The sequence below is a fragment of the Streptomyces sp. NBC_00442 genome (genome assembly GCF_036014195.1).
Lineage (GTDB): Bacteria > Actinomycetota > Actinomycetes > Streptomycetales > Streptomycetaceae > Streptomyces.
In genome coordinates, this window is sequence record NZ_CP107918.1 from 5,648,458 (window position 1) to 5,706,128 (window position 57,671).

Annotated in this window: 45 protein-coding genes (2 of these 45 only partly in view); 19 read left to right on the plus strand and 26 right to left on the minus strand. The window is 72.3% G+C overall.

All coding sequences use genetic code 11. The features are described 5' to 3' along the window. The 3 genes in view from OG432_RS25340 to OG432_RS25350 are tightly spaced (at most 32 nt apart) and all read left to right on the plus strand, a layout consistent with a single transcriptional unit that may run on beyond the window. Positions 1 to 631: the 3' end of an APC family permease gene (locus OG432_RS25340; protein ID WP_328313262.1), read on the plus strand. It extends 803 nt beyond the left edge of the window; only the last 631 of its 1,434 coding nucleotides appear in the window; the start codon falls outside the window, past its left edge; its stop codon occupies positions 629 to 631. Positions 632 to 663: 32 nt separating this feature from the next. Next, positions 664 to 1,356: a DUF998 domain-containing protein gene (locus OG432_RS25345; protein ID WP_328313263.1), complete on the plus strand. Its 693-nt coding sequence runs from the start codon at positions 664 to 666 to the stop codon at positions 1,354 to 1,356. Next, positions 1,341 to 2,174 (plus strand): alpha/beta fold hydrolase, encoded by an 834-nt coding sequence (locus tag OG432_RS25350; protein ID WP_328313264.1) that lies wholly within the window; start codon positions 1,341 to 1,343, stop codon positions 2,172 to 2,174. Before OG432_RS25345 ends, OG432_RS25350 begins: the two co-directional genes overlap by 16 nt. Positions 2,175 to 2,354: 180 nt before the next feature. Here the strand turns inward: OG432_RS25350 and OG432_RS25355 are convergent, their stop codons facing one another. From OG432_RS25355 to OG432_RS25365, 3 genes are all read right to left on the minus strand, one after another. Further along, positions 2,355 to 4,274, minus strand: coding sequence for a S53 family peptidase (locus tag OG432_RS25355; protein WP_328313265.1), 1,920 nt, complete (start codon positions 4,272 to 4,274; stop codon positions 2,355 to 2,357). 176 nt (positions 4,275 to 4,450) lie between these two features. Beyond that, a complete protein-coding gene (locus OG432_RS25360; RefSeq protein ID WP_328315233.1) occupies positions 4,451 to 5,047 on the minus strand; it encodes a DUF305 domain-containing protein in 597 nt (198 codons plus the stop codon). Positions 5,048 to 5,088: 41 nt separating this feature from the next. Continuing rightward, entirely contained in the window at positions 5,089 to 5,781 is a 693-nt protein-coding gene (locus OG432_RS25365; protein WP_328313266.1) for a DUF3105 domain-containing protein, read from the minus strand. Positions 5,782 to 6,164: 383 nt separating this feature from the next. Here OG432_RS25365 and OG432_RS25370 point away from each other — a divergent pair, with 383 nt between their 5' ends. Next, on the plus strand, positions 6,165 to 7,526 hold the full coding sequence (locus OG432_RS25370; protein ID WP_328313267.1) for a glutamine synthetase family protein: 1,362 nt from the start codon (positions 6,165 to 6,167) through the stop codon (positions 7,524 to 7,526). A gap of 141 nt (positions 7,527 to 7,667) precedes the next feature. Continuing rightward, the gene (locus OG432_RS25375) at positions 7,668 to 8,027 is read left to right on the plus strand and encodes a 5-carboxymethyl-2-hydroxymuconate Delta-isomerase (protein ID WP_328313268.1); all 360 of its coding nucleotides are present in this window, start codon (positions 7,668 to 7,670) and stop codon (positions 8,025 to 8,027) included. A 10-nt stretch (positions 8,028 to 8,037) separates the two neighbouring features. Here the strand turns inward: OG432_RS25375 and OG432_RS25380 are convergent, their stop codons facing one another. Genes OG432_RS25380 through OG432_RS25390 form a run of 3 tightly spaced genes read right to left on the minus strand, consistent with a single transcriptional unit; the run spans position 8,038 to position 11,214 of the window. Beyond that, positions 8,038 to 9,060, minus strand: coding sequence for a TolB family protein (locus OG432_RS25380; RefSeq protein ID WP_328313269.1), 1,023 nt, complete (start codon positions 9,058 to 9,060; stop codon positions 8,038 to 8,040). Further along, positions 9,057 to 10,325, minus strand: a complete 1,269-nt coding sequence (locus OG432_RS25385; protein WP_328313270.1) for an MFS transporter — start codon at positions 10,323 to 10,325, stop codon at positions 9,057 to 9,059. Before OG432_RS25385 ends, OG432_RS25380 begins: the two co-directional genes overlap by 4 nt. Position 10,326: 1 nt before the next feature. Beyond that, positions 10,327 to 11,214, minus strand: a complete 888-nt coding sequence (locus OG432_RS25390) for an alkaline phosphatase family protein (RefSeq protein ID WP_328313271.1) — start codon at positions 11,212 to 11,214, stop codon at positions 10,327 to 10,329. 208 nt (positions 11,215 to 11,422) lie between these two features. On the opposite strand from OG432_RS25390, the gene OG432_RS25395 reads away from it, so the two are divergent. Then, entirely contained in the window at positions 11,423 to 12,532 is a 1,110-nt protein-coding gene (locus tag OG432_RS25395; RefSeq protein ID WP_328313272.1) for an acyltransferase family protein, read from the plus strand. A 111-nt stretch (positions 12,533 to 12,643) separates the two neighbouring features. On the opposite strand, the gene OG432_RS25400 is transcribed toward OG432_RS25395, so the two are convergent. Next, positions 12,644 to 14,761 carry a PIG-L family deacetylase gene (locus tag OG432_RS25400; RefSeq protein ID WP_328313273.1) on the minus strand — a complete coding sequence of 706 codons (2,118 nt, stop codon included), beginning with the start codon at positions 14,759 to 14,761 and terminating at the stop codon, positions 12,644 to 12,646. 647 nt (positions 14,762 to 15,408) lie between these two features. Here OG432_RS25400 and OG432_RS25405 point away from each other — a divergent pair. Further along, entirely contained in the window at positions 15,409 to 18,408 is a 3,000-nt protein-coding gene (locus OG432_RS25405) for a bifunctional [glutamine synthetase] adenylyltransferase/[glutamine synthetase]-adenylyl-L-tyrosine phosphorylase (RefSeq protein WP_328313274.1), read from the plus strand. Between the two features lie 239 nt (positions 18,409 to 18,647). Here OG432_RS25405 and OG432_RS25410 read toward each other — a convergent pair whose 3' ends face one another. The 3 genes from OG432_RS25410 to OG432_RS25420 all read right to left on the minus strand — a co-directional run bounded on the left by OG432_RS25410 (position 18,648) and on the right by OG432_RS25420 (position 22,322). Then, on the minus strand, positions 18,648 to 19,553 hold the full coding sequence (locus OG432_RS25410; RefSeq protein WP_328313275.1) for a phosphatase PAP2 family protein: 906 nt from the start codon (positions 19,551 to 19,553) through the stop codon (positions 18,648 to 18,650). Positions 19,554 to 19,663: 110 nt separating this feature from the next. After that, positions 19,664 to 20,692, minus strand: coding sequence for a LacI family DNA-binding transcriptional regulator (locus tag OG432_RS25415; protein ID WP_328313276.1), 1,029 nt, complete (start codon positions 20,690 to 20,692; stop codon positions 19,664 to 19,666). Between the two features lie 25 nt (positions 20,693 to 20,717). Next, positions 20,718 to 22,322: a glycoside hydrolase family 13 protein gene (locus OG432_RS25420; protein ID WP_328313277.1), complete on the minus strand. Its 1,605-nt coding sequence runs from the start codon at positions 22,320 to 22,322 to the stop codon at positions 20,718 to 20,720. A 308-nt stretch (positions 22,323 to 22,630) separates the two neighbouring features. On the opposite strand from OG432_RS25420, the gene OG432_RS25425 reads away from it, so the two are divergent. The 5 genes from OG432_RS25425 to OG432_RS25445 all read left to right on the plus strand — a co-directional run bounded on the left by OG432_RS25425 (position 22,631) and on the right by OG432_RS25445 (position 28,805). Continuing rightward, positions 22,631 to 23,905, plus strand: a complete 1,275-nt coding sequence (locus OG432_RS25425; RefSeq protein ID WP_328313278.1) for an extracellular solute-binding protein — start codon at positions 22,631 to 22,633, stop codon at positions 23,903 to 23,905. Between the two features lie 81 nt (positions 23,906 to 23,986). Further along, a complete protein-coding gene (locus OG432_RS25430) occupies positions 23,987 to 24,979 on the plus strand; it encodes a carbohydrate ABC transporter permease (protein WP_328313279.1) in 993 nt (330 codons plus the stop codon). A 7-nt stretch (positions 24,980 to 24,986) separates the two neighbouring features. Continuing rightward, complete coding sequence (locus OG432_RS25435; RefSeq protein WP_328313280.1) at positions 24,987 to 25,838, plus strand: sugar ABC transporter permease; 852 nt, start codon at positions 24,987 to 24,989, stop codon at positions 25,836 to 25,838. 238 nt (positions 25,839 to 26,076) lie between these two features. Then, on the plus strand, positions 26,077 to 27,771 hold the full coding sequence (locus OG432_RS25440; RefSeq protein ID WP_328313281.1) for a glycoside hydrolase family 13 protein: 1,695 nt from the start codon (positions 26,077 to 26,079) through the stop codon (positions 27,769 to 27,771). Continuing rightward, positions 27,756 to 28,805 carry a LacI family DNA-binding transcriptional regulator gene (locus tag OG432_RS25445; protein WP_443058451.1) on the plus strand — a complete coding sequence of 350 codons (1,050 nt, stop codon included), beginning with the start codon at positions 27,756 to 27,758 and terminating at the stop codon, positions 28,803 to 28,805. The genes OG432_RS25440 and OG432_RS25445 overlap by 16 nt, the downstream gene beginning before the upstream one ends. A 22-nt stretch (positions 28,806 to 28,827) precedes the next feature. Here OG432_RS25445 and OG432_RS25450 read toward each other — a convergent pair whose 3' ends face one another. Both OG432_RS25450 and OG432_RS25455 read right to left on the minus strand, forming a co-directional pair. Then, positions 28,828 to 29,205 (minus strand): hypothetical protein, encoded by a 378-nt coding sequence (locus OG432_RS25450; RefSeq protein ID WP_328313283.1) that lies wholly within the window; start codon positions 29,203 to 29,205, stop codon positions 28,828 to 28,830. Positions 29,206 to 29,354: 149 nt separating this feature from the next. Next, positions 29,355 to 30,122 carry an SDR family oxidoreductase gene (locus OG432_RS25455; RefSeq protein WP_328313284.1) on the minus strand — a complete coding sequence of 256 codons (768 nt, stop codon included), beginning with the start codon at positions 30,120 to 30,122 and terminating at the stop codon, positions 29,355 to 29,357. A 141-nt stretch (positions 30,123 to 30,263) separates the two neighbouring features. On the opposite strand from OG432_RS25455, the gene OG432_RS25460 reads away from it, so the two are divergent. After that, on the plus strand, positions 30,264 to 31,130 hold the full coding sequence (locus OG432_RS25460) for a helix-turn-helix transcriptional regulator (RefSeq protein WP_328313285.1): 867 nt from the start codon (positions 30,264 to 30,266) through the stop codon (positions 31,128 to 31,130). Between the two features lie 36 nt (positions 31,131 to 31,166). Here OG432_RS25460 and cynS read toward each other — a convergent pair whose 3' ends face one another. Both cynS and OG432_RS25470 read right to left on the minus strand, forming a co-directional pair. Continuing rightward, the gene (cynS, locus tag OG432_RS25465) at positions 31,167 to 31,637 is read right to left on the minus strand and encodes a cyanase (RefSeq protein WP_328313286.1); all 471 of its coding nucleotides are present in this window, start codon (positions 31,635 to 31,637) and stop codon (positions 31,167 to 31,169) included. A gap of 37 nt (positions 31,638 to 31,674) precedes the next feature. Then, positions 31,675 to 32,262, minus strand: a complete 588-nt coding sequence (locus OG432_RS25470) for a carbonic anhydrase (RefSeq protein WP_328315234.1) — start codon at positions 32,260 to 32,262, stop codon at positions 31,675 to 31,677. A 153-nt stretch (positions 32,263 to 32,415) separates the two neighbouring features. Here OG432_RS25470 and cynR point away from each other — a divergent pair, with 153 nt between their 5' ends. The 4 genes from cynR to OG432_RS25490 all read left to right on the plus strand — a co-directional run bounded on the left by cynR (position 32,416) and on the right by OG432_RS25490 (position 42,789). Then, positions 32,416 to 33,312, plus strand: a complete 897-nt coding sequence (cynR, locus tag OG432_RS25475; protein ID WP_328313287.1) for a transcriptional regulator CynR — start codon at positions 32,416 to 32,418, stop codon at positions 33,310 to 33,312. Positions 33,313 to 33,560: 248 nt separating this feature from the next. After that, a complete protein-coding gene (locus OG432_RS25480; protein WP_328313288.1) occupies positions 33,561 to 35,291 on the plus strand; it encodes a carbohydrate-binding module family 20 domain-containing protein in 1,731 nt (576 codons plus the stop codon). Between the two features lie 49 nt (positions 35,292 to 35,340). Continuing rightward, complete coding sequence (gene pulA, locus OG432_RS25485; RefSeq protein ID WP_328313289.1) at positions 35,341 to 40,641, plus strand: pullulanase-type alpha-1,6-glucosidase; 5,301 nt, start codon at positions 35,341 to 35,343, stop codon at positions 40,639 to 40,641. A 93-nt stretch (positions 40,642 to 40,734) separates the two neighbouring features. Further along, the gene (locus OG432_RS25490; protein ID WP_328313290.1) at positions 40,735 to 42,789 is read left to right on the plus strand and encodes an ATP-binding protein; all 2,055 of its coding nucleotides are present in this window, start codon (positions 40,735 to 40,737) and stop codon (positions 42,787 to 42,789) included. 176 nt (positions 42,790 to 42,965) lie between these two features. Here the strand turns inward: OG432_RS25490 and OG432_RS25495 are convergent, their stop codons facing one another. The 6 genes from OG432_RS25495 to OG432_RS25520 all read right to left on the minus strand — a co-directional run bounded on the left by OG432_RS25495 (position 42,966) and on the right by OG432_RS25520 (position 49,147). Beyond that, a complete protein-coding gene (locus OG432_RS25495; protein WP_328313291.1) occupies positions 42,966 to 43,667 on the minus strand; it encodes a TetR/AcrR family transcriptional regulator in 702 nt (233 codons plus the stop codon). Between the two features lie 23 nt (positions 43,668 to 43,690). Beyond that, complete coding sequence (locus OG432_RS25500) at positions 43,691 to 44,755, minus strand: PDR/VanB family oxidoreductase (RefSeq protein WP_328313292.1); 1,065 nt, start codon at positions 44,753 to 44,755, stop codon at positions 43,691 to 43,693. Position 44,756: 1 nt separating this feature from the next. Beyond that, on the minus strand, positions 44,757 to 45,644 hold the full coding sequence (locus OG432_RS25505; RefSeq protein ID WP_328313293.1) for a metal-dependent hydrolase: 888 nt from the start codon (positions 45,642 to 45,644) through the stop codon (positions 44,757 to 44,759). A gap of 78 nt (positions 45,645 to 45,722) precedes the next feature. Then, complete coding sequence (locus OG432_RS25510) at positions 45,723 to 47,666, minus strand: hypothetical protein (protein ID WP_443058452.1); 1,944 nt, start codon at positions 47,664 to 47,666, stop codon at positions 45,723 to 45,725. 76 nt (positions 47,667 to 47,742) lie between these two features. Continuing rightward, a complete protein-coding gene (locus OG432_RS25515; RefSeq protein WP_328313295.1) occupies positions 47,743 to 48,537 on the minus strand; it encodes a tyrosine-protein phosphatase in 795 nt (264 codons plus the stop codon). Positions 48,538 to 48,565: 28 nt separating this feature from the next. After that, a complete protein-coding gene (locus OG432_RS25520; protein ID WP_328313296.1) occupies positions 48,566 to 49,147 on the minus strand; it encodes a rhomboid-like protein in 582 nt (193 codons plus the stop codon). Between the two features lie 98 nt (positions 49,148 to 49,245). Between OG432_RS25520 and OG432_RS25525 the strand changes: the two genes are divergently transcribed. Next, positions 49,246 to 49,641, plus strand: coding sequence for a hypothetical protein (locus OG432_RS25525; protein ID WP_328313297.1), 396 nt, complete (start codon positions 49,246 to 49,248; stop codon positions 49,639 to 49,641). 52 nt (positions 49,642 to 49,693) lie between these two features. On the opposite strand, the gene OG432_RS25530 is transcribed toward OG432_RS25525, so the two are convergent. The 6 genes from OG432_RS25530 to glnII form a co-directional block, all read right to left on the minus strand. Continuing rightward, on the minus strand, positions 49,694 to 51,187 hold the full coding sequence (locus tag OG432_RS25530) for a DUF1996 domain-containing protein (protein ID WP_328313298.1): 1,494 nt from the start codon (positions 51,185 to 51,187) through the stop codon (positions 49,694 to 49,696). Positions 51,188 to 51,360: 173 nt separating this feature from the next. After that, positions 51,361 to 52,506 carry a methyltransferase gene (locus tag OG432_RS25535; protein WP_328315235.1) on the minus strand — a complete coding sequence of 382 codons (1,146 nt, stop codon included), beginning with the start codon at positions 52,504 to 52,506 and terminating at the stop codon, positions 51,361 to 51,363. A 100-nt stretch (positions 52,507 to 52,606) separates the two neighbouring features. Continuing rightward, complete coding sequence (locus OG432_RS25540; protein WP_328313299.1) at positions 52,607 to 53,254, minus strand: response regulator transcription factor; 648 nt, start codon at positions 53,252 to 53,254, stop codon at positions 52,607 to 52,609. After that, positions 53,239 to 54,504 (minus strand): sensor histidine kinase, encoded by a 1,266-nt coding sequence (locus OG432_RS25545; RefSeq protein ID WP_328313300.1) that lies wholly within the window; start codon positions 54,502 to 54,504, stop codon positions 53,239 to 53,241. The genes OG432_RS25540 and OG432_RS25545 overlap by 16 nt, the downstream gene beginning before the upstream one ends. A gap of 240 nt (positions 54,505 to 54,744) precedes the next feature. Beyond that, positions 54,745 to 55,329: a winged helix-turn-helix domain-containing protein gene (locus OG432_RS25550; protein ID WP_328313301.1), complete on the minus strand. Its 585-nt coding sequence runs from the start codon at positions 55,327 to 55,329 to the stop codon at positions 54,745 to 54,747. Positions 55,330 to 55,771: 442 nt separating this feature from the next. Beyond that, positions 55,772 to 56,803 (minus strand): glutamine synthetase, encoded by a 1,032-nt coding sequence (glnII, locus tag OG432_RS25555; RefSeq protein ID WP_328313302.1) that lies wholly within the window; start codon positions 56,801 to 56,803, stop codon positions 55,772 to 55,774. Positions 56,804 to 57,166: 363 nt separating this feature from the next. Here glnII and OG432_RS25560 point away from each other — a divergent pair, with 363 nt between their 5' ends. Then, positions 57,167 to 57,671, plus strand: the 5' portion of a protein-coding gene (locus tag OG432_RS25560) for a Gfo/Idh/MocA family protein (RefSeq protein ID WP_328313303.1). The gene runs 401 nt beyond the window's last position; the window shows 505 of its 906 coding nt (coding positions 1–505); the start codon lies at positions 57,167 to 57,169; its stop codon lies off the right edge, out of view.

A 57,671-nucleotide genomic window follows, 5' to 3' on the forward strand; every position in this document is an offset into this window, starting at 1 on the left:
GGAACTGAGCCTCACCGCGGGCCTGATGCAGGCCTTCCAGGCGTTCTTCGACCACTTCCACATCGGCTGGATGACCAGGATCGTCGGCGTGATGCTGGTGGCGGCCGCGCTCGGCGGCATGCTCACCTGGCTCGCGGGACCGGCCAAGGGCCTGGTGCTGCTGTCGCGCCAGGAGGGGTACCTGCCGCCGTTCCTCCAGCGGCTGAACCGGTACGGCGCCCCGCGGAACATCATGGTCGCCCAGGGCGTCGTCACCACCCTGATCGGCATCCTGTACGCGTTCAGCGGCGACGTGTCGAGCGCGTACTGGATGTTCTCGGTCATCACCGTGCAGATCTATCTGATCGCCTATCTGCTGATGTTCGTGGCCGTGGTCCGGCTGCGCAGGACCCGGCCGGAGGTGGAACGCGGTTTCACCGTGCCGGCCGTCGCATGGGTGGCGGGCATCGGGTTCGTGGCGTCGGTGGCGGCGCTGTGCATCGGGTTCGTGCCGCCGGACCAGTTCGGCGGCCAGCCGCTGTGGCGCTACCTCCTGATCGTCGGCGGCGGCCTCCTGGTGCTCGGCCTCCTCGCGCCGCTCGCCTTCCTGCGGTTCCGCAAGCCCAGCTGGGTGCATCCGGACCACCGGTGAGTGGCCGGCGCCCCGGTACGCTCGGCCCCATCATGTCCCGCAGCGGAGTGCGCCCCCGGCCGGTGGCCGCCCTGCTCGCGCTCGGCGCCCTCGCCTACACCGCCTGGGTCCTCGAACTCCTCGTCCAGACCGGCCTCGACCCGGTCCGGGCGTACGTGAGCGAACTCGCCGCCGCCGACCAGCCGCTCGGCGGCCTCTTCCGCGCGACCGACCTCGCGGCGGGGCTGCTGGTCCTCGCAGCCGCGGTCTGCGCGCTCCTGCGCTGCGACCGGCGGCCCTGGTCGTTGGCCGGCTGGTCCGGCCTCGCGCTCTTCGGCGCCGCCACCGCCCTCGACTCCCGGCTCCCGTTGAGCTGCGCCCCGACCGCCGACCCGGTCTGCCAGGCCCGCGAGACGGCGGGCCTGGTCCCCGCGACGCACACCGCGCACGCGGTGAGCAGCAGCCTCGCGATGACGGGCGCGCTGGTGGCCGTCGTCGCCCTCACCGTGGCGGCCCGCCGCTACGGGTGGTGGCGGCCGCTGGACGCGCCCCTCGGCCCGGCCCTCGTCGGCCTCGAACTCCTCGCCACCGCCTGGACGTTGGCCTCGGTCGCCGCCTTCCAGGCGGGCCGGGGCACCTGGGCGCTCGGCGCGGGCCAGCGCCTTCAGGTCCTCCTGGTGGCGCTGTGGCTCGCGGTACTGGCGTGGAGCGTGGCACGGGAGGAGCGGGCGTGCGGGTGTTCCTGAACGTGGGAGGGGTGGCGCACCACGTGGTGGTGGAGGGGGCGGGCCCGGTGGTGGTGCTCAGCGCCGGGCTCGGCATGAGCTGGTTCGACTGGGACCCCGTGGTGCCGCTCCTGGCCCCGCACCACACGGTCGTACGGTTCGACCGCCCCGGGCACGGGCTCTCCGGGCCGGCGCTCGTGCCGCCGACCGCCGCGGGGGAGGCGCACCGGATCGCCGGGCTCCTGGACGCGCTGGGCATCGCCGGTCCCGTCACGGTGGCCGGCCACTCCATCGCGGGCTTCCACGCGGAGGCCTTCGCGCGGCTGTATCCGGCCCGCACGGCGCGGCTCGTCCTGGTCGACTCCAGCATCGAGGAACACGCCCGGCCTCCGTCGGCCCCGGCCCTCCGGCTCGCCCTCGCGCGGGCCGCCGCGGCGGTGCTATGCCGCACGGGGATCCCGGCGGCGCTCGGCCCGGCCGCGCGCCGGGCCACGGTGCGGATGTCCCGTACGGGGGGCGGGGATCCGGCCCCGCGGGATCTGGTGCGGCTGTGCTATCGCACGTCGCGAGTGATGCGGGGGATGGTGCTGGAGAACGCGACGTACGGGGCGGTGGCGGCCGAACTGCTGCTCCTGCGGCGCCGGTTGCCCCTGCCCGCCGTGCCGGTGACGCTGCTGGCGGGTGCAGCCGGGGGCCCCTCCTGGACCACCCGCCACCGTGCCCTCGCGTCCGGGCTGGGGGCCACGTTCCAACTGGCCGCTGGGGCAGGGCACTTGGTGATGCTGGATGCGCCGGGGCTGGTGGCGGGGGCGATCTTCCCCACCCCGCCCCTTCCCTAGACCCTCCGGGGGGAGTTCGGTTCGGCCGCGGACCGTGCGTGGCTGGTCGCGCAGTTCCCCCGCGCCCCTGAAGGCCCGGGGTGCCTCAAGGCGCGCTACGGGGGCGGGGCGGTGAAAAACAGACCGCCCCGCCCCCCGGCCACCACGTGGCCGAAGGGCGGGGCGAACCCTCGTAAGGGACTAGCGGCGGAACGGGTTGGCGTACGAGGCGACGTAGCCGGGGGCGGGCGAGCCCACGCCCGTCACGTCGTCGTAGCCGCGCGTCGCGACGAGCGAGGCGTCCTTGCCGAGCGAGCGCACCGAGGTCAGAAGGCCCCCGGACGCGTCGACGCTGTTGGCGAAGTCGACCCGGGCGACCGCGAGGTTACGGCTCGCACCCAGCGGGTGGTCCGTCACGTCGTGGTAGAGCCGCGAGTCGAAGCGCTCGTAGATCGACGGGTTCGCGAACCCGATCGGGGAGCGCTTGGCCTGCTGGGCGAGGGCCTGGATGCCCGCGGTGACCGGCGCGGCCAGCGAGGTGCCGCCGATGCGGTACTCGTCGTACTTGACCGACTTGTCGGGCCACGACTGCGTCTGGCCCACCAGGAAGCCGGTGTTGGGGTCGGCCACGGCCGCGATGTCCGGAACCGTACGCATCCGGGTCGCGCCGTTCGCCTTCGCCAGCGAGTCCGGCACGACGCCGTGCTGGTAGAACGGCTGCTTCACGGTGCCGCTGGTGCCGCCGCCCGCGCCGCCGGTGTAGGCGCCGGGGAAGTTCGTCCAGCTCTTGCCGTCCGCGGACAGGGCGGCCTTCTCGGTGCCCCAGCCGGTCTCGAACTGGTACTTGTCGTTCTTGCCGACCGCCAGCGAGGTACCGCCGACCGCCGTCACCCACGCCGAGTTGGCCGGGGTGTCGACCTGCTTCTTGCCGGTGTTGGCGACCTCGTCGCCGTTGTCGCCGGAGGAGAAGTAGAAGCCGATGCCCTCGATCGCGCCGAGCTTGAACGTCTGGTCGTACGCGGCCGCGGAGTCCGGGGTCTCATTGGCCTCGATGTCGCCCCACGAGTTGGAGACGATGTCGGCCAGGTGCCGGTCGACGACCTTGTTGAGGGCGTCGAGCAGATCCGGGTCGTTGCAGGACGCGCCGCCCACGTACACGATGTTCGCGTCCGGGGCGACCGCGTGCACGGCCTCGACGTCGAGGGACTCCTCGCCGTACCAGCCGGACGCGCCACACGCCTCCGTGCTGTTGTAGTCCGCCGGCAGGACCTCGGTGTACTGGCCCGTCTTGTAGGCCTTGTCACCGTTGCGCTTGGCGTACTTCGCGGCGTCCGACGCCATCGTCGGCGAGGCGTACGCGTCGGTGATCGCCACCGTCACGCCCTTGCCGGTGTACTTGCCCGCGCCGTACGCCGCCCGCAGCTGCTCGCCGGTGTAGCCGTGCACCGCGTACGGGATCTTCGTGCCGTACGCGTCCGGCAGCGTCTTGGCGACGTTCGAGCCGTAGTACGTGGAGAACGGACCCGCGTTGCGGAAGCCGGCGCCCGGACCCGGAAGGGTGTCCTGGTGCGTCGACTGGTGCGGCGCGTTGTCCAGGCCGGTCACCGTCAGAACGGCGCCCGCGAGCGCGTTCGGCGCGGAGGCGTTCTTGGCCGGGGCACGGTAAGTGCGGCCCGACTTGCGGAAGTTGTGCAGCTGAGTGGCGAACGCCTTCTGCGTGGCGGCCGCGTCACCCGACACCGAGATGTAGTGCTGGTTGGAGCCCGTGATGGTCAGTCCGGACGACTTCAGCCACGTGGTGACCGCGTCGATCTGCTCCTGGGTCGCGCCGAAGCGCTGCTGCGCCTGAGCGGCGCTGAGGTACTTGCCGTACGACGCCGACTGCGGGTCGGACACGGCCGCGGCGTATGCGTCGAGGCCCTTCGCGTCCCGCCCGGCGAGGTAGACCCGGGCGTTGACCTTGGTGGATGCGGCCGTCGCACCCTGGTCGGCGGAGCCGGTGGCCCAGACGGGCTGGGTGCCCGCGAGGGCCGCCCGTCCGCTCGGGACCGGGTCGGCCGCCTGGGCGGACGGTATGCCGAGGGCGAGCGCGCCGGCGAGCAAGGGCAGTGTCGCTGCCATGCTCATACCGGCGCGCCGCCTGGCGCGGCTGGTTCTCATGTAACCCCCTGCGTGAGGTCTTCGCCTGCTGTACATGCGCTGTCGGATGCGCGCATGTAGTGCGTCACTCTTGTCAGGAACGGTTCATGCGGGGGGCATGTGATCACCAAGAAACGCCAAAGAGCGTTTGTGGGTGGTCAGTTGGAAAGCGGCGAAGCGCCCCTTTTCCTCAGCATCTGTGCCATCGCGCCGATTTCCGACTGCTGCGCGTCGACCATGCCCTGCGCCAGCCGCTTCTCCGCGCCCACCGTGCAGCGCTCCACACAGCCCCGTGCCATGTGGATGCCGCCCTGGTGGTGCGCGGTCATCAGCTGGAGGTAGAGCACCTCGGCGTCCTTGCCGCTGAGGCCGCGCAACCGGTTCAGATCGGTGTTGGTGGCCATCCCCGGCATCAGCGCGCCGTCGGCGCCCGGCTTCATGCTCATGCCCATCCACGCCATCGGCGGCCGGGACGCGTCGTACGTCGCCAGCCCCCACAGGTCGAGCCAGCCGAGCATCATGCCCCGCTGGTTGGACTGGGTGTTGGCGATGTCGTACGCGAAGCGCCGTACCTCCTCGTCGGAGGTGCGGTCGCGCACGATGAACGACATCTCCACCGCCTGCTGATGGTGGGTCGCCATGTCGCGCGCGAACCCGGCGTCCGCCGAAGTGGTCGTGGGAAAAGGGGACTTGGGCTCGGCCGTGGCCCGGCCGCCGCCCGCGGAGACGAGCACCGCGGCCGCCGCGAACACCATCGCGAGCCCGAGGGCGGCGATCAGCCCCCAGGAGCGCCGGCTCACCGCGCGTCCAGGCCGCCGGTGCAGGGGGCGCCCGGTTCGGGTGTCTGGGGGCCCTGGACGTACTTCGTGAAGAACTGGTTCACCCGGGGATCGTCCGCGCCGGTGACGGTGACCTGCTTGCCCCAGGCACTCAGCATGACGGCCCCGGCCTGGTCCCGGTACGGGCTCATCAGCGAGTACGGCGTCGACGACACCTTGGCCGCGAGCTTCTTCACATCGGCGGCGGACGCCTTGTCGGTGTACGTCACCCACACCGCGCCATGTTCCAGGGAGTGCACGGCGTTCATGTCGGGGACCGGCTTCTGGTAGACGTCGCCGCCGCAGTTCATCCACACCTGGTCGTGGTCGCCGCCCACCGGCGGCCGCATCGGATAGCTGACCTTCGTCGTCACGTGATTGCGGGTCAGCTTCGCGGCGTCCCAGTCCTTCTCGCCCGCTATCGCGACCGTCCCCGCCCGGGGGGCGTCGGACGGGGGCGTGACCTGGGCCGCACCGCCCTTGGCGCCGGAGTCGTCCGACGCGCCGAACGCGTACACACCGAATCCGACCAGACCCGCGACGGTTATGACGGCGCCGGTGACCGAGGAGATCGCCACGATTCTGCCCCGCCGCTGCCGGGCCCGCTCGGTGCGGCGCAGCTCTTCCATACGGGCTCTGCGGGCGGCGTTGGGATCGTTCTGGATGGCCATGGATGCGTGATGTCCTTCTGTGGCGGGGAGCGGTGGAGCGGAGGATCGTCCTCACGCGCCGAACGGGCTGAGGATGCCGCCCATCACCCACCCTGCCAAGCCCCACCCGCCGCGGCGGAGCCGCACCCGATGGGCGGGGTTGCCGGGGCTTCGCCCCGGGCGGGCCCCGGACGCCGGCACAGCGTGCCGCCCGGCGCGGCCCCGGCCCCGTGTCCCCATGGGTGAAGGACGCGGGGGCACACGCGGGGAGGGGAGGTGCCGCAGGTCATACCGGGTGCGTAATGTGGAGGTAATCCCGCGCCTCGATACTGAGGATTCCCCCGCCGCCCCCGGCTTCGACGGGGCAACGGTGCACAGGCCGTCTGAACTGCAAGGATGTGGCTATGGACAAGCAGCAGGAGTTCGTGCTCCGAACCCTGGAGGAGCGCGACATCCGGTTCGTGCGCCTGTGGTTCACCGATGTGCTGGGCTTCCTGAAGTCGGTGGCGGTCGCCCCGGCCGAGCTGGAACAGGCCTTCGACGAGGGCATCGGCTTCGACGGCTCGGCCATCGAGGGCTTCGCCCGGGTCTACGAGTCCGACATGATCGCCCGGCCCGACCCGTCCACCTTCCAGATCCTGCCGTGGCGCGCGGAGGCCCCCGGTACGGCCCGGATGTTCTGCGACATCCGGATGCCCGACGGCTCCCCGTCCTTCGCGGACCCGCGCTTCGTCCTCAAGCGCATCCTGGCCAAGACCTCCGACCTCGGGTTCACCTTCTACACCCACCCCGAGATCGAGTTCTTCCTCCTGAAGGACAAGCCGCTCGACGGCACCCGCCCGGTCCCCGCCGACAACTCGGGCTACTTCGACCACACCCCGCAGAACGTCGGCATGGACTTCCGCCGCCAGGCGATCACCATGCTCGAATCCATGGGCATCTCGGTCGAGTTCAGCCACCACGAGGGCGCGCCGGGACAGCAGGAGATCGACCTGCGCTACGCCGACGCCCTCTCGACGGCCGACAACATCATGACGTTCCGCCTGGTCATGAAGCAGGTCGCGCTCGAACAGGGCGTCCAGGCCACGTTCATGCCGAAGCCCTTCTCGGAGTACCCGGGCTCGGGCATGCACACCCACCTCTCCCTCTTCGAGGGCGACCGCAACGCGTTCTACGAGTCGGGCGCGGAGTACCAGCTGTCCAAGGTGGGCCGCTCCTTCATCGCGGGCCTGCTCAAGCACGCCGCCGAGATCGCCGCGGTCACCAACCAGTGGGTCAACTCCTACAAGCGGATCTGGGGCGGCTCGGAGCGCACCGCGGGCGCCGGCGGTGAGGCGCCCTCGTACATCTGCTGGGGCCACAACAACCGCTCGGCCCTCATCCGCGTCCCCATGTACAAGCCCGGCAAGACCGGCTCGGCCCGCGTCGAGGTCCGCTCCCTCGACTCCGGCTGCAATCCCTACCTCGCCTACGCCCTGCTCCTGGCGGCCGGCCTCAAGGGCATCGAGGAGGGCTACGAACTCCCCGAGGGCGCCGACGACGACGTGTGGGCCCTCACCGACGCCGAACGCCGCGCCATGGGCATCGAGCCCCTCCCGCAGAACCTGGGCGAGGCCATCGCCCTGATGGAACGCAGCGAACTGGTCGCCGAGACCCTGGGCGAGCACGTCTTCGACTTCTTCCTGCGCAACAAGAAGTCGGAGTGGGAGGAGTACCGCAGCGAGGTCACCGCCTTCGAGCTGCGGAAGAACCTGCCGGTGCTGTAGGGGAGTTGCTGCGGATCGACGTGGCCTCGGGGCGGTCCGGCCGGATGCCGGGCCGTCGGGGCGCCCGCCAGTCGGACGGACCATCCCGCCCGGCCCCGCCGCCCGCTACGGTCGGACCGCCTACTACCCAAGGATGTGCTCATGCCCTTCGTCACCGTCGAATACTCCGAGCGGCTCGACGCCACGTTCGACCGGCGGGCGTTCGCCCGTGAGGTTCACGAGGTCGCGTCCGGGCTGATCAACGCGCCCGTCGAGGCGTTCAAGAGCCGGTTCCGGCGGATCGAGGAGTCCTTCTTCGCCGCCACCGACGAGGGCATCGACGCCGTCTTCGTCGAGGTCGCCATCGGGTCGGGGCGCACCCCGCACGCGATCGAGCGCCTGAGCGAGGCCGTTCTGGAGATCGCCCGCAAGCACGCGACGGGGGTCGAGGGGCGGCGGCTGCACATCCTGGTCGAGTCCCGTGAGATCGAGCGGGACTTCTTCCGCACCTACAAGGAGTAGCGGGCCGCGCTCAGCCCAGGTATGCCGGGGCGAGCCCCGCCGTCAGCAGGCGGCGGGGCTTGCCCGTTCCGTCGGCCGGGACCGTGTACAGGTCGGTGCCGTAGTCCCCGGCCAGGGCGTAGGCGACCGTGTGGTCGTCCTGCCAGACCGCCTGGTCGTCCACGCTCCTCGGCTCCGCGAGGGCGGTCTCGCGCATCGTCGCCAGATCCAGGGCGTACAGCCGCCACGGGGCGTCGGCGGGCAGACCCGCCACCCGCTTCTTGTAGACGATCCGGGTGCCGTCGGGGGAGAGCGAGGGGCACTCGACGTTGGTGTGCAGGGAGGTCACCGTGCGCTCCGCGAGGTCGCCCCGGACGAGATACGTGTGGCCGCCGGTCGCCATCGTCGCGTAGAAGTGCCGGTCGTCGGCGGCGAAGGTGACGCCCCAGAAGTTGGTGTCGGCCGCGTGGTGTTCCTTGCCGTCGAGCGTGGCCGTGAAGTCCTCGAGGGAGGACGTGAGGCGACCGGTCCGGGTGTCGAGGACCGCCGTGCGGGTGGAGAAGTTGGTGCCCGCGTACGAGTCGCCGCCCACGAACACCGTCCACGCCGCCCAGCGCCCGCTCGGCGAGACCCGGGCCCGGGTCGGGATGCCGGGGAGGGCGTAGTGCGCGCGTTCCCTCAGCCGTGCGTCGAGCAGCACCGCGCGGTAGGAGTCCGTCATCGTGCCGTGTTCGGCCTGGAGGCAGATACCGGTGCCGGCCGCCGCGTAGAAGCGCAGGCACTTCACGCCGGAGGCGGTGCGCGGGCCCGCCGCGTCGGCGGCGGGGACCGTGGCCAGCTCGTCGCGGTGCGGGCCCCACGCCATGTTGCGGAACACGATCCGGGGAGCGTCCGGCGTCAACGACACCGTTCCGGGGGTGACGTGGGGGCCGCCGGCCTGTGCCTGGTTCTTGCGGTTCTCACGGCCGGCCGCGTGCAGTACCGACACGGTGGCCACTCCCGCCAGGACCGCGAGGGCCGCCAGCAGGACGAGGATCTTGTTGCGAAGGGTCAAGGCCGGGCTTCCTCGGGAGAGTTGGCGGGGCGGAGCAGGAACGCGGCCGTCGCGCACGCGGTCAGGGCGGCCGCCGCCGTGCCGAGCGCGGTCCGGTCGCCCCACGCCGTCCAGGCCGCACCGAAGGCGATGGAGCAGGCGAAGCGGGCCAGCGCCTGGCCGGTCTGGATCAACGCGAGGCCGGAGGAGCGGAGTTCGGCCGGAACGGACCCGGCCGCCGCCGCCATCAGGACACCGTCGGTCGCCGCGTAGAACCCGCCGTGCAGGGCCAGCGCGAGGAAGGGGAGGGCCGGGCTCTGCCAGCCGGTCAGGAGCAGCACGTACGCGAGGAGCAGGGCGGCGTGGCCGCCGAGGAACACCTGCCACCGGCCCACCCGGTCCGCGAGCCGCCCCAGCGGCACGGCGAGCAGCAGGAAGGCGGCGGCGGTACCGAGCGGCAGCAGCGCGAACCAGCGGTCGGGCACGCCGAGCCGGTGCTGGAGCAGGAGGTAGACGAACGAGTCGCTCACCGTGGCCAGTCCCAACAGCAGCGCCGCGAGGGTGAGGTGGCGTACGGGGCGGACACGCAGCAGGGCCAGGGCCGCCTTCAGGGAGGGCCGTGGTGCTCCCTGGACCGGCGTCGCGAGCGGGGTGCGCGAGGGGACGAACAGGAGCAGGACGAGCACGCCGACGGCGGCCACGCAGAAGCTCACCGTGAACACCGCGTCATAGCCGTCGGCGGCCTGACGCAGGATCAGGAACGCGGTCAGCGGGCCGAGCAGGGCACCCGCCGTGTCCATCGCCCGGTGCACCCCGAAGGCCCGGCCGCGGGCTTCCGGCGCGCAGGCCAGCGAGATGAGGGCGTCGCGCGGCGCGGTGCGCAGCCCCTTGCCGGTGCGGTCGGCGGCGAGCACCGCACCGATCACGGGGAGCGAAGTGGCCAGCAGGAGCAGGGGTTTGCACACGGCGGAGAGGCCGTAGCCGAGCGCCGCGACCGTCTTGTGGCGTCCGCCGCGGTCGGCGAGGTGGCCGCCGAGGAGGCGGACCAGCGCGCTGAAGCCGTTGTACACCCCGTCGAGCAGCCCGAAGCCGAGCGGGGAGAGTCCGAGGCCGGTGACGAGGTACAGCGGAAGCACGGCGGTGACCATCTCCGAGGAGACGTCCGTGATGAGACTGACCGTGCCCAGTGCCAGCACGGTGGAGGCGACGGCCGAACGCCGCCCGGTGCCTGACCGGGCGGCGTCGGCAGGAGCGGCGGGGGTGCCGCGACTGTCCGCTACGTACACGTCAGCTCGTCCAAATCCCCGTGATGTCCGAGGAGTTGGCGGCCTGTCCGGCGTGCGCGGTGCCGTACATGTCCTCGATGGTGCGCAGCAGGTTGTAGTGGTTGTACGTCGTCGGGGACGAGGATCCCGGGGTCACCTGCTGGCCGTAGAGGACGGTGGGGATCTTGTTGCCGGCGAGCCGGTTGTCCTCGTCGAAGGTGATGACGAGCAGGCTCTTGTGGGTCTTGGCCCAGGTCGCGTACGCGCCCAGGTTGTTCTTCAGCCAGGTGTCGCCCGTGGAGACCGAGCAGTCGTGCATGTCGCTGCACAGGTTCGGCGTGACGAACGAGACCTGGGGCAGCTTGGTGTAGTCGCCGGGGAACTGGGCGAAGGTGTACGCCGATGACGTCGGCACGTTGGAGAAGCCGAACCACGGGTTGTGCTTCTGTGCGTACTTGCCGCTGGTGCACGTGGTCGAACCCTGGCTGGGCAGCGTCTCGTTGTAGCTCGCCCAGGTCTTGCCGGCGGCGATCACCTCGGATGCGAGGTTGGGCGCGGAGGAGAAGCCGGGGGTCACACAGCTGTCGTCGGTGACGCCCTGCGTGGAGCCGGAGAAGAGCGCGTAGTAGTTCGGCTGGCTGGGGTGCGTCTCGGCGTACGAGGCGGGCAGGCTGGCGCCGCCGGACTTCAGCGAGTTGATGTACGGGGCGCTGGAGCTGCCGATGACCTGGTTGTAGGCGTGGTTCTCGAAGACGACGACCACCACGTGGTCGGGGGTGGGGACGCTCGCCGCGGCCTGCGCCGAGGAAGCGGAGCCGAGACCGGCCCACAGGCCGGCGGACGCGGCCGCGAGGCCGAGGGCACAGAGGAACGCGGTACGGGTGCGGCGCGGAGCGGGGTCGCCGGGCACGGCTGCCTCCGGGGTGAGGGGGGCTCGGGCACGCGCCGGTCGGGACGCGGCCCTGGGGGAGAGGGCGCGCCCTGCTGCGGGCGCACCCAGAGGTTAGGGGTGTCCATGTCAACTCGGAAGGGGGAGGCGAGTGAAGACCCGGGGAACGTCCGGTGCACTCGGCGGCGGCTCCCCCGACAACCACACCGGGCCCCCTACGGTGGGACGAATGACCAGCTCCACCCTCCACCCCGGTCCTGGCAGCCCCCGAACCCCCGATCGCAGCCCGTTCTTCGACAACGCCAAGTTCCTGCTGATCGTCCTGGTCGCGCTCGGCCACAGCTGGGAGGAGGTCATCACCCCGGACACCCCGGGCCTCAGAGCCCTGCACAACCTGGTCTACTGCTTCCACATGCCGGCCTTCATCCTGCTCTCCGGCCACTTCTCCCGCAGCTTCACCGCCCGGCCCGACCAGATCCGCCGGCTGCTCGGCGGAGTGCTGGTCCCGTACCTGATCTTCGAGACGCTCTACAGCCTCGTCTACCACTGGGTGCGCGGCACGGAACTCGCGATCACCCCGACCTCGCCGACCTATCTGTGCTGGTTCCTCATCGCCCTGTTCGTCTGGCGCGTCACCACGCCGATCTGGAACTCCGTGCGCCACGCGCTGCCCATCGCCTTCGTCGTCTCGCTCGTCGCGGGCACGACCGCGGTCGGCGGGGAGCTGGCGCTCTGCCGGGTGCTGATGTTCCTGCCGTGGTTCGTCCTCGGGCTGCGGCTGCGTCCCGAACACTTCGCCCGGCTGCGCACCCGCGCGGCCCGCGTGATCGCGGTGCCCGTCTTCGCCGGCGCCCTCGCGCTCGCCTACTGGCTGTCACCGGACCCGAGCGACGACTGGCTGTCCTCGGACGCCGACGCCACCGTCCTCCAGGTGTCGCTGGTGCGGTATCTCCTGCTCAAGCTGGCCCTGTTCGCGGTGACCGCGCTCCTGGTGGCGGCCTTCCTCGCGCTGGTGCCGGGGCGCCGGACGTGGATCACGGCGTTCGGCGCGGTCACCCTCTACCCGTATCTGCTGCACGGGCTCCTGGTCCGGATCGCCGAGCACTACGGCTTCTTCCGGACCGTGGGGGCGGCGGGGCTCGCGGGGCAGCTGGGGCTCAGCGCGCTCGTGATGGCGATGGTGGTGCTGCTGTCGACGAAGCCGGTACGCGTGCTGGTCCGGCCCCTGGTGGAGCCGCGCTTCCCGGGTCGGCTCCTGCCGAGGACGCCGACGCCCGCGCCCACGCCCGTCACCGTACCCGCGGGCGCGGCGGAGCGGGAGAAGAGCCTCGTGCGGTGAAGAGCGAGGTGAGGGCGGGGTGAGAGCGCGCTGAGGGAGCGCTGAGGGCGCGGTGACGACGCTCTTTTTTTGCGGACGCGTTCGAGGGATCGGCCGCGCCGACCGGGCGGGTCAGTTCGTCGTCGTGGGCTGCCACGGGGCGGCCGGGGCGGCCGGGCCCGGGGCCTGCGTCCAGTACAGCCGTCCGTCCAGGCCGATCGCGGCCGCCACCGCGCCGACCCCGTCCTCGGCCGCCGAGGGGGCGCCGGTGAACAGGACGTTCTCGTCCGGCTTCCAGTGCGGTCCCGCGGCGCCGGGCTCCAGCGTGGCGAGCGCGCCCGACGCGGTACGGCCCGCCACGAGCGGACCCGCCGCGCCGACCATGCCGTAGCCGGAGGCGCCGCCGAGGTCGGTGGGGGCGGAGGGAACCGCGCCGGTGAACAGTACGCTCCGCACGTCGCCGGAGTCCGCGGCACGGTAGTACACCCGCACGCCGGCGCCGTCCGCGCGGGCGGACAGACCCGTCGTGTTGGGCGGGAGCCCGGTGTCGACGGCGTGCGCGGTGGCCGGGGTGCCAGGGGCCGGCTGGACCCACGTGGACATGGTCTTCGGGGTGCTGGAGAACACGTGGACGCGGCCCGCGCCGTCGGTGGCCGCCACCGGATCGCCGACGAGCGCGGCACCGCCCAGCGCGGTCCACCGGGTCCAGCCGCCGTCCTCGGTACGGGTCAGGGAGTGCAGCCGGCGGTCGCCGCCGCGCAGGAACACGGTGAGCCTGCCGGTGCCGTCGACCGCGGCGGAGGGCGTGGACATGTCGAAGATGCCGTTGCCGCCGCTGGCGTCGGGGGCGCCGAGCGAGGTCCAGGGACCGAAGCCGCCGTCCGCACGCTGCACGGTGGCCACCACCTCGCGGTGGTAGTCACCGAGGTCGGTGCCGAAGAGCGTGCGGGTGCCGAACACCGCGAGCCGGCCGTCGGGCAGACGCGTGGCGCTCACTCCGGGATCCAGGCCGTCGCCGGGCAGCAGCACGCGTTCGCCCCAGGCGCCGTTCGCGCCGGGCGCCCTGTGCCAGACGGCGAGCCGCTGGTCGAGCACGCCGAACGCCCACAGGCCGCCGTCCTTGCCGGCCTGCAGCCAGGACGTGGAGTTGGTGCGGCTGTAGCGGACCGACTCGGCCCAGTTGTTGCCGTGCGGGTCGGGCGCGACCTTGCGGTCGCCGCAACCGGCGGCGCTGGCACAGTAGTTGTCGTCCGGGTTCATCCAGGCGTACGTCTCCACGATGCCGGCCTTGGCGTCGCTCACCTGCTGGGTGAAGGTGTGCGGCAGGTGGCTGGTGTTGTACCCGAAGTAGGTCTGGACGCTGAAGTCCGGGTGGTTCACGGACCTCGCGTACTCCTGGAGGGCGGCCTGCGCGAAGCGGGCGCTGAAGATGTGGTCCTGGTGGTCGATGATCTTGCCCGGCTTGCCGTCCACGCTCGGCGTCGGGTCCATCGTGCGGACGTGCGTCGGGTGGAACCGCGTCATCAGGCCGGCGAGCGTCGTGACGAGCTGGTCCTTCGTGTACGCGAAGGGGTGCGCGGGGCTGCCCGATGCGAGCTGCGAGGTCAGCGCGGCGGTCTTGCCGTTCCACAGGCCGCGCAGACTGTGCGGCTGGTTGCCGAGGATCGTCTCGGACTCGCGCAGCTGCACCCACACCAGGTGGATCGCGGGGTGGGCGTCGAGCGTGTCGAGTTCCGCGGTGCCGCCGCCCGCGGTGGGTATGGAGCTGCGGGTCCAGGAGCTGGCCCGGTCGCCGGTCGCCATCTGCGCGTAGGCCCCGCGTATGCCGTTCTGGCGGGCCTCGGAGTAGGCGGCCCGGTCGGCCTTGGGCCGCGGGGCGCCCTTCTTGACCGGCGGCGAGTTCACGCCGTCCGCCTCGCCCGCCGTGACGTAGACCGACGTCATGGGGCGGCCCGAACGCAGGGACTGGCCGGTGTCCGGGTTCATGAAGAACAGGTCGTCGTCCGGGTGGGCCATGATCTGCATCACCGAGCCGCCGGTGGGCCGCACCGGGGGAGGGGACGCGATGGCCTGGCCGCTCGCGGGCCGTGCGTCCGCGGCGCGGGCGGCGGAGGCGTCCGCGCCCTCGCTGTCGGACGTGGCGAGTTCGGCGAACGCGCCGCCGGATATGAGCACGGCGACGAGCGCGGAGCCGGCGACGGCGCCGCGGCGTGAGAGCAGCGCGGAGCGCAGCGGCGGCCTGGACTTCATGGGTGCGGTCTTTCGGGGGGTGCGGGCGGCCTGCGGCCGGGCGGTGCGTGAGCACGGGGTCGGCGGGGGCCGTGGTGCTCGATCAGGGGTTGTCAGAACCTGATCGATCAGGAAGACGAAAGGTCCAGGAATGAGGTTCCTTCTGGCAACTCGGCAAACCATGTGGCCTTGCTCACCCCCTGGGGCTCCGCCCCAGACCCCGTTCGCGCCTGAAGGGCGCTCGTCCTCAATCGCCGGACGGGCTGAGGTGGCCCATGCCGCCCGGCACCGAGCCCCGTAAGGGGCGCGGGGAACTGCGCGGGAGGCGGGCACGGTCCGCTGACGAACCGGGGTTTTGGGGGCGCGGGGAACTGCGCGATCAGCCGTCCACGGTCCGCGCACGAAGGCGGGTTTCAGGGGCGCGGGGAACTGCGCGGGAGGCGGGCACGGTCTGCGGACGGAAGCGGGGTTAGGGGCGCGGGGAACTGCGCGGGAGGCGGGCACGGTCTGCGGACGGAGGTGGGGAGAGGGGCACCGGTAACTGCGCTAGGTGCGGGCGTGGTCCGCACACGAAGGCGGGGTCGGGGGCGTGGCCCGGGGGGCTCGGCGGGGACGGCGGGGCGGGGTCCCGCTAGGCTCGGGCTACGTACGACGTGGGAGGCGGCCAGATGACCGTGCCGGTGCCGGGGCGCAGGAGCAGTACGTTCACTCGGCTACTGCGACATGGCTTCACCGATCCCTCCGCCGCCGAGCGCCTCCTGGAGACCCCCGAGCTGGCCCCCGTCCGCACCGACCCCGTCCTCCTGGACGCGCTCGGCGCCACCGCCGACCCCGATCTGGCCCTCATCGGCCTGGTCCGCATCGTCGAGGCGCAGGACGACGACGAGCGCCGCGCCCTCCTGGACACCCTCGTCACCGCGAAGCCGTTGCGCGACCGCCTCCTCGGGGTGCTCGGCGCGTCCGAGGCGCTCGGCGACCACCTGGCCCGCCACCCGCACGACTGGCACGCCCTGGTCACCTACGAGGCCGCGGACCTGCACCCCGGCGTCGCCGAGTTCGAGCGGGGCCTGGCCGAGGCCGACGACCCCGTGACCCTGCGGGTCGCCTACCGGCGCTGCCTGCTGGCCATAGCGGCCCGCGACGTGTGCGGCACCACCGACGTGGCCCAGGCCGCCGCGGAGCTGGCCGACCTCGCCACCGCGACGCTGCGCGCCGCCCTCGCCATCGCCCGCGCCGCCGCACCCGACGACGCGGCCCAGTGCCGGCTCGCCGTGATCGCGATGGGCAAATGCGGAGGGCACGAGCTCAACTACGTCTCCGACGTCGACGTGATCTTCGTGGCAGAGCCCGTCGACGGCTTCGACGAGGGCGCCGCGATGCAGGCCGCCGGGCGGCTCGCCGCGCACCTCATGCGGATCTGCTCGGAGACCACCGTCGAGGGCGTGATCTGGCCCGTCGACGCCAACCTGCGTCCCGAGGGCCGCAACGGCCCCCTCGTGCGGACGCTCTCCAGTCACCTCGCCTACTACCAGCGCTGGGCCAAGACCTGGGAGTTCCAGGCCCTGCTCAAGGCCCGTCCGGTCGCCGGCGACCTCGAACTCGGCCAGGACTACGTCGAGGCCGTCGCCCCGCTGGTGTGGCAGGCCGCCGAGCGGGAAAACTTCGTCGCCGACGTGCAGAAGATGCGGCGCAGGGTCGTCGACAACATCCCCGCCGCCCAGGTGGAGCGCGAGCTGAAGCTCGGCCCCGGAGGCCTGCGCGACGTCGAATTCGCCGTCCAGCTCCTGCAGTTGGTGCACGGACGCAGCGACGCCACGCTGCACAGCGGCACCACCCTCGACGCTCTCGCGGCGCTGGCCGCCGGGGGCTACGTGGGCCGGGCCGACGCCGCCCAGCTCGACGAGGCGTACCGCTTCCTGCGGGCCATGGAGCACCGCATCCAGCTCCACCGGCTGCGCCGCACCCACCTCGTGCCCGAGGACGACGCCGACCTGCGCCGGCTCGGCCGGTCGCTCGGCCTGCGCACCGAGCCCGTCGCCAGCCTCCACAAGGAGTGGAAGCGGCACGCCTCGGTCGTGCGGCGCCTGCACGAGAAGCTCTTCTACCGCCCGCTCCTGGACGCCGTCGCCCAGCTCGCCCCCGGCGAGATCCGGCTCAGCCCCCGCGCGGCCGCGCACCGCCTCGAAGCGCTCGGCTACGCCGATCCGGCCGCGGCCCTGCGTCACCTGGAGGCGCTGAGCTCCGGCGTGAGCCGCAAGGCGGCCATCCAACGCACCCTGCTGCCCGTCCTGTTGGGCTGGTTCGCGGACTCCGCCGACCCCGACGCCGGTCTGCTCGGCTTCCGCAAGGTGTCCGACGCGCTCGGGAAGACCCCCTGGTACCTGCGGCTGCTGCGCGACGAGGGCGCCGCGGCCGAGAACCTGGCTCGGGTCCTGTCGGCCGGCCGGCTCGCCCCCGACCTGCTCCTGCGCGCCCCCGAAGCGGTGGCCATCCTGGGCGACCCGGACGGGCTCGCGCCGCGCGGCCGTGACCATCTCGAACAGGAGATCATGGCCGCGGTCGGCCGGGCCGAGACCACCGAAGGCGCGGTCGCGGCGGTCCGCGGGGTGCGCAGGCGCGAACTGTTCCGTACCACCGCGGGCGACCTCATCGGCTCGTACGGGACCGAGGACAGCCCCGCCGAGGAGGATCCGGGCGCCCTCGTCGACCGGGTCGGCGGCGCGGTCAGCGACCTGAACGCGTCCACCCTCGCGGGCGCCCTGCGGGCCGCCGTGCGGGCCGAGTGGGGCGACACCCTGCCAACCCGCTTCACCGTCATCGGCATGGGGCGCTTCGGCGGCCACGAGCTGGGCTACGGCTCGGACGCGGACGTCCTGTTCGTGCACGAACCCCGCGAGGGCGTCGACGAGCAGGACGCGGCGCGGGCCGCCAACCGGATCGTCTCGGAGATGCGCCGGCTCCTCCAACTCCCCGCCTCGGACCCGCCGTTGATGATCGATGCCGATCTGCGCCCGGAGGGCAAGTCCGGGCCGATGGTGCGCACCCTGAAGTCGTACGAGGCGTACTACCGGCGCTGGTCGCTGGTGTGGGAGAGCCAGGCGCTGCTGCGCGCCGAGGTGATGGCGGGCGACGCCGACCTCGGGGCCCGCTTCATCGAGCTGATCGACCCGCTGCGGTATCCGGTGGAGGGGCTGAGCGACGAGGCGGTGCGCGAGATCCGCCGCCTCAAGGCCCGGATGGAGTCCGAGCGGATGCCGCGCGGCGCCGACCCCACGCTGCACGCCAAGCTGGGACGGGGCGGCCTGTCCGACGTCGAGTGGACCGTCCAGCTGTTGCAGATGCGGCACGGCTGGGAGCTGCCGGGTCTGCGCACGACCCGGACCCGCGAGGCCCTGGCCGCGGCGCACGCCGCGGGGCTCGTCGAAACGGAGGCCGCGTCGATACTGGACGAGGCGTGGGTGCTGGCGACGCGGGTGCGCAACGGGGTCATGCTGGTCCGGGGCCGGGCCGGGGACACGTTTCCCTCCGACGGGCGGGAGCTGGCGGCGGTCGGGCGTTACCTCGGGTACGAGCCGGGGCATGTCGGGGACATGCTGGAGGACTACCGGCGCCTTACGCGCAGGGCGCGGGGGGTTGTGGAGGAGCTCTTCTACGGGGCGCACCTCTAGGGCGCAGCGGCGCCCGGGACGCGTTTTCCCACCCACCCGCCCGTGCGGCAACTCTGAAGGTGCGGCCCCCTGGGGCTCCGCCCCAGACCCCGTATCGCGCCTGAAGGGCGCTCGTCCTCAATCGCCGGACGGGCTGAGGTGGCCTGTGCTGGCCGGCACCGAGTAGCTAGGGGCGCGGGGAACTGCGCGAGACGCGGGCACGGCCCGCACTCGACACACTCGACAAGCCGGCCCGGGGGCTACGCGCCGGACGGGTGGCCCTGGCGGCGGCGCCGGAGAGGGGAACCCGGCCGCTTGGATTCGACCAGTTTCGGCAGCCGGTGAGGCAACGCGCCGTACCAGGCGCGCGAGACCAGCAGCCCGAAGCTCAGGCACAGCAGGCCCCCCACCGCGTCCAGCCAGAAGTGGTTCGCCGTGGACACGATCACCACCAGCGTGGCCATCGGGTAGAGCAGACCGAGGATCTTCGCCCAGGGAGCGGAGGCCAGTGCGAAGATCGTCAGGCCGCACCAGGTCGACCACCCGATGTGCATGGACGGCATCGCCGCGTACTGGTTCGACATGTTCTTCAGGTCGCCGGAGGCCATCGAGCCCCAGGTGTGATGCACCAGAACGGTGTCGATGAAGCCGCCGCCGTTCATCAGGCGGGGCGGCGCGAGCGGGGCGAAGAAGTAGCCGACCAGGGCCACGCCCGTCGTCGCGAAGAGCACGAGGCGGGACGCCGCGTAGCGGCCCGGATGACTACGGAACAGCCACACCAGAACACCGATGGTGATGATGAAGTGCAGTGTCGCGTAGTAGTAGTTCATGCCGACGATGAGCCATGTCACCGAATTCACGGCGTGGTTGACCGACTGTTCCACCGCGATGCCCAGGTGGTGCTCGACGCTCCAGATCCAGTCGGCGTTCCTGAGCGCCTGCGCCTTCTGTTCGGGTACGGCGTTGCGGATCAGCGAGTACACCCAGTAACTCACCGCGATCAGAAGGATTTCGAACCAGATGCGCGGCCGACGCGGACGGCGCAGGCTGCGCACCCGGGCGGTAAATCCATTTCGTCCGGGTTCGCTGGTCGTGGGTGAGGCCGACGGTCCCTTGGTTGGAGCGGCCGTCCGGCCTTCCAGAGTCTTCACGGTCATGTCACCCATAGGGAGAGAGTCTGCCAGATGCACATACCCCCCGCCGATCATCCTCCGGTCGGGTTCGTTCCGCACCCGCTACTCCCCAAGGACGATGTGCCCCCGGACGGGGCTCGGGGTCACGGCCCGCCGTGCGGGCGCGCGCCGGAGGTCGAACCGCGTACGACCAGCTCCGGCATGAACACGAACTCGCTGTGCGGTGCGGGGGTGCCGCCCACCTCTTCGAGCAGGGCGCGGACCGCGGCCTGGCCCATCGCCGTCACCGGCTTGCGGATCGTGGTCAGCGGTGGGTCGGTGAACGCTATCAACGGAGAGTCGTCGAATCCCACCACAGAGATGTCGCGCGGCACGTCGAGCCCCGCCTGGCGGGCGGCCCTGATCGCGCCGAGCGCCATCATGTCGCTGGCGCACACCACCGCGGTGCAGCCCTGGGCGATCAGCGCGGAGGCGGCCGCCTGGCCGCCCTCCAGGGTGTAGAGCGAGTGCTGGATCAGGGACTCGGCTTCGGTGAGGCTCAGACCGAGCCGGTCCTGCATGCCGGCCGTGAACCCCTCGATCTTGCGCAGGACCGGCACGAAGCGCTTGGGCCCCACCGCCAGGCCGATCCTGGTGTGACCGAGCGCCGCGAGATGCGTGACGGCGAGCCGCATCGCGGCCCGGTCGTCGGGGGAGATGAAGGGCGCCTGCACCTTGGGCGAGAAGCCGTCCACCAGGACGTACGGGACGCCCTGGGCGCGCAGCTGCTCGTAGCGCTCCATGTCGGCGGTGGTGTCCGCGTGCAGCCCGGAGACGAAGATGATCCCGGAGACGCCCCGGTCCACCAGCATCTCGGTGAGCTCGTCCTCGGTGGAGCCGCCCGGGGTCTGGGTGGCGAGCACGGGCGTGTATCCCTGCCGGGTCAGCGACTGGCCGATGACCTGGGCGAGGGCGGGGAAGATCGGGTTCTCCAGCTCCGGCGTTATCAGGCCGACGAGCCCCGCGGAGCGGCGGCGCAGTCGTACGGGCCGCTCGTAGCCCAGCACGTCGAGTGCGGCCAGGACGGATTCGCGGGTGCCCGCGGCCACACCGGGCTTGCCGTTGAGCACGCGGCTGACTGTGGCTTCGCTGACCCCCGCCTGGGCTGCGATGTCGGCGAGCCGTGCGGTCACGGGATTGGACTGTACCGGTCGCACGTCAGATTGCCCACCAGACCGCTGATTCGCCCGGCAGCACGGCCCGCGCGTCGTCGAACTCGACGGCGGCGCTGGTGAGCAGCGGCCGTCCGGGGAACGGGAGTTGGACCTCGCGGTCCAGGGTGTTCAGGGTGCAGACGAAGCCCGGACGGGCGAAGGCGAGCACGCCTTCGGGGGCCGGGAGCCAGTGCATCGTGCCGTCGCCGAGGCCCGGCAGTTCACGGCGCAGGGCGAGCGCCGCGCGGTAGAGCTCCAGGGTGGAGTGCGGGTCGCCGGACTGGGAGGCGACGCTCAGGCCCCGCCAGGCCGACGGCTGCGGCAGCCAGGGCGCGGCGGCGCCGAAGCCGTACGACGGGCCGTCCGCCGTCCACGGCAGCGGGACGCGGCAGCCGTCGCGGAAGCCGTCCTGGCCGGACGCGCGGTGGAAGGCGGGATCCTGGCGCACGTCGTCGGGCAGGTCCGTGACCTCGGGAAGGCCCAGCTCCTCGCCCTGGTAGAGGTAGGCGGAGCCGGGCAGGGCCAGGGTGAACAGGGTCGCCGCGCGGGCCCGGCGCAGGCCCTGGGCTCCGCCGCCGTAGCGGGTCACGTGGCGTACGACGTCGTGGTTGGAGAGCACCCAGGTAGTGGGGGCGCCGACCGCGCCGGTGGCGGCGAGCGAGGCGTCGACCGTCGCGCGCATCCGCTCGCCGTCCCAAGGGCAGGTCAGGAACTGGAAGTTGAAGGCCTGGTGCAGCTCGTCGGGGCGTACGTACAGGGCGAGCCGCTCGGGCGAGGGCGCCCAGGCCTCGGCGACGGCGATGCGCTCGCCGTCGTAGCCGTCCAGCAGCTCGCGCCAGCCCCGGTGGATCTCGTGGACGCCGTCCTGGTCGAAGAAGGGGAGCACCTGGCTGCCGATGAGCTTGGCCTGCTCCTTCGCGCCGATGTCGGGCAGGCCTGCCGCTTTGACCATGCCGTGCGCGACGTCGATGCGGAAGCCGTCGACGCCGAGGTCGAGCCAGAAGCGGAGCACCGAGTCGAACTCGGCGCGCACTTCGGGGTGGTCCCAGTTCAGGTCGGGCTGCTCGGGGGCGAACAGGTGCAGGTACCAGTCGCCGTCGGCGACGCGGGTCCAGGCGGGGCCCCCGAACACCGACTCCCAGTCGTTGGGCGGGAGTTGACCGTCGGGGCCGGTGCCGGGGCGGAAGTGGTAGCGCTCGCGCGCGGGTCCTCCCGCCAGCGCCGCGCGGAACCAGGCGTGCTGGTCGCTGGTGTGGTTGGGCACGACGTCGACGATGATCCGAAGCCCCAGCCGGTGGGCCTCGCGCACCAGGTCGTCCGCGTCGGACAGCGAACCGAAGAGCGGGTCCACGCTGCGGTAGTCCGCCACGTCGTAGCCGCCGTCGGCCTGCGGGGACGCGTAGAAGGGGGTGAGCCAGACCGCGTCGGCGCCCAGCTCCTTCACATACGGCAGCCGGGCCGTGATGCCGGGCAGGTCGCCGACGCCGTCGCCGTCGCCGTCCGCGAAGGAGCGCACGTAGACCTGGTAGATCACCGCGTCGCGCCACCAGCCGGCGGGCCGGCCGGCCCGGTCCTGGGCGACGGCGGGTGTCGTCAGCTCCTGCGTCATATGTGGTCCCCTTCGTATAACCCTGCACCTGCGGGATCGGCTGAATCAGCGGGATCAACGCCGATGGCCCCTCGAAAGTAACAGCCGTGCAAGGTCTTGCGGAAGCCTTGCAGAGATCCCGCAGGTGCGTGTGGACCAGCGATACCGCCTTTGACAAGGCGCACAACGGCAACCGTGCGGACACGCTGATGTAACGATCGACCGGCCTTGCAGAAATTCTTCGCAAGCTCTTTCGGTCGTCTTTCATCCTTGTTACGTTCCTGGCGATCCGGCGCCGTGACGGAACGGCACCCAGTGAAGGAGTTCTCATGCGACGTGGCATAGCGGCCACCGCTATCGCGGCGACCCTCGCGCTCGCGGCGACGGCCTGCGGCGGCAGCGACAGCGATGGCGGCACGGCGGACGGGCCGGTCACCATCACCTGGTGGGACACCTCGAACGCCACGAACGAGGCACCCACGTACCAGGCGCTGGTCACGGAGTTCGAGAAGGCGAACCCGAAGATCAAGGTCAAGTACGTCAACGTCCCCTTCGACCAGGCGCAGAACAAGTTCGACACCGCCGCGGGCGCCAAGGGCGCCCCGGACGTGCTGCGCGCCGAGGTCGGCTGGACGCCCGCGTTCGCGAAGAAGGGCTACTTCGTGCCGCTCGACGGCACCGAGGCCCTCGCCGACCAGGCCAAGTTCCGGCCCAACCTGATCAAGCAGGCCCAGTTCCAGGGCAAGACCTACGGCGTCCCGCTGGTCACCGACACCCTCGCCCTCGTCTACAACAAGGCCCTGTTCGCCCAGGCCGGCATCACCAAGGCCCCCGCCACCTGGGACGAGCTGAAGGCGGACGCCGCGCTCGTCAAGGAGAAGGCCGGCGTCGACGGCTACTGGGGCTCCACCGCCGGCTACTACGCCCAGCCGTTCCTGTACGGCGAGGGCACCGACACGGTCGACACCGCCGGCAAGAAGGTCACCATCGCAAGTGCCCCCGCCGTCAAGGGACTTGAGACCTGGAAGGGCCTGTTCGACGGTCCCGGCCTGCACAAGGCGGACGTCACCGCCGACGCGTACGCCCACATCCAGGACGCCTTCGTGAACGGCAAGGTCGCAGCGATCGTGCAGGGCCCGTGGGAGATCACCAACTTCTACAAGGGCGCCGCCTTCAAGGACAAGGCCAACCTCGGCATCGCCACCGTCCCGGCCGGCTCCACCGGCAAGGCCGGCGCCCCGACCGGCGGCCACAACCTGTCCGTGTACGCGGGCTCCGACAAGGCGCACGCGGCCGCCGCCATGACGTTCGTCAACTTCATGACCTCGGCCAAGAGCCAGGAGACCATCGCGCTGAAGAACTCCACGCTGCCCACCCGCGAGGACGCCTACACCGCGCAGGTCAAGGCGGACCCGGGCATCGCCGGCTTCCAGGGCGTGCTCCCCGCCGCCCAGCCGCGGCCCGAGCTGCCCGAGTACAGCTCGCTGTGGACCCCGATGGACACCACCCTGCCGAAGGCCGCGGACGGCAAGGAGTCCGTCGCCGACGCCGCCAAGAGCCTTCAGCAGGACATGGCCAAGCTGGTTCCCGACTTCACCAAGTGAGCCCCGCCGCCGGGCCGTTCCCCACCCGGGGGCGGCCCGGCGGCACGCACGTCCGCCGAACTTCCCGGAAAAGGTGTCGAGATGACCGTTGCCGTCGATGGCGCGGCCCCCACGAGCGCGGCCACGGCGCGCCCGGGGCCGCGGGAGCGCCTCAGGCGGTCCTGGCAGAAGCACTGGTACGCGTACGCGATGGTCGCGCCGATCGTCGTCGTCCTCGGCGTCCTGGTGCTCTATCCGCTCGTCCAGGGCGTCTACTACACGCTCACCGACGCCAACAGCCTCAACTCGGCGCGCACCATCGGCGCCAACCACATCGCGGGCACCTACGAGTTCGTCGGCCTGCACAACTACGCGGACATCCTGTGGGGGCCGACCGCCTGGGACCGGTTCTGGTCGCACTTCATCTGGACGGTGGTGTGGACCGTCGCCTGTGTGACCCTGCACTACGTCATCGGGCTCTCGCTCGCCCTGCTGCTCAACCAGAAGCTGCGCGGCCGCACCTTCTACCGGATGATGCTGATCCTGCCGTGGGCGGTGCCCACCTTCGTCACCGTCTTCTCCTGGCGCCTGATGCTCAGCGACTCCGGCATCGTGAACACCGTGCTCGGCACGCTCCACCTGCCGCAGCCCGAGTGGCTCGAACAGCCGCACTTCCAGCAGCTCGCCGCGATCCTCGTCAACACCTGGGTCGGCGTCCCCTTCATGATGGTGTCGCTGCTCGGCGGGCTCCAGACGATCCCCGCGGAGCTGTACGAGGCCGCCGAGATGGACGGCGCGAGTCCCTGGCAGCGCTTCCGCCACGTCACGCTGCCGGGCCTGCGTCCCGTGAGCGCCACCGTCGTGCTGCTCGGCATCATCTGGACGTTCAACCAGTTCGTGATCATCTTCCTGCTCTTCGGCAACGGCGGCGCCCCCGACGCCCAGATCCTCGTCACCTGGGCCTACCGGCTCGGCTTCGGACAGCAGCCCCGCGAATTCGCGCAGTCCGCCACCTACGGCGTGCTGCTGCTCTCCATCCTGATCGTCTTCTCCTCCCTCTACCGTCGCTGGCTGGCCCGCAATGAACAGGTCTGATGCCCCCATGACCACCAAGGTCGTCTCCCGGGACCACGGCCGGCGCCGCACCGCGGTCCTGTCGCACCTCGCGCTGTGCCTCGCCAGTCTCGTCGCGCTCTTCCCGATCGTGTGGCTCGTCTTCGTCTCGCTCGGCCCCGACAAGGACGACTACCTGCACCCGGGCCGCATCTGGTCCAAGCTGTCCCTCTCCAACTACGCGTTCGTCACCGAGCACACCAAGTTCTTCACCTGGCTCGGCAACACCGCCTTGATCGCCGTGCTGACCTGCGTCATCGGCGTGATGTTCGCGGCGACCACCGGCTACGCGGTCTCCCGGATGCGCTTTCCCGGCTACAAGAAGCTGATGTGGGTGCTGCTCGTCACCCAGATGTTCCCGATCGCCGTGCTGATCGTGCCGATGTACCAGATCCTCGGCGACCTCGGCCTCATCGACACCTACGGCGGCCTGATCCTCGTGTACTGCTCCACCGCGGTGCCGTACTGCGCGTGGATGCTCAAGGGCTACTTCGACACCATCCCGGTCGAGATCGACGAGGCGGGCCGCGTCGACGGGCTCAGCCCGTTCGGCACCTTCTTCCGGCTGATCCTGCCGCTCGCCCGGCCGGGCCTCGCCGTCGCCGCGTTCTACACCTGCCTCACCGCGTGGGGCGAGGTGGCGTTCGCCTCCACCTTCATGCTCGACGACAGCAAGTACACGCTCGCCGTGGGCCTTTCCAGCTTCGTCAGCGAGCACGACTCCCAGTGGAACTACATGGCCGCCACCGCCGTGCTCATCGCCATCCCGGTCTCCGTCATCTTCTACCTGGTGCAGAAGCACCTCGTCACCGGCATGACCGCAGGCGCCACCAAGGGCTGAGCCGGGCTCCGCCCCGGCTCCGCAAGCACCAGGTATCTAGGGGGTGTCTGGTGGATCAGGGCCGGGGGCGCGACGCCTGGCACGGCACCTCGCGGCGTTGCCGAAACGCCCCGATAGCTCCGCTATCACGACGTTCCGGCGCCTTGCGATGCACCGCACCAGACGCCGCGCCCTGACCGACCCTGATCCACCAGACACCCCCTAGGGGGCCCGTGCTCCCAGACCCCGTTAGGACGACATGCCCCAGCACATCGCTGCCCCCCGCCCCCAGACCACCAGCACCCAGTGGTGGCGGGACGCCGTGATCTACCAGGTCTATCCGCGCAGCTTCGCCGACGGGAACGGCGACGGCATGGGCGACCTCGACGGCGTGCGCGCCCGGCTGCCCTACCTGCGCGACCTCGGCGTCGACGCCGTCTGGCTCTCGCCGTTCTACGCCTCGCCGCAGGCCGACGCCGGATACGACGTCGCCGACTACCGGGCCATCGACCCGATGTTCGGCACCCTGCACGACGCCGACGCGCTGATCCGCGACGCCCACGAGCTGGGCCTGCGCATCATCGTGGACCTCGTGCCCAACCATTCCTCCGACCAGCACGAGTGGTTCAAGCGGGCCCTCGCGGAAGGCCCGGGTTCACCCCTGCGGGCCCGCTACCACTTCCGGCCCGGCAAGGGCGAGGACGGTCAACTCCCGCCCAACGACTGGGAGTCCATCTTTGGCGGGCCCGCCTGGACCCGTACCGAGGCGCCGTCAGGCGATGGGGGCACCTCCCAGCCGGAGGCTGGGGGAGAGTGGTACCTGCACCTCTTCGCCCCCGAGCAGCCCGACCTCAACTGGGACCACCCCGCGGTCGCCGACGAGTTCCGCTCCATCCTGCGCTTCTGGCTCGACATGGGCGTCGACGGCTTCCGCATCGACGTCGCCCACGGCCTCGTCAAGGCGCCGGGCCTGCCCGACATCGGCGGCCACGACCAGCTCAAGCTGCTCGGCCACGACGCCATGCCGTTCTTCGACCAGGACGGCGTGCACGAGATCTACCGCTCGTGGCGCACCATCCTGGACGAGTACGACGGCGAGCGCATAGCCGTCGCCGAGGCGTGGACCCCCACGGTCGAGCGGACCGCGAACTACGTACGCCCCGACGAACTGCACCAGGCCTTCAACTTCCAGTACCTGGGCGCCCCTTGGGACGCGAAGGCGCTGCGCGACGTCATCGACGTGTCGCTCGCCGCGATGCGGCCGGTCGGCGCCCCCGCCACCTGGGTCCTGTCCAACCACGACGTGACCCGGCACGCCACCCGCTTCGCCAACCCGCCGGGCCTCGGCACCCAGCTGCGCACCCCGGGCGACCGCGAACTCGGGCTGCGCCGGGCCCGCGCGGCCACCCTCCTCATGCTGGCCCTGCCGGGCTCGGCCTACGTCTACCAGGGCGAGGAGCTGGGCCTTCCCGACGTCACCGACCTGCCCGACGAGGTGCGCCAGGACCCGTCGTTCCTGCGCGCGGCCGGCCAGGACGGGTTCCGCGACGGCTGCCGCGTCCCCATCCCGTGGACCGTCGAGGGCACCTCGTACGGCTTCGGCAGCGGCTGCAGCTGGCTCCCGCAGCCCGACACCTGGGGCGGCCTCAGCGTCGAGGCGCAGACCGGCGACGCGGACTCCACCCTTGAGCTGTACCGCCGGGCCATCGCGGCCCGCCGCGCCCACCCGGGCCTCGGCGCCGGGAGCGACGTCGAGTGGCTGGAGGCGCCCGACGGCGTGCTCGCCTTCGCCCGCGAGGGCTTCGTGTGCACGGTCAACCTCACCGGACGCCTCGTATCGCTGCCGGTGCCCGGCCGGGTCGTCCTGGCCAGCGGCCCCTTCACGGTGGACGCCGCGGTGGACGGCGACCACGTCGAGCTCCCCGGTGACACGACGGTGTGGTGGACGGTGTGAGCCATGCCGCGCAGCCGGGCGGCCCGCGCCTCGCCGACATCGCGGCCCAGGCCGCGGTCAGCGAGGCCACCGTCAGCCGTGTGCTCAACGGGAAGCCCGGGGTCGCCGATGCCACCCGGCAGCGGGTGCTCGCCGCCCTCGACGTCCTGGGCCGCGAGCGCCCGGCCCGGCTGCGCCGGCGCAGCGAAGGGCTGATCGGTCTGGTCACCCCGGAGCTGACCAACCCGATCTTCCCCGCCTTCGCCCAGGCGGTGGAGCAGGTCCTCGCCGGCCACGGCTACACCCCCGTCCTGTGCACCCAACTGCCGGGCGGGGCAACGGAGGACGAGCTGGTCGAGCAGCTGGAGGAGCGCGGCGTCAACGGCATCGTGTTCCTTTCAGGACTGCACGCCGACACCTCCACCGACCCGGCCCGCTATCTGGCCCTGGCCGAACGGGGCATCCCCTACGTCCTGGTCAACGGCTACAACGAAGCGCTGCGCGGCCCGTTCGTCTCGCCCGACGACCACGCGGCGATGCGGATGGCGGTGGGCCACCTCGCCGACCTCGGGCACACCCGGATCGGCCTCGCGATCGGACCGCTGCGGTACGTGCCCTCCCGCCGCAAGTGCGAGGGGTTCACGGCCGCGCTGGGCCAGCGGCTCGGCCTGCGCGAACCGGAGGCGGCGGCCTGGATCCGGCCCACCCTCTACAGCGTGGAGGGCGGCCAGGTGGCGGCGGGCGCCCTGCTCGACCAGGGCTGCACCGGCATCGTCTGCGGCAGCGACATGATGGCGCTCGGCGTGGTGCGCGCCGCGCGCGAACGCGGCCTGACGGTGCCGGGCGACGTCTCGGTGGTCGGCTTCGACGACTCCCAGCTCATCGCCTTCACCGACCCGCCCCTGACCACGGTCCGCCAGCCCGTCCAGGCCATGGCCACGGCCGCCGTCTCGGCCCTCCTGGAGGAAATCGCCGGAACCCCGGTCCAACGCACGGAGTTCGTCTTCCAGCCGGAGCTGGTCGTGCGGGCATCGACGGCGCGCGTACGGAAGTGAGCGGGAGCGGCCCGGCCGGTACTCACCGGATGAGGACGCTCCCGCCCTCCGTCTCCAGGGCCCGGCGGCCGGCTGCGACGAAGTTGTCCAGCTTGCTCCGTACGTGGTGCAGGAGCTCGGGGCCGGCGGGCTGCCGCAGAGCGGAGACGAAGGATTCGCTCCCGGCCCGCAGTCGTACGCACTCCGCCACGAAATCGGCGACGTCGTCCCCCTCGATGTAGAGGTCCTCGCTCGCGCGTCGAGGCAGGAAGCGGGCGCCCGAAGCCTGGGCGGCCTCCGATCCCCATACGGTGGTGCGCCGGCGCTCCGGGCCGCCCAGGTCCCGCCCACAGGGCGGGTCGTCCAGCAGCGTCCGCCTTCCGTCGGCTCTCCTCCTGTACGTGTGCACCAGCAGGCTCATCCCGGCCCCCCCTCGTCACCGAGCTGTACATCCTGGCCTCCGCGGCGGACAGCAATCGAGGTCGAGCACCACAGGGCATCCGTGTCCTCACGGGCGCGCGGTCCTCGTGGTCACCGGGCGTGGTCACCGGGCGTGGCCACTGCGCGTGTTCACTGCGCGCTCGCCGCGGGACGGACGACGATCTCGTTGACGTCGACCTCGGCCGGCTGCGCCACGGCGTACGCGATGGCGGCGGCGATGGCGGACGCGGGGAGCGCCACGGCGCGGTAGGCCTTCATGGCCTCCCGTGCCGCGGGATCGCTGATGCCGTCGGCGAGTTCGGACTCGGTCACGCCGGGGGAGACGAGCGTGACGCGGATGTCGCCCGCGGACTCCTGGCGCAGCCCCTCGGAGATCGCGCGCACGGCGAACTTGGTGGCGCAGTACACGGCGGCGGTGGGCGAGACCTCGTACGCGCCGACGGAGGCGATGTTCACGACGTGCCCGCCGCCCTGAGCGCGCATCGTGGGCAGCGCGGCGGCGATGCCGTGCAGCACCCCGCGCACATTGACGTCGATCATCCGGTCCCACTCGTCGGTCCTGAGCGTGTCCAACGGTGCCAGCGGCATCACCCCGGCGTTGTTGACGAGCACGTCCAGGCGGCCGTAGCGCTCACGGGCGGCGGCGACGAACGCCCGGACGTCGTCGGCGTCCGTGACGTCGAGGCGCCGGAAGGCCGCGGTGCCGCCCGCGGCGGCGATCTCCTCGGCCAGGGCGGCGAGCCGGTCGGTGCGGCGCGCCCCGAGCAGCAGACGGTGGCCGTCCGCGGCGAGACGCCGCGCGGTCGCCTCGCCGATCCCGCTGCTCGCCCCGGTGATCGCCACGACCTTGGCCGCGCCGGCACGTTCAGCCGCGGTTCCTGCTTCTGTCCCTGTCATGGGTGGGGTCCCTTGTCCTCGGGTGGGGGAGTGCTCCGTCCCGGCCGAGTCTTGGCGAGCACCACACCCCCCACCAGGGCGAACGCAGCCTGGGTGCGGCACACCCAGGCGGCCGTCCCGTCCGCCGCCTAGCCTGGGCGCATGAGCGACCGCCACCCGACCGACAACCCGCTGGGCGAGTTCCTGCGCGCACGCAGGTCGGCCGTGCGGCCGAGGGACGTCGGCATGGTGAGCCACGGCGTGCGCAGGGTCGCCGGGCTGCGCCGCGAAGAGGTCGCGGTGCTCGCCGGGATGAACGTGGACTACTACACCCGCCTTGAACAGGGCCGCGAGCGCCACCCGTCGGCGCCCGTACTGGACGCGCTCGCCGACGCCTTCCGGCTGGGCCCCGACGCTCGCGCGCACCTGCACCGGCTCGCCGGGACCACCCCGGGCAACCGGATCACCCCCGCCACGGACCGCGTGAGCCCGGCGCTGCGCCAGTTGATGGACGCGTATCCGGGCGCCCCGGCATTCGTCGTCAACGGGGCCCTGGACATCCTGGTGGCCAACGCCCTGACCGAGGCGCTGCACGCACCCTTCGCGCGCGCGGACAACCTGGCCCGCATGGCCTTCGCCGACCCGGCCGGCCGGGCGTTCTACGCCGACCGGGACCACACGGCGCGGGCCGTGGTGGGCCATCTGCGCGCGACGGCCGGCCTCGACCCGGACCACCCGCGGCTGCGGGACGTCGTGCGCGAACTGACCGGACACAGCGCGGACTTCACCCGCCTGTGGAACGCCCACGAGGTGCAAAGCAAGACCCAGGACGCCAAGCACCTGCTCCACCCGGACGTCGGGCCGCTGACCCTCACCTACCAGGCGTTCGACGTGCGGGCCGCTCCCGGCCAGCAACTCATCGTCTACCAGGCCGAACCCGGCAGCCCCAGCGCCCAGGCCCTGCGCCTGCTCGGCTCGCTGCACGCGACCGCGCCGCGGCCGCCGGCGGAGCGCTCGCCCGAGCGGTGAGGCCGTGCGTCCGCACGGACACGGCGGCCGGTGGGCTCAGAACGGCTTGGTGGGAAGGTACTTGCCGTCCAGCGTGATCACGGCGCGCTCGCCGCCCTCGGGGTCCGCGACCTTCTTCACGTCGAGCCTGAAGTTGATCGCGCTGATGATGCCGTCCCCGAACTCCTCGTGCACCAGGGCCTTCAGGGTGGTGCCGTACACCTGGAGCATCTCGTAGAAGCGGTAGATCGTCGGGTCGGTGGGGACTCCTCCCGGGATCGAGCCGCGGCTCGGGACCGTCGTCAGGAGCGGCGCCGCATCGTCGTCGAGCCCGAGCAGGGCGGCGACGGCCCGCGCCGAGTCGGCGGGCAGCGCGTGCTGGCCGAGCACGGCGGCGGTCACGAAGGCGACGGAGAGGCCCGCGGCATCGGCGATCTCCCGCCACGAGAGGTCCTTGCGCAGCTTCGCCTCGACGGCGGCGACGGCGAGGTCCTGGCGGGCGGTGGTGTCGTACTGGGACTGGATCATGAGGGTAACTCCTGTGTGGTGAGGGCTAGTTGCGGTGTCAGGCGAGGGTGCGGGAGTGCTGGGCGGTGTCGAGTTCCTCGATCCTGCCGGTGGGGATGTCGTAGACCCAGCCGTGCAGCGTGAGGCGCCGCTCGGTCAGGGCGCGGGCCACCGAGGGGTGTGTCGCCAGGTTCGCCAGCTGGGCCCGCACATTGCCGCGGACCAGGGCCGCCAGGTCCGTAGCGGCGGCGTGGGCCGGAGCCGCGTCGGCGTGCCGCAGCCAGTCGGCGATCGCGGGCATCGTCGCGAGGTCGTGGTGCTCGGCCAGCGCCGTCATCGCGCCGCACGCGGAGTGGCCGCAGACCACGACGTCGCCGACGCCGAGGACGGAGACGGCGTACTCGATGCTCGCCGCCACACCGTCCGGGCCCGGGGTGTACGCGGGCACCAGGTTCCCGGCCGTGCGGATGACGAACAGCTCGCCCGGCTCGCTCTGGGTGATGAGCTCGGGCACCACGCGGGCGTCCGAGCAGCCGATGAACAGCGTGCCGGGACGGTGGGCGCCGGCGAGGCGGGCGAAGAGGTCCGTCTTGGCGGGGAAGACGTCGCGCTGGAAACGCGCGACGCCCTCGGCGAGGTCATGCAGGGGGTCCGGCATGGTCACTCCCTTCGATGGCGGTCAGCCGGCCCCCTCGGGGTCGACAACGCCCACCCTGCATGAGCTGGACCTATAGCGTCCAAGACGCAGTTTCCATCTCTGCTATTGGTCTCATCTATGGTCGGGCCTACAGTGGGTCGTATGGCTCCCGAACTGCGTCATCTGCGCTATCTGCTCGCCGTCGCCGAGCAGGGCAACTTCACCCGCGCCGCCGAACAGCTGCGGATCTCCCAGCCCACCCTGTCGCAGCAGACCAAGCAGCTGGAGCGCACCGTCGGCGTCCAGCTCCTCGACCGCACCGGGCCCGCGGTGCGGCTCACCGACGCCGGCGAGGCCTACGCGCACTACGCGCGGCGCGCCCTGCGGGACCTGGCCGCCGCCGAGCGCGCCGTCCTGGACGTCGCCGACCTCACGCGCGGCAGCCTGCGCCTCGCGGTGACCCCCACCTTCACCGCGTACCTCGTCGGGCCGCTCGTCGCCGAGCTGCACGCCCGCCACCCCGGAATCACGGTGGACGTACGGGAGCTGGCGCAGGACCGCATCGAGGCGGAACTGCTTGCCGACCGGCTCGACCTCGGCATCGCCTTCCACGGCCCGCACCTGCCCGGCGTCGCCGCGACCCCTCTGTTCACCGAGTCCCTCACCCTCGTCACCCGCGCCCCCGCGCCGGAGCCCGCCGTCCTCACGGCGCGCGACCTGGGTGAGTGCCAACTCGCCCTGCTCAGCGGTGACTTCGCCACCCGGGAACACATCGACGACTACCTCGGCCGGCACCGCGTCACCCCGCGCATCGCCGTCGAGGCGAACTCGATCCAGGCGCTCACCGAGATCGTCCGCCGCACCCCGCTGGCCACCGTGCTGCCCGACGCCGTCACGCACGAGCACCCCGGCCTCGCGCCCGTCGCGCTCGATCCGCCGCTGCCCGCCCGCACCGTGACCCTGCTGCGGCGCGAGAGCGGCTACCGCAGCGCCGCGGCCCGGGAGTTCACCCGGCTCACCCGGGAGGTCGTCCGCTCCCGCGGTTACGCCCCCGCCTGAGCCGGCCCCGCCGACCCGCCGCCCACCGACCCGCCGCCCGCCGACCCTATGACCCTTCGACCCTTCGGCCCGCCGGGCGGTGCAACTCCTTGCAGAACGGCAATCCAGCGCCCCGGATTCTGCCCAAACCGTTGACCTGAGCCTTACCTCCCTCCTACGGTCACCTGCTCAGAAGCGCTTTCAGTCTTGCAGCAAGAACATGCAATCCCCACTGAGAGGCCTCCCCGAGCCGCAGGAGGACCCGCCCCATGAAGCCCCCCAGCAGACAACGCCGTTCCGCCTCAGCCCTCGCCCTCGTGACGGCCGCATCGGCGGCCTTCCTCATCGCGCCCGGCGCCCCCACCGCCGCCGCATCGGCCCCCGGTGACCGGGACGTCACCGCCGAACTCTTCGAGTGGCGCTACGACTCGGTCGCCCAGGAGTGCACGTCCACCCTGGGCCCGGCCGGCTACGGCTACGTCGAGGTGTCGCCCGCCACCGAGCACATCCAGGGCAGCCAGTGGTGGACCTCGTACCAGCCCGTCAGCTACAAGATCGCCGGCCGCCTCGGTGACCGCGCGTCCTTCGCGCACATGGTCGCCGCCTGCCACGCGGCCGGAGTGAAGGTCGTCGCCGACGCCGTCATCAACCACATGGCCGCCGGCTCCGGCACCGGTACCGGCGGGTCCTCGTACACCAAGTACGCCTACCCCGGCATCTACCGGCCGGCCGACATGGACGACTGCACCGGCCAGGTCACCAACTACGCCGACCGCTGGAACGTGCAGCACTGCGAGCTGGTCGGGCTCGCCGACCTCGACACCGACGAGCCGTACGTCCGCACCAGGATCGCCCAGTACCTCGACGACCTGCTCGCGCTCGGCGTCGACGGCCTGCGCATCGACGCCGCCAAGCACATCGCCGCCGACGACATAGCGGCCATCAAGGCGCAGCTCAGCAACCCCGGCGTCTACCTCAAGCAGGAGGTCATCCAGGGGGCGGGCGAGGCGGTCCAGCCCTCGGAGTACCTGGGCAACGGCGACGTCCAGGAGTTCCGGTACGGGCGCGACCTCAAGCGGGTCTTCACCGGCGAGAAGCTCGCCGAACTGAAGAACTTCGGCGAGGCCTGGGGGTATGTGCCGAGCGACCGGGCGGGCGTGTTCGTCGACAACTGGGACACCGAACGCAACGGCTCCACCCTCACCTACAAGGACGGCGCCGACTACACCCTCGCCAACGTCTTCATGCTGGCCTGGCCCTACGGCTCGCCCGACGTCCACTCGGGGTACGAGTTCTCCGACAACGACGCGGGCCCGCCCAACGGCGGTACGGTCAGCGCCTGTTACGCCGACGGCTGGAAGTGCCAGCACCGGTGGCCGCAGATCCAGAGCATGGTCGGCTTCCGCAACACCGCGCGCGGCGAGTCCGTCACCAACTGGTGGGACAACGGCGCCAACCAGATCGCGTTCGGGCGCGGCGCCAAGGCGTACGTCGCCATCAACCACGAGTCCACCACGCTGACCCGCACCTTCCAGACCGCGCTGCCCGCCGGCGACTACTGCGACGTGCAGAGCGGAAAGGGCGTGACGGTCGACTCCGGGGGCCGGTTCACCGCCACCCTCGCCGCCGACACAGCGCTCGCGCTCCAGGTCGACGCCCGTAGCTGCGGCGGCAGTTCAGGCACTGGCACCGGCAACGGCACCACGGCATCCCGCGCCGCCTTCTCCGTCAACGCCACCACCGTCTTCGGCCAGAACATCTACGTCACCGGCGATCAGGGCGCGCTCGGCGCCTGGAACACCGCCGCCGCCCTGAAGCTCGACCCCGCGAGCTATCCCGTGTGGAAGCTCGACGTCGCGCTGCCCGCCGGCACGTCGTTCGCCTACAAGTACATCCGCAAGGACGCGAGCGGCCAGGTCACCTGGGAGAGCGGCGCCAACCGCACCGCCACCGTCCCCGCCGACGGCAAGGTCACGCTGAACGACACCTGGCGCGGCTGACCCGCCCCGCCCGGCACACCCCGAGACCCGTACGACCGAGGAGCACCCGGTGATCCCCCTGCGAAGAACGGCGGTCGCGGTCGCGGCCGCCCTGTGTGCGGCGCTCGTCCCCGCGCTGCCCGCGACCGCCGCGCCCAGGCCGCCGGCGCCACCCGGCGACGCGCGCCTCGCCGCCGAGCCGGCCCGGCACGACGCGACGCGCGAACAGTTCTACTTCGTGCTCCCCGACCGGTTCGCCGACGGCGACCCCTCCAACGACCGCGGCGGCCTGACCGGTTCGCGCCAGGACACCGGGTACGACCCCACCGACAAGGGCTTCTACCAGGGCGGGGACCTCAAGGGGATCACCCAGAGGCTCGACTACATCAAGGGGCTCGGGACGACCGCCATCTGGCTCGCCCCGATCTTCAAGAACAAGCCCGTCCAGGGCACGGGCAAGGACGCGTCCGCCGGCTACCACGGCTACTGGATCACCGACTTCACCCAGGTCGACCCGCACTTCGGCACCAACGCCGACCTCACCCGGCTGATAGCCGGCGCCCACGCCAAGGGCATGAAGGTCTTCTTCGACGTCATCACCAACCACACCGCCGACACCGTCGACTACGCCGAGCGGCAGTACGGCTACCGCCCCAAGGGCGCCTACCCCTACCTCGACACCAGCGGCCGCCCCTTCGACGACCGCGCGGGCATGAGGAAGGTCGACGCCGGCTCCTTCCCGTACACGCCCGTCGTCACGGAGAACAAGGTCCCGGCCTGGCTGAACGACCCCACGATGTACCACAACCGGGGCGATTCGACGTTCGCGGGCGAGAGCGGCGAGTACGGCGACTTCTCCGGGCTCGACGACCTGTGGACCGAGCGGCCCGAGGTCGTCTCCGGCATGGAGAAGATCTACGAGAAATGGGTCCACGACTTCGACGTGGACGGCTTCCGCATCGACACCGTCAAGAACGTCGACCTGGACTTCTGGACCCAGTGGGCGACCGCGCTCGACGCGTACGCGAAGAAACAGGGCCGCCCGCGCTTCTTCATGTTCGGCGAGACCTACTCCGCCGACCCAGCCGTGACCTCCCCGTACGTCACCCGGGGCCGCCTGGACGCGACCCTCGACTTCCCCTTCCAGGACGCGGCCCGCCAGTACGCCTCCCAGGGCGCCCCCGCCACCAAGCTCGCCGCCCTGTTCGCCGACGACTACCGCTACACCACCGACAAGGCCAACGCCTACGAACAGGTCACCTTCCTCGGCAACCACGACATGGGTCGCATCGGGAGCTTCCTCAGGCAGGACCACCCGGACGCCACCGATGCCGAACTGCTCCAACGCGACCGCCTCGCCAACGAGTTGATGTTCTTCAGCCGCGGCAACCCCGTCGTCTACTACGGCGACGAACAGGGCTTCACCGGCGCGGGCGGCGACAAGGACGCCCGCCAGACCATGTTCGCCTCCAAGGTCCCCGACTACCTGGACGACGACGAACTGGGCACCGACCGCACCCACGCATCCGACGCCTACGACCCCGCCCACCCGCTCTACCGCACCATCGCCGACCTCTCCCGCCTCACCCGGGCCAACCCGGCACTGCGCGACGGCGTCCAGACCGAGCGCTACGCCAAGGACTCCGTCTACGCCTTCTCGCGCACCGACATCACGACCCGTACCGAGTACGTCGTCGCCGTGAACAACGCGACCGGGGCGAAGAAGGTGAGCGTGCCCACCGGGTCGGCGAGCACCGACTTCGCCGTCCTGTACGGCGGTTCGGGCTCGGTACGCAGCAGCTCGGACGCCACCGTCGAGGTGACCGTGCCCGCCCTGTCCTCCCTCGTCCTGAAGGCCGCGGTTCCGCTGCCCGCGCCGGCCGCCAAGCCGTCGATCACCCTCAGGGCCCCGGCCCCCGGAGCCACCGGAACCGTCGAGGTGTCCGCCGACGTGAGCGGCGCCGGGCTCGACCGGGTCGTCTTCGCAGCCCAGAGCGGCACCGGAGCGTGGCAGACGCTCGGCTCCGCCGACCACGCCCCCTACAAGGTCACCCAGTACCTGAACCTGACTGCCGGAACTCCCGTGCGCTACAAGGCCGTTGTGATCGACAGCCGGGGCCGCACCGCGAGTGCGCTCGCCGCCACCACGGCGGGGCAGGCGCCCGCGCCCGGCAGACCGACGGCCGTGGCACGCGACTACGCCGTCGTCCACTACAAGCGCCCGGCCGGCGACTACGACGGCTGGCAGCTGACGTCCGGAGACCAGAAGGCGGCCTTCACCGGACGCGACGCCTACGGCGCCTTCGCCTGGCTCAAGGTCCCCGAGGGCGCGTCATCGCTGACGTACACCGTCACCGGCGGGGGCGGCGCCGACGGGCCCGCACGCACCGTCGACCTCGCCGCCACCGGTGAGGTGTGGATCGCACAGGGCGACGACGGCCAGTCCGGCCAGGCGCCGCCCGGCGCCCACCCGCCGCGGGACACCTCCACGGCGGTCCTGCACTACTACCGGCCCGACGGCGACTACGACGGCTGGGGCCTGCACACCTGGACCGGCGCCGCCTCGCCCACCGACTGGACCAAACCGCTGGCGCCGACCGGCCGCGACGCCTACGGCGTGACCTTCGAGGTGCCGCTCGCCCACGGCGCCACGACGCTCAGCTACATCCTCCACAAGGGCGACCAGAAGGACCTGCCCGACGACCGGTCCCTCGACCTCGCCGCCTCCGGCACCGAGGTGTGGCTGCTCGCGGGACAGCCCAAGTACCTTCTCCCGCAGGCGAATTCCGGCGTCTCGCTCGACCTCACCAAGTCCGCGGCCCAGTGGATCGACCGGAACACCGTGGTCTGGAAGGTCAAGGCGAGCGCCGCGACCAGCCAGCAGCTCGTGTACGCACCCGGCGGCGGCATCACCGTCGAGGACGGCGCGCTCTCCGACGAGGGCCAGTGGCTGCGCCTCGCGCCGTCCTCGCTGAGCGACGCGCAAAAAGCCAGGTTCCCCCAGCTGAAGGACTACCCGGCCTTCACCGTCGACGCCCGCGACCGCTCCCGGGTGCGGGAGTCCCTCACCGGGCAGCTCATCGCGACCCAGCGCGCCGCCGACGGTGCGCTGCTGGCCGCGACCGGCGTCCAGACCCAGGGCGTCCTCGACGACCTGTACGGCGCCGCCGCCCTCAAGGCGCCGCTCGGCCCCGTCTTCGCCCGCGGACGTCCCACCCTGTCCCTGTGGGCGCCGACCGCACGGAAGGTCTCCCTCGAACTCGACGGGCGCACGCTCGCGATGCGCCGCGACGACGCCTCGGGCGTCTGGTCGGTGACCGGGCCCGCCTCCTGGTCGGGCAAGCCCTACCGGTACGCCGTCACGGTGTGGGCGCCCAGCGTCCAGCGGGTGGTCACCAACCTGGTCACCGACCCCTACGCGACGGCCCTCACCGCCGACTCCGCGCGCAGCCTCGTCGTGGACCTCGCCGATCCGAAGCTCGCCCCCACGGGCTGGTCCTCGCTGAAGAAGCCGGCCGCGGTGCCGCTGCGCGACGCCCAGATCCAGGAGCTGCAGATCCGCGACTTCTCCATCGCGGACCCCACCTCCCGCCACCCCGGCCAGTACCTGGCGTTCACCGACACCGGCTCCGACGGCATGCGGCACCTGGCCCGGCTGGCGAAGTCCGGCACCTCCTACGTCCACCTGCTGCCCGCTTTCGACATCGCGGGCATCCCGGAGAAGAAGTCCGAACAGGCCTTCCCTGCCTGTGACTTGAAGGTGTACGCACCCGACTCCGAGGAGCAGCAGGCCTGCGTGGCGAAGGCGGCCGCGAAGGACGCGTACAACTGGGGCTACGACCCGCTGCACTACACCGTCCCCGAGGGCTCCTACGCGAGCGACCCCGACGGGACCCGCCGCACCGTGGAGTTCCGGCAGATGGTGCAGGGGCTCAACGGGGCAGGCCTGCGGACCGTGATGGACGTCGTCTACAACCACACCGCGGCGAGCGGACAGGCCGACAACTCCGTCCTCGACAAGATCGTGCCCGGCTACTACCAGCGGCTGCTCGACGACGGCAGCGTCGCCACCTCGACCTGCTGCGCCGACACCGCGCCGGAGAACGCCATGATGGGCCGACTCGTCGTCGACTCGGTGGTGACCTGGGCCAAGCAGTACAAGGTCGACGGGTTCCGCTTCGACCTCATGGGTCACCACCCCAAGGCCAACATCCTCGCGGTGCGGGCGGCCCTGGACGCGCTGACCCCCGCCAAGGACGGCGTCGACGGCAAGAAGATCATCCTGTACGGGGAGGGCTGGAACTTCGGCGAGGTCGCCGACGACGCCCGCTTCGTGCAGGCCACGCAGAAGAACATGGCCGGCACCGGCATCGCCACGTTCTCCGACCGGGCCCGCGACGCGGTGCGCGGCGGCAGCCCCTTCGACGCCGACCCGGGCGTCCAGGGCTTCGCCTCGGGCCTCTACACCGACCCCAACTCCTCGACGGCGAACGGGACTCCGGCCGAGCAGAAGGCCCGCCTCCTGCACTACCAGGACCTCATCGAGGTGGGCCTGAGCGGCAACCTCGCCGCGTACACCTTCACCGACAGCACGGGCCGCACCGTCAAGGGGTCCGACGTCGACTACAACGGCGCGCCCGCGGGCTACGCGGCGGCCCCCGGTGACGCGCTCGCCTACGCGGACGCCCACGACAACGAGTCGCTCTACGACGCGCTCGCGTACAAGCTCCCCGCGGACACCCCGGCCGCGGACCGCTCCCGCATGCAGGTCCTCGCGCTCGCGACCGCCACGCTCTCGCAGGGGCCCGCCCTGTCGCAGGCGGGCAGCGACCTGCTGCGCTCCAAGTCGCTCGACCGCAACTCCTTCGACAGCGGCGACTGGTTCAACGCCCTGCACTGGGACTGCCGGGCGGGCAACGGGTTCGGCAGGGGACTGCCCACGGCCGCCGACAACCAGGCCAAGTGGCCCTACGCGAAACCCCTGTTGGCCAACCCGGCGCTCAGTCCCGGATGCGCGTCCATCGAGGGGACCTCGGCCGCGTACCAGGACCTCCTCGCGATCCGGCACTCGGAGAGCGCGTTCGGGCTCGCCACGGCCGCCCAGGTCCAGTCCGCCCTCTCGTTCCCGCTCTCGGGGTCCGGCGCGACCCCGGGCGTGATCACCATGCGGCTCGGCCCGCTGGTCGTCGTCTTCAACGCGACTCCGCAGCGCCGGACGCAGCAGGTCGCGGCCCTCGCGGGCGCCGCCTACGCCCTGCATCCGCGCCAGGCCGCCGGAGCCGATCCGGTGGTGAGGACGGCCACATACGATCAGGGTTCGGGGAGCTTCACGGTCCCGGCCCGCACCGTTGCGGTCTTCAAGCAACGCTGAACCGATCATTCCAGGACGCTCGGCGAGCGATTTCGGTTGTTCCCCGCCTCGGGTTCCGTCAAAGGCCGCACCGTGGTCCAGACTGTGCCCGTGGTGGGGAATCTTCCTGCGGAGAGCACGAGTTTCATCGGACGGTCGGGCGAACTGGCCGCCCTGGACGGCCTCCTCGGACAACATCGGCTGGTCACCGTCACGGGACCCGGCGGCGTCGGCAAGTCCCGGGTCGCCCTGCGGGCGGCCAAACGGATCGAGGACCGCTATCCCGACGGCGTCTGGTGGGTGGAGCTGTCCCCGCTGCGGGACCGCGACCTCCTCGCGGCCACCGTCGCCGACGCCTTCGACGTCACCGACCAGAGCCTGCGCACCGCCTGCGAGGCGCTGTGCGGCCGGCTCGCCGACAAACACTCCCTGCTGGTGCTCGACACCTGCGAGCACCTGATCAGCGCCTGCGGACACCTCATCGGCGAACTGCTCCAGGCATCGCCCGGCCTCACCGTCCTCGCCACCAGCCGCCAGCCCCTCGGCAGGCCCCAGGAGCGCGTCTTTCCCCTGGAACCGCTGCCCGTCGCGGGCGCGGCGCTGACCCTGTTCAAGGAACGCGCCACCGAGGCCGCGCCCCACCTCAGCTTCGACGACCCCGTCCGGGCCGCCGCGGCCACCGACGTCTGCCGTCGGCTCGACGGCATCCCGCTGGCCCTCGAACTCGCCTGCGCACGGCTCAAGCTGTGGTCGGTGGAGCAGCTCGCCGCCCGGCTCGGCTCCCGCTTCGAGGTGCTCACCGGCACCGGCACGGGCGCCGGGACCGGCGTCGGCGTCGCCGCTCTCCCGCGCCACCAGGCCATGCGGACCGCCATCGGCTGGAGCCACGAGCTGTGCGAACCCCTGGAGCGGCTGCTGTGGGCCCGGCTCTCGGTCTTCGCCGGCGGCTTCGACCTCGCCGCGGCCCAGGCCATCGGCGCCGGCGGTCCGCTGCCCGCCCGTGCCGTCGAGCAGGTCCTTGCCGGGCTCGTCGACAAGTCGGTGGTCCGCACCCGCCTCGAACCCTCCGGCCGGCTGGGCCACCGCATGCTGGACACCATCCGTGAGTACGGGCTGCGCTGGCTCGACGAACTCGGCGAGACCCACGAGGTGGCCGACCGGCACGCCCGCCGCTTCCGCCACATCGCCCACGAAGGGGAAGCAGCCTGGATGGGCCCCGGCCAGCTCGACTGGTACGTACGCCTGGAAGCCGAGCACGCCGATCTGCGCACCGCGCTCGAACACCTCCTGGCCACCGACCCCGAGGCCGCCCTCGACATGGCGGGCTCCCTCTGGTTCGTCTGGTTCTGCTGCGGACGGCTGCGCGAGGGCCGGGCCTATCTCCAGCGCGCCCTCGACGGCTGCCCGGGGCCCGGCCCGCACCGTGCGGCCGCCGTCTGGGCGCTCGGCATGTGCGCCTTCCTCCAGGGCGACTTCGTCATCGCGCACCGACTGGGCGAGGAGAGCTCCCGCGCCGCCCGCGACCCCGAACAGCGGCTGCGCGCGGCCTACTTGTACGGCGGCAGCGTACTCATGCCGGGCGACCCCGAGCGGGCGCTCGACATCCTCGATCCGGCCCTCGCCCAGGACACCGGATTCTCGCCGGGCCGCGCGCTGTGCGCGCTCGCCCGGATCTTCGCCCTCAATAACCTGGAGCGCTACACCGAGGCGTCCGCGGAAGCCGTCCGGCTGCGCGACGAGTGCGCCGCGCGGGGCGAACGCTGGATGCGGGCCTACGCCGACTACATGCTGGCCGCCGGCGCGCTCGCGCTCGGCCGGCCCGCCGAGGCGGCGGCCCACGTCCGCGCCATGCTCGCCGGAAAACGGCTCCTGCACGACAGCTTCGGCATCGCGATGGGCCTCGACCTGCTGGCCTGCGCCGTCGCCGCACAGGGCGACGGCGAGGACGGCGCGCTGCTCCTGGGCATCGGCCAGGAATGCTGGCGCACCGTCGGCAAGGCACAGATGGGTGCTCCCGAGCTTGCCGCGGTGCGCGAGCAGTGCGAGCGCCGGGCCCGCGCCGCACTCGGCGACGGTGCCTTCGACTCGGCCTTCGGCCGCGGGGTGGCCACCGGCCTGGACGACGGTCTCGTCCTGGCGCTCAAGGGACCTCGTCGACACCGGAGTTGAGGCAGGAACGGACACGGAGTCCCGCCGCCGGGGTGGGTGCGACCGGTCGGTTGCGGGTGCGGGTGCCCTGAGGGGGCGCGGGGCTGTGGCTCTTGCACGGCTCCGCCGTGGTGGGCGCGGGACGCGGGCCCGGTCCGCGGACGAAGACGGGGCTCAGCGGGACGGGCTCAGACCCCTCACGCGGACGCCCGGGGGAGCAGCGCGGTCAGGCGGCCCACCAGCTCGCCGAACGGGCCGTCGGCCGGCTCCCGCGCGAGCATCCGCAGCAGGATCGCCGCCATCTCCTCGTCGTAGGCGGCACTCACCGCGGCGAGCGCCGCGAAGTCGTGCACCAGCTGCAACTCCAGCTCGGCGCGGTCGATCCGGCGTCCGTCCAGCCAGATCAGCGCGGTCGACTCGGCGAGCGACACCCAGGAGCGGACCACCAACTCAAGCCGTGCGGGCGGCTGTTGGACACCCAGGTGCGCCAGGATCTGGAGGTGGGCGGCGTTGCGCACCTCGTCGATCATGGCGTTCGCGGTGGACGAGCCAACGGCCGGCCCGCCGCGCATCAGGGCGGAGAAGCCGGGCCCGTGATCGTCGACGAAGTCGAAGAACCGGCCCATCACCCGCAGCAGGCGGGCGCCGAGCGGGCCCTCGTGCGGCTCCACGAAGCGGTCCGCGAGCTCGTCCGCGGCCCGGCGCAGCGCCGCCTCGTACAGGCTCTGCTTGCCGGGGAAGTAGTGATACACCAGCGGCCGCGAAATCCCCGCGGCCGCCGCTATCTCGTCGATGGACACGTCGTCGGGCGAGCGATGGCTGAACAGATCGAGGGCGACCCCGATCAACTGCTGCCTGCGCTCGTCGACGCCCATCCTGCGCCGTACCCCGGTCGTCATGCGAACAGACTACCCAGGAGGCCCTACAGGTCGAGCACCAGCTTCTCGCCGAGGCACCTCGATACACAGATCAGCATCGTGTCGTCGCGCTCCGCATCCGTGAGCAGCTCGTCCCGATGGTCGATCTCGCCCTCGACGACCCGCTGTTGGCAGGTTCCGCAGAAACCCTGCTCGCAGGAGTAGGAGACGCCCGGCGCCTCGGCGCGCAGCACGGAGAGCAGCGAGCGGTCCGCCGGAACGGCCAGGGTGCGGCCCGAGCGGCGCAGCTCGACCTCGAAGGCGGCGCCCGCGGTGGCCGCGCCGGGGGCGAACCGCTCCAGGTGCGGCGGCCGCGCGGGGCCGAGCGCCGCGGTGACCGCGTCCATCAGGGGGTCGGGCCCGCAGCAGTAAACCAGCGCGTCGGAAGGGGAGTTGGCGAGGAACGCGGCGAGGTCGGGCAGCCCGTGCTCGTCCTCGGGGACGAGGATGACCTTCGCGCCGAACCCCTCGATCTCGTCGAGGAACGGCATGGTGGCCCGCGAGCGCCCCCCGTACAGCAGTCGCCACGCGGCGCCCGCCGCCTCAACCTTCCTGATCATGGGGAGGATCGGCGTGATCCCGATGCCGCCCGCGACGAACGCGTACGACCCGGCCGCCGCCAGCGGGAAGCGGTTGCGGGGGCCCCGTACCGAGAGCTCGACCGCCTCCTTGAGCTGTTCGTGGACCTCGCGCGAGCCGCCCCGGCCGTCCTCGATGAGACGGGTGGCGACGGTGTAGGAGGTGCGGTCGGCCGGGTCGCCGCAGAGCGAGTACTGCCGGACGAGGCCCGAGGGCAGTACCAGGTCGAGGTGCGCGCCGGGCTCCCAGGCGGGCAGTTCGGCGCCGTCGAGCGCTGCGAGCCGCAGCGCCACGACGCCTTCGGCGGGCTCGGTCCGCTCGGTGACGCCCAGCCTCAGGGCGACGGTGGAGCGCCGGGTGCCGTGCCCCGATATGGGGTCCTCAAGGGCGGGCAGCGGCCACAGCGGCGAGGCGCCGATGCGGCGGCGCAGCGCGCGCCGGGCGAGCAGCGCGGCTCCGGCGGCCAGCGCGAGGGCGGGGACGCGGCGCATGTCAGCGGCCTCCGTTGGCGCCGGGCGAGGAGGCGAGATAGGCCACGGCCTGGGCCGTGCTGCCCTCCTGCGAGGGGTGGTAGGAGCGGCTCAGATAGCGGGGGACGGACTTCAGCATGGACGGGGTGGAAGGCAGCATGCCGGTGCGGCCGGCCCGGTAGAACGCGCCGAGGCTCGCCTTGCCGACCCCGGGCGTCGGGTCGTGGTCCATGAAGAAGCGGGCCCCGCGCTGCCACAGGAAGGCGAGCGCGGTGAACGCGGTCGCCCAGGTGCGCACCCGGCGCCGGTAGCCGCCGTCGACGTGCATGAACAGTTCGAAGGCGACCGAGCGGTGCTCGACCTCCTCCGCGCCGTGCCAGCGCAGCAGGTCCAGCATCATCGGGTCGGCGCCGCGCTCGTCCAGGGTCTCGGCGTTGAGGATCCAGTTGCCGAGGAAGGCGGTGTAGTGCTCGATCGCCGCGATCGTGGCGACCCGCTCCATCAGCCACCACTTCCGCGCCTTGCCCGGCGGCAGCGTGCGGTCCCCGAGGAGCTTCTCGAAGAGCCAGTCCACCTGCGCGGTGTACGGCGCCGGGTCGAGGCCGAGCTTCTTCAGATGGGGGAGCACGTCGTCGTGTGCGGCCGAGTGCATCGCCTCCTGGCCGATGAAGCCGATGACGTCCTCGCGGAGCCGGTCGTCGGTGATGTACGGCAGGACCTGCTTGTAGACGTGCACGAACCAGCGCTCACCGGCCGGAAGCAGCAGGTGCAGCACATTGATGGTGTGGCCGGTGAACGGGTCGCCGGGTATCCAGTGCAGGGGCGTCTCGTCCCAGGCGAACGAGACGTTCCGGGCCTTGAGCTCGATGCGCTCCTCCGCGACCGGAGCGGGCTGCGGCGTATTAGACATGGCGTCAATGTACTGACGGGTACGCCGCAGCGACAGGGGTCGGCGCCGGATTGTTCGCGAGAAGGGCCCGGGGGCCGCTCAGCGCAGGGTGGCGATCGGACTGCCGTCCGCGAGCCGCCCGTTGAGCTCGGCGCGCGCCCCCTCCTTGGCCCGTGTGGCCAGCAGGTTGCCCTTTTCGGTGGCGGACATCCCGCCGGACAGGGTCACCGACGCCACCTGCTCGCTGCCCGCCGCCAGGACGAACCAGGTGCCGCCGCGCGACTTCCACAGCACCCCGGCGAGCACCCGCGCCTCGCGCGGCCCGCAGGCCGCCGAATTCTCGGCGCGGGCCGCGATGGCGCCGGGCGCGAGCCGCGTGGAGGGCGCCTGGAACTGGGCGAACACCCGGCTGCCCGCGCCCCGCCACGTCTCGGCGCGGGTGCAGATCCAGGCGGCGGTGCCGTTGTTCTCGGGCATCGTCTGCTGGGCGAACTGCCAGTCGTTCACGGAGCGCACCCCGTGCGAACGGACCGTCGGCAGCAGACACGCGGTCCGCGCCCAGCCCTCGCGCGCGGCGCGGTCGCCCACGTCGTGCGGGCCCGAGGGCGGCCCCCACGTCAGCCGGGCCGGGGCGAGTTCCCCGAGGTCGGTGACGAGCCGCACCCCGCTGTCGTCGCGGAACTCCAGTGCGTCCCAGGACGTGCACTGGCCGGCTTGCGAGGGCGAGATGACCGGGTCGGTCACCCCGTCCTCGTCCCGGTGCAGGGGGCGCGCCGCCGCGTCCGGCGTGAGCAGATCGCGTACGGAGGCCTCCCGCACCCAGGGCGCGGTCAGATACCGCACGTTGCCGTCGGTCCTGCCCACCACGAGCGCGCTCGCGGACGCGGCGTCCGCCGCGTCCACCCGCGCGAAGTCGAGCGCCGCACCCGCCGTGCCCTGGCGCGGCTCGGCGTAACGGGCGACCCGCAGACCGTCGTAGAGCAGCACCACCCGTGCCCGGTCCACATCGCCGGCGAACAGCAGCTGGGGCGCGCCCATCGGAGGACCCGACGGAGTGCCCGGCGTCGCCGACACCTGGACCGACTCGCCCGGCCGCGCCCACACGGCGAGCGCGCGCCGCAACAGCCCCGCGTCGCCGGTGAGATCGCCCCGGGCAGGCCAGACCGAGAAGTCCGTGCGCGTCGCCGTCGTCCACGCCGTGGGCTCGACGCGCAGCAGATGGCCGGGGTCGAGCGCGGCCTGCGCCGCCGGGTTCTGCGCGTAGGCCGGCGCGGCCGCGCCGTCGGGGCCCCAGCCGTCGCCCGGCAGTCCGATGAGCGCGCCGCACACCACGAGCGCGGCGACGGCGGCGAGCGCGGCCCGGCCGTGCTGGCGGCGCCGCATCAGATCCGTGGGCCGGGCCTGGAGCGAGCAGGGGTCGAACTCGGCGGATTCGAGCAGTCCGGGCTCCGGCTCCACGCCGTCCGCCTCCGCGAGGGCCTGCCGCGCCCCGGTGGCGCCCGCCGCGGTGAGCTCGGCGACCACCGCGTCGTCGCTCAGCCGCTCCAGGGCGCGCAGCACACAGGCCGCGCGCGCGGGCCCCGACAGGGCGGACAGGCGCTGGTCGAGGGCGAGTTCGTCGGCGCCGCCCGAACGCGGGAACAGCCTCAGGCCCCAGACCTGGGGCAGCAACGGCGGGAACTGCGCCCGCTTGGGCCAGGCCCTGCGGCGCAGCGGAAGGCCCGCTTCGAGGGCCTGGCGCACCACGCGCCGCCGCACGTACACATACCCCGGGCCACCCCCCGCCTCGGACCGCCGGGCCGCCGGGATCAGCGCCTCGTCACCGCCGTCGCCGGGGCCGCCGCGCCCGCGCGGCAGTGAGCGCTGCACGATCGCGTGCGCGGTCACCACCCGGCGGTTGCGCCCGAGCGAGGGCGGGAGTACGAGGTAGGCGAGCCGCACCAGCCGCGGATAGTGCTCGACGAGCGCGGCCTCGGCCTGCTCGACGCCGACGGAGGGGGCGGGTGGGTTGAGGATGTCCTGCTCTGGGGCCACGTTCAGCAAAACGAGCGAATGTGGAGATGGTCACCCCTGCCCAACAGGCTCGCCCCCCGCGCGAGTTGACGGCCGCGCGAGGTGATCAGGCGATGAGCCGTTCGCGCAGCCGGGCGATGGCGTCGTCCGGCACCCCGAGGCCCTCGCGCGCGTACTTCTCCATCGAGCCGTACGCCGTGGAGACCTCGTCCAGGGCCGCGGCCAGGTACTCGGGCACCACCCCGATCACGGCGAGCGCGATCTCGGGGTCGCCGCCCTGCGTGACGAAGCCCTCGATGAGCGGGGCGAAGGCCTGGCGCACCGCCGGGTTGACCGACAGGTACTCCCGCTCGACGGTCGCCTCGTCGGCGCCGAGCAGCGAAAGGATCACCGTCGCGCCCCAGCCGGTGCGGTCCTTGCCCGCCGTGCAGTGGAAGAGCAGCGGGCCCGCGTCCTCGGCGGCCAGCTCCGTCAGGAGGGTGCGGTAGGCGGCGCGGGCCGAGCCGGAGGAGACCAGCGAACGGTAGGTGTCGGCGAACAGTTCCTGCGCCTTGCCGCCGCCCAGGTACTCCTCGGCGACGGCGGGGTCGGCCAGGACGTGCTTGAGCTGGGCGGCGGCGGGCGCTCCCGCCGCCGACATCTTGTCCGCCAGCGCGTCGGCGATCAGCAGGCGGGCTCCCGCGGGCACCCGGTCCGGGTGGTCGGCGCGCTCGGCGGCGGTGCGGAAGTCCACGATCGTCCGCAGCCCGAGCGCGGCCACCGCCGGGTCGGCGGCCGCGTCCATCCGGTCCAGCTGGCCGGCGCGGAAGACGAGGCCGGATCGGACCGTGCGGCCGCCGGCGAGCGGAGTGGAGCCGAGGTCGCGCAGGTTGGCGACGGAGGTGGCGGGGATCGCGATCATGGGCGGGCGGCTCCTGAGCAGGTGAAATCTACCGGTTTCGAACCGAACGGTAGTCCACGGCCGCCGCCGCCCCGAGACCGAGTCCCACAGCCGCGGCATGTCCCGCGTCGGTGAAGGTGCGCCCGGCCCGCAGCAGGGGCCGCACCGCGAGCGCGAGCAGGGCGGCACGGGCGGCCCCGCGCACGGGCCCCCGCGGCAGGACCGAGGTCAGTGCGCCGAGCACGGCGTAGAAGCCGTAGCTGGGCCCGACATCGACGGCGGAGCGGGTGGCGGGGGAGGGGCGGCCCGCGCGAAGTCCCCCGTACACCAGGAGCGTCGCCCCGGCGTGGCCGAGCAGGAAGACCCCGGCCGTCCACCAGGCGCCGTACGCGTGCTCCGCGAAGCCGAGCACGGCGAGCAGGAGCAGCGCGTAGGGCAGCTCCATGGGCTCCTCGACGAGCAGCGCGCCGGCGGCGATCGTCGCCCAGCGCCCGGCGGACAGGTTGTCGACGTTGGTGGAGCACGACCGCAGCAGGTCCCGGCGGGCCGTGGAGCCGAGCAGCCGCCGGCCGGCGTACGCGATGAGCTGGACGCCGCCCACGTACCCGGGGGCGAGGAGAGGAGCACGCATGCGCCCATGATCGGGCATCGCGCGCCGTGCCGCCCGCCGGTGGTACGTCAATCCTCAACTCCCCTTGTATTTACTGGAGTTGGGTGCAGGATGGGGTGATGCGCACTGAAGCACGAGTGGTCATCGGGGCGGTCGTGGCCGCTGTGGTCCTGACCGGATGTACGTCGCCGTCGCCGTCGCCCGCGCCCGCAATCGAGACCGCGAGCGGCACCCTGGAACAGCTCGCCGCGCGGGCCGCCTGTCATCCCGTCGTCTCCACCGACTCGGCCGAGCTGCGCCAGGCCAACTGCACGACGGCGGACGGCCGTTACGTCCTGGCGACCTTCGCCACCGACCGCGGCCAGCGCGAGTGGATCAACGAGGCGAAGGACTACGGCGGCGTCTACCTGGTCGGCCGCAAGTGGGTCGCGGTCGGCGCGCAGGCGGTGGTCACGGCACTGCACGGCCGGCTCGGTGGCAGTGTCGAGACCGGGACCGTGCATTCCGGACACTGACCGGACCGGCCGCGCAGCGGCAGGTGCCTCTTCGCGCTCGCGCGCGCGGATGTCAGGCGCAGGAGCGCCCCGTATTGATACAGGTCACCGCCTTCCCCATCAGCTGATCGCTGAAGACGTCGATGAAGTCACCGTGATCGGTGACCGGCTTGTGGAGCTGCTCGGGGAACGAGTCCACGGCGAAGGCGCCGGCCTTGGCGGGCACGTCGTAGACGATGCGCTGCACGAGCTGGGGGATCGCCTTGAATCCGGCGGGGCAGGCGCCCCGCCTGTCGGCGAAGGCGACGTGGGTGCGGTGGTTGGCGCTGTCGGTGTTCCGCCCGTCCCAGCAGCTCTGGAACCTGAAGGTGCGGACCACCTTGCTGCCCTGCGGACAGAGCGGGTACTTGTCCTTGAGCTGGCGGTTCTCGAATCCGGTGCAGCTCCAGGAGGCGTTGGCATTGGCGTTGCCGTTGGTGAACGCCTTGGCGTCACCGGTGATGATGCGCAGGAAGCGCGGCATGGCGGTGACCTTGCTCACCGGGCTGCCGACGAACTGGATCGTCGCCTGGACCGGTGTCTGGATCTTCCCGACGTTCCTGTCCTTGCCGCCGCCGTCGGCCTGCGCGTCGTTGTCGTCGCCCTGGTTCAGGACCCGCACGACCGGCCAGTAGTACGTGGACCTGTCGCCCTGGTTGCGGCAGCTGGTGGCGCCCCTGGCGAGATCGGCGTCGCCGGCGAACGCGTCCGTCGCCTGGTTCCCGACGTAGTCGTGCATGTGGTGGGCGCCATTGCTCACGCCCGGCGCGACGATGACGTTGTCGGGGTTGCGCTTGCCGTTCTGGTTGCGCCCGCAGTCGCTGGTGAAGGTGCCGGTGGAGGCGCCGCGCCGGGGGGCGGGGGCGGCGGCGTTCGGTCGTACGGACCGGATGTCGACGAAGTCGCGGCGGGAGAGCCCGGAAGCCGAAGCTGCGGCGGAAGCGGCGTTGGCTGCGGCCTGGCCGTCACCTTGGCCGTCGCCTTGGCCGTCGCCCTGCGCGTCACCCGGGCCGCTTCCCTGTGTGTCACCCGGGTCGCCGGGCTGCGGGGCGTCGGCGGCCCGCATCGAGCAGGCGGCCAGCCCCTTGCCGTTGAGGTCCGGCCGGCCGGTTGCGTCCGCGATCTGTCCGATCGAATCGGTCCGCTTCGCCTTCAGCGGGGCGAGCACCATGCTGTCGGCGAGGCCGGGGTCGCGCTGGATCCGGTCCTTGTTGTCGGCGAACTTCGTATACGCGTCGGTGATCTGCGTATCGAGATCGGCGAGCCGGCGGTCGACCCGCTGCTTGGCGGAATCGGGCACGGTGGACAGGACATTGCCGACGTCCGGGCAGTCGATGGTCGACACCATGCGCATCGACGACATGTCGTGCCCGGCCGGCGCACGGCCGCGCGCGCCGCCTTCACTGGCCGAGGCATAGAAATTGACCGCGGCGAGCCCTCCTGCGCCCAGGATGAGCGCGGCCGCCGCCAGCATCATCCGGCGGGGCAGGGCCGGCCGTTTTCGGGGAGAGCGTGCGATGCGTCCCATGGAACTCCTTCGCTCGAAGCGCGCCGTTCCATACGGGTGGGAGGCGTGGGGCGTTCAACGGTCCAGGAGATTGGGGGGAGTTGAAACACGACAAGGGGGCGACGGATGCGCCCACGCGCCCCGTCGCCCCCTTGTCCTCGTCCGTCCTCGTGCGCCCTTGTCGCTGACAGGCGCTAGCGCTCCCGCTTCACCGCCCGCAGCACCACGAACTTCGGGTCGGACGCCACCAGTTCGCACGCGCCGAACATGCGCTTGAGCTTCTCGTGGTAACCCAGGTGCCGGTTGCCGACGACCCACAGCTCTCCGCCGTCGCGCAGCGCGGTGCGGGCGTCCGCGAACATCCGCGACGACGTGCGGTCCGTCGTCGTCTGGTGGCTGTGGAACGGCGGGTTGTTGAGCACGAGGTCGGCCGTGCCGGGCGGGAACGCGGCGAGCCCGTCACCGAGGTGGAAGTCGGCGCGTCGCACGGGACCCGCGCACATCCGGAAGGTGGCCTCGGCGGAGGCCATCGCCGGATGCGACTCGTCGGCGAAGGTGATGCGCGCCTCGGGGTTGGCGAGTGCCGCCGCCGTGCCGACGATGCCGTTGCCGCAGCCCAGGTCCACCACGTGATCGGGCCCGGTGCGCTCGGGCAGGTGCTGGAGCAGGAAGCGGGTGCCGATGTCGAGGCGGTCGGCGCAGAACACCCCGGCGTGGTTGGTCACCGCGAGCCCGGAGGCGGGGCCGATGCCGAGCTCGAGGGAGTACGTCAGGGGCCAGGGGTTCCTCGGCCTGACGAGCTTCGGATCCGGGGTGGTGAAGATCAGCCGGGCCTTCTTCTCGGCCAGCGACGTCTTCGTCGGGCCCAGGATCCGCTCGAACAGGTTCAGGGTGGAGGTGTGGATCTCCTTCACCATGCCGGTGCCGACGACGACGGTGCCCGCGTGCACCGCCGGGGCGATCCGGTGCAGCTGGTCCTCCAGGAGACCGAGGCTCTTGGGCACCCGCACGAGCAGCACGTCCACGCGCTCGGGCACCTCGTCCCGGGTGGACAGGAGCCGTACGGCATCCGGCGCGAAACCGGCCCGCGTCAGGTTGGCCCGGGTCGCCTCCTGGGCCAGGAACGAGTCGCTGATCTGTACGGGGTGGTGCTCGGCGAGCGCCGTCGTGAGCGCGCCCCAGCGGTCGCCGGTCACGACGACGGTCCCCGAGAGGTCCAGCTCCCCGGTCTCGGCGAGGTGGCGCAGCAGATAGTCGTCGGCGGCGTCCCAGGCCCGCAGCGGGTCGCGGGGGTCTTCGGGGAATCGGGTCAGGTCGTGCTCGCCCCAGGGCGTGATCATGCGGTTCATTGCTTGCCAGGCTAACCCGAAACCACGGGGGCGCCCCGCCGCGGCGGGCACGGCCCCGGCCGGGGCCGTGCGGGACCCCGCACGGGGCGGCTCAGCCGCGGTCGAGGTGGGCGAGCACCGCGAGCACCCGGCGGTTGTCGTCGTCGGAGACCGGCAGGCCCAGCTTCGCGAAGATGTTGGAGGTGTGCTTGGCGATGGCCCGCTCGGTCACCACCAGGCGCTCGGCTATCGCCGCGTTGGAGCGGCCCTGCGCCATCAGCTCCATCACCTCCAGCTCGCGCGGGGTGAGCCTGCCGAGCGGCTCGTCCCGGGCCTTGCGGGAGAGCAGCTGCTGGATCACCTGGGGATCCATCGCGGTGCCGCCGCCCGCCACCCGGCGTACCGCGTCGATGAACTGCTCCGCGTCGAAGACCCGGTCCTTGAGGAGGTAGCCGACCCCGCCGTCGCCGTCCGCGAGGAGCTCGCGCGCGTACAGCTGCTCCACGTGCTGGGACAGGACGAGGACCGGCAGGCCGGGCCGGGCGCGGCGGGCGGCGAGCGCGCACTGGAGCCCCTCGTCGGTGTGTGACGGCGGAAGCCGTACGTCCACGATCGCCACGTCCGGATCGAGCTCGGCGAAGGCCCGGGTCAGTTCGGGACCGCTCTCCACGGCGGCGAGGATCTCGAAGCCGAACGCCTCCAGCATCCTGACCAGGCCGTCGCGGAGCAGGAACAGGTCTTCGGCTAGGACAACACGCAAGGGATCTCCATGTTCACCAACGTGGGACCGCCCGCGGGACTGCTGACGGCCAGGACGCCGTCGAATGTACCGAGCCGCCGCTCGACCCCGCTCAGGCCGCCGCCCGCGCCGGCCCGCGCCCCGCCCCTGCCGTCGTCGCCGACGGAGACGCGCAGCGCGCCCGCCCCGTACGACAGGTCCACCCAGATGCTGTCCGCCGCCGCGTGCTTGACGGCGTTGGTGAGCAGCTCGCTGACCGCGAAGTACGCGGCCGACTCGACGGGCGCCTCGGCGCGGGCCCGCTCCGGCAGGTCCACCGTCACCTCGGTCGGCACCGGCAGGCGCAGCGCCAACGCCCGTACCGCGTCGGCGAGTCCACGCTCGGCGAGGACCGGCGGGTGGATGCCGCGCACCAGGTCGCGCAGCTCGGTCAGGGCCTCTGCCGAGGACGCGCGGGCCAGCGCGAGGAGCTTCTTGGCCTGGGCCGGGTCCTTCTCCACGAGCGCCTCGATGGTGCCCAGGTTCATGCCCATGGCGACCAGACGGGCCTGCGCCCCGTCGTGCAGGTCCCGCTCGATGCGGCGCAGTTCGGCCGCCGAGGTGTCCAGGGCGTCGTGCCGGGTCTCGGTCAGGCGGTCGACCCGCTGCGCCAGCCGGGCCTCGCGCGAGGGGGACAGGAGCGCCCGCGCGAGCTGGAAGTGGCCGCGCAGCAGGGCCGGGTTGACGAACAGGCCGAGCACGAACAGGGCGGTGCCGAGCGCGGCCGCGGCGTACGCGCTCGACTGGCCGGTGATGTGGATGAACAGGAACCAGTCGCCGCCGGCGTCGGCGATCGGCCGCCACACGCCGAGCGCGAGCACCCAGCCGTACGCCACGTACAGGAGCAGGACGGGAGGCAGGATCGCGGTGAAGACCCCGGCCGTCATGTCGACGAGCATCCAGCGCAGGTCGTGCCAGGTCGCCGGGTCCCGCAGGAGCGTGGTGCACCGCTCGATCCGGCCCGCGAGCCCCGGGCGGCCCGGGAGCGGGCGGTAGGCGGACGCAATGCGCACGCCGCTCCAGCGCAGGGCCAGGTCGCGCCGGTGGTCGGCGTGGGCACGCACCCGCTCGATGACCAGGGGCGCGGCGAACACGCCGAAGCCGACGGGTATGAGGCCGATCGAGACGACGGTCAGGGTGAACAGGAGGATCGACCCGGTCATCGAGACGAGCGTCAGCGCGAAACCGCGCACGCCCGCCAGGAGCGCATCGCGTGCCTTGGTCGCATTCATCGTGGTTCCCCGTCTCCCTCAACGCCGGTGGTCCGGCCCTCAGTGTCGCCGGGCACCGCGCCCGCGGTCACTGGGCTTCGCCCCCCGGCCCGGGGGTGGTGCTGGCAACACCCCCTGGCCTCGCATTTTGCCCTGACGGCGTGGCGGCACATGCGGGAGGGCGGGGCGCACATGAGGGGGCGGGGCGCACATGAGGGGGGCGGGGCGCCCGGTGACGCCCCGCCCCCCTCAACTGCCGTGTCAGGGCGTGTACTTGTAGCCCACGCGCCGTACGGTCTGGATGGCCGCGCGGTGCTCGGCGCCCAGCTTGCGGCGCAGCCGGGCCACATGGACGTCCACGGTGCGGCCGTCGCCCACGTGTCCGTACCCCCACACGGTGCTCACCAGCTGGTCGCGGGTGTGCACCCGGTGCGGGTGTGCCACGAGGTGGGCGAGCAGCTCGAACTCCAGGTAGGTGAGGTCGAGTTGCTCGCCGTCCACCTCGGCGGTCCTGCGTACGGTGTCGATCCGCACGCGGGCGTCGCCGCCCGTCGCGGCGGCCTCGACCGGTACCGGTGTCAGCGGCTCGGGCGCCGCGGCGAGCAGCGGGGGCTGCTGGTCGGCCGGGACGAGCACGAGATAGCCGACCATCGGCGGCCGGCCCGGCAGCGCGGGCAGGGTGTGCTGGGGCGCGGGCAGCCAGGTGGCGCCGGGCGGAAGGAAGTCGAGGACCTGTGCGGCGGCCGGCCGGGCCGTCTCGTCGCGGTCCACGGCCCGCAGCCGATGGCGGCCGAGCGGCAGGGGGGCGGGGGCGTCGGGGGCGGGGAGGGTACGGGTGTTCGCCATGAGGGGTCAGCTCTTTCGCGCGGAGAGTCGTCGGCAGGGGACGTACGTCGGTGCGCGCGGGCCGAAGGCCTGGAGAGGATCGAGGCGTTAGAGGGCCGGCGCGTTCGTCGCGCGGCAACACACCCGGTCGAAGTCGTGGTCCTGGCGGGACGGCCAGAACGGTTCGAGGTCGCTGCGACCTGTCACGGAGTTCTGGATGCTGGACATGCGCCCATTCAACCAGACGATCCGCCCCGAGCAGCAGCCCCCTCCCACGGACTGGTACGGATCCCTGGCACAGCGTGACCGGAACCTGCGCCTCCGCGAGGACCGCCCCACGCCGAAGAACGGGTGCGCCGAAGAACGGGAGCGCCGAAGGGCGGGTGCGCCGAAGGGCGGAGGTACGCCACAGGGCGCCCACCGCCGCAGCGGGGACGCCCTGGTGACGACGAGAGGCGGCGGCTCAGACCTGGCCGGCCTTCTCCAGGCTCGTGCAGCAGGTGTCGACGATGAGACGGGTCACCACGTACGGGTCGACGTTGGCGTTGGGGCGGCGGTCCTCGATGTAGCCCTTCTTGTCCACCTCGACCTGCCACGGGATGCGCACCGAGGCGCCGCGGTCCGAGACGCCGTACTTGTACTCGTCCCACGGGGCCGTCTCGTGCAGGCCGGTGAGGCGGTCGTCGATGCCCGCGCCGTAGTTCTTGACGTGGTCCATCGGCTTGGAGCCCTCGCCGAGCGCCTCGCACGCGGTGATGATCGCGTCGTAGCCCTCGCGCATGGCCTTGGTGGAGAAGTTGGTGTGCGCGCCCGCGCCGTTCCAGTCGCCCTTGACCGGCTTCGGGTCGAGGGTGGCCGACACGTCGAAGTCCTCGGCGGTGCGGTAGAGCAGCCAGCGGGCGATCCACAGCTGGTCGGAGACCTCAAGGGGGCCGACCGGGCCGACCTGGAACTCCCACTGGCCCGGCATGACCTCGGCGTTGATGCCGGAGATGCTCAGACCGGCGGCCAGGCAGTGGTCCAGGTGCTTCTCGACGATGTCGCGGCCGAAGATCTCGTCCGATCCGACACCGCAGTAGTAGCCGCCCTGCGCGGCCGGGAAGCCGTTCACGGGGAAACCGAGCGGGCGGGCGCCGTCGAAGAACGTGTACTCCTGCTCGATGCCGAAGATCGCCTCCTGCGCCGTGAACTGCTCGGCCACGGGGCGCAGCAGCGCGCGGGTGTTGGACTCGTGCGGCGTCCCGTCGATGTCGAAGACCTCACACAGGACGAGGATGTTCTCACCGCCACGGATGGGGTCCGGGCAGGAGAAGACGGGCTTCAGGACCCGGTCCGACGCGTGCCCCTCGGCCTGGTTCGTGCTGGACCCGTCGAAGCCCCACAGCGGCAGCTCGGAGACGCCGGCCGGCGAACCGCCCATGATCTTCGTCTTGGAGCGGAGCTTGGCGGTCGGCTCGGTGCCGTCGATCCAGATGTACTCGGCCTTGAACGTCACGGAAGCCATCCTTTGCGGGAGCTGCGGGGTGTCGGCGCGCTGCCACGCTGCGGCGCTGCTGTACGCCCGGCAGACTCACACCTCGAAATTTCCCGCCCGTTGCCCGTTTGTGAACCCGGTGTTACCTGGGGGCCTCCGGAACCATGAAACGGCCCATGCCTCTGCGGTTCCTCCGAGAGCGGCCCCCGGCCCCTCGGCGGTTCGTCCCAAGAGGCGTCGGGAAAGGGCCGTTCACCCCGGCCCTGCCCCGCCCCGCCGCGACATGGTCCCGTTCGTATACCGCGAACCGTGGCGCGTCGTACGGACGCACGGGCCGTGGCCGTCCCTCGTGGCCCGGATGCCGCTCGGGGCAGACTGGTCCGCATGAACCAGATCGCCGGAACCCCCCGCATCGGCCTCCTCGGCACCGGCCCCTGGGCCGTCGCCACCCACGCACCGGCGCTCGCCGCACACCCCGGCGTCGACTTCGCCGGCGTGTGGGGGCGCCGGCCGGAGGCCGCGGCCGCCGTCGCGCGCGAGCACGGGGTGGCGGTGTACGAGGACCCGGACGCGCTGTTCGCGGACTGCGACGCCGTCGCGTTCGCGCTGCCGCCGGACGTGCAGGCGCCGCTCGCGGTCAGGGCCGCAGCGGCCGGCTGTCATCTGCTCCTGGACAAGCCGGTCGCCACCGACGTGGCCGGCGCCCGCGCGGTGGCGGACGCGGCCGAGCGGGCCCAGGTCGCCTCCGTCGTGTTCTTCACGCTGCGCTTCGCGAAGGAGACCGCGGCCTGGGTGGCCCAACAGGCCGACACGCCGGGGTGGTTCACCGGGCGCGCCCGGTGGTACGGGTCCCTGTTCACGCCGGGCGCCGAGCGCAGCCCGTACGCCG

Bases quoted from the DNA above. Each gene is read 5' to 3' on its own strand.
- OG432_RS25345 (WP_328313263.1), top strand. From the start codon at position 664: ATGTCCCGCAGCGGAGTGCGCCCCCGGCCGGTGGCCGCCCTGCTCGCG.
- OG432_RS25355 (WP_328313265.1), bottom strand. From the start codon at position 4,274: ATGGCAGCGACACTGCCCTTGCTCGCCGGCGCGCTCGCCCTCGGCATA.
- OG432_RS25360 (WP_328315233.1), bottom strand. From the start codon at position 5,047: ATGGTGTTCGCGGCGGCCGCGGTGCTCGTCTCCGCGGGCGGCGGCCGG.
- OG432_RS25365 (WP_328313266.1), bottom strand. From the start codon at position 5,781: ATGGCCATCCAGAACGATCCCAACGCCGCCCGCAGAGCCCGTATGGAA.
- OG432_RS25370 (WP_328313267.1), top strand. From the start codon at position 6,165: ATGGACAAGCAGCAGGAGTTCGTGCTCCGAACCCTGGAGGAGCGCGAC.
- OG432_RS25375 (WP_328313268.1), top strand. From the start codon at position 7,668: ATGCCCTTCGTCACCGTCGAATACTCCGAGCGGCTCGACGCCACGTTC.
- OG432_RS25395 (WP_328313272.1), top strand. From the start codon at position 11,423: ATGACCAGCTCCACCCTCCACCCCGGTCCTGGCAGCCCCCGAACCCCC.
- OG432_RS25400 (WP_328313273.1), bottom strand. From the start codon at position 14,761: ATGAAGTCCAGGCCGCCGCTGCGCTCCGCGCTGCTCTCACGCCGCGGC.
- OG432_RS25405 (WP_328313274.1), top strand. From the start codon at position 15,409: ATGACCGTGCCGGTGCCGGGGCGCAGGAGCAGTACGTTCACTCGGCTA.
- OG432_RS25410 (WP_328313275.1), bottom strand. From the start codon at position 19,553: ATGGGTGACATGACCGTGAAGACTCTGGAAGGCCGGACGGCCGCTCCA.
- OG432_RS25420 (WP_328313277.1), bottom strand. From the start codon at position 22,322: ATGACGCAGGAGCTGACGACACCCGCCGTCGCCCAGGACCGGGCCGGC.
- OG432_RS25425 (WP_328313278.1), top strand. From the start codon at position 22,631: ATGCGACGTGGCATAGCGGCCACCGCTATCGCGGCGACCCTCGCGCTC.
- OG432_RS25430 (WP_328313279.1), top strand. From the start codon at position 23,987: ATGACCGTTGCCGTCGATGGCGCGGCCCCCACGAGCGCGGCCACGGCG.
- OG432_RS25435 (WP_328313280.1), top strand. From the start codon at position 24,987: ATGACCACCAAGGTCGTCTCCCGGGACCACGGCCGGCGCCGCACCGCG.
- OG432_RS25440 (WP_328313281.1), top strand. From the start codon at position 26,077: ATGCCCCAGCACATCGCTGCCCCCCGCCCCCAGACCACCAGCACCCAG.
- OG432_RS25450 (WP_328313283.1), bottom strand. From the start codon at position 29,205: ATGAGCCTGCTGGTGCACACGTACAGGAGGAGAGCCGACGGAAGGCGG.
- OG432_RS25455 (WP_328313284.1), bottom strand. From the start codon at position 30,122: ATGACAGGGACAGAAGCAGGAACCGCGGCTGAACGTGCCGGCGCGGCC.
- OG432_RS25460 (WP_328313285.1), top strand. From the start codon at position 30,264: ATGAGCGACCGCCACCCGACCGACAACCCGCTGGGCGAGTTCCTGCGC.
- cynS (WP_328313286.1), bottom strand. From the start codon at position 31,637: ATGATCCAGTCCCAGTACGACACCACCGCCCGCCAGGACCTCGCCGTC.
- cynR (WP_328313287.1), top strand. From the start codon at position 32,416: ATGGCTCCCGAACTGCGTCATCTGCGCTATCTGCTCGCCGTCGCCGAG.
- OG432_RS25480 (WP_328313288.1), top strand. From the start codon at position 33,561: ATGAAGCCCCCCAGCAGACAACGCCGTTCCGCCTCAGCCCTCGCCCTC.
- OG432_RS25495 (WP_328313291.1), bottom strand. From the start codon at position 43,667: ATGACGACCGGGGTACGGCGCAGGATGGGCGTCGACGAGCGCAGGCAG.
- OG432_RS25500 (WP_328313292.1), bottom strand. From the start codon at position 44,755: ATGCGCCGCGTCCCCGCCCTCGCGCTGGCCGCCGGAGCCGCGCTGCTC.
- OG432_RS25505 (WP_328313293.1), bottom strand. From the start codon at position 45,644: ATGTCTAATACGCCGCAGCCCGCTCCGGTCGCGGAGGAGCGCATCGAG.
- OG432_RS25515 (WP_328313295.1), bottom strand. From the start codon at position 48,537: ATGATCGCGATCCCCGCCACCTCCGTCGCCAACCTGCGCGACCTCGGC.
- OG432_RS25520 (WP_328313296.1), bottom strand. From the start codon at position 49,147: ATGCGTGCTCCTCTCCTCGCCCCCGGGTACGTGGGCGGCGTCCAGCTC.
- OG432_RS25525 (WP_328313297.1), top strand. From the start codon at position 49,246: ATGCGCACTGAAGCACGAGTGGTCATCGGGGCGGTCGTGGCCGCTGTG.
- OG432_RS25530 (WP_328313298.1), bottom strand. From the start codon at position 51,187: ATGGGACGCATCGCACGCTCTCCCCGAAAACGGCCGGCCCTGCCCCGC.
- OG432_RS25535 (WP_328315235.1), bottom strand. From the start codon at position 52,506: ATGATCACGCCCTGGGGCGAGCACGACCTGACCCGATTCCCCGAAGAC.
- OG432_RS25545 (WP_328313300.1), bottom strand. From the start codon at position 54,504: ATGAATGCGACCAAGGCACGCGATGCGCTCCTGGCGGGCGTGCGCGGT.
- OG432_RS25550 (WP_328313301.1), bottom strand. From the start codon at position 55,329: ATGGCGAACACCCGTACCCTCCCCGCCCCCGACGCCCCCGCCCCCCTG.